Genomic DNA, 56302 nt, shown 5'->3' with positions numbered 1-56302 from the left:
AAAAACAAAAAAAAGAGCGTCATATCACGAAGGGAGGTCGCCAGGGGGGGAAGGGAAAACCACACCCCTAACCCTCTCCCCGGTCCCCATACGCCCCCCCCCCCCCCCCCCGGCCCCGGGCGTTCGGCAAGGAAAGGCGGCTCCTCAGACGGTGCGCGGCCCCAAGTCGTAGCGCTCCTTGACCAGTTCGAGGTGGAGCCAGCTGTCCACCTCGCGCACCTGCGGCAGCTCCCGCATCTCCTCCAGCGTGGTGCGTACGGAGGTGAACGACTCGGCGGTGATGGTGCCGACCAGCTCGGCGCCGCCCAGGCACGTCGACAGGAACGTCACGCGCGGGAGAGCGGCCACCAGCCGCGCCGTGTCCGCCGCCGCACCGGTCACCCGCAGGCTGAACCCGCACAGATGGCCCATGCCGAGGACCTCGGGCCGTACCAGCGCCACCACCTGGGCCACCCCGCCGTCGAGCAGGCGCAGGGTGCGGGAGCGGGTCGCGCCCGCCGACAGCCCGATCCGCGCCGCCAGCTCGGCGAACGGCAGCCGCCCGTCCTCCTCCAGCGCCGCGAGGATCCGCTCGTCCACGTCGTCCTGCGGTGCGACGGTGGGCTCCTCGGCCGGCAGATACGGGTCCTTCACGTGCCGCGTCGCGATGAGCGGGTCCACGGTGGACACCCCCTTGAGTCCGCGGATGTGCTCGATCGCCCGCTCCAGTTCCCCCAGCCCCGCCGTGCGCAGCTCCGTCATGATCGCCCGGCGCCCGCTGGTCAGCGTCACGAACGGAGCCTCGGGCAGCTCGGCGATCGCGCGCGCGACCGGCCCGGCCGCGCCCTGCGTGCCGATGGCCAGATGCGCCGAGGCGGTCAGCCGGCGCACGGCGGGATGGGTGATGGCCACAACGCGCACGGCGCCCGACTCCTGGAGCCGCTGCACCCGCATCCGCGTCGCCGGCCGGGACAGACCCACCCGCTGGGCCAGCGTCTCGTAGGTCAGCCGGCCGTCGGTCTGCAACTCGCGCACGATCGCCAGGTCGGTCTCGTCGAGATCCACGGGTCGGTCCCCTCGGTCAGCGGTTCGGCCCGGCCGTGACGCAGCCGGGGTCTGGGGCCATTCTCGGACAGCCCACGGACGGAGCGGCCGTCCCGTCGGAAGTAGACAAGAGTGACAGTCGAAACGTAAGTTTCATTCCCATGTTGCGATCGAATCATTCCTGGAGGACGGTGTGACGCGCCCCGTCGCCGTGATCACCGAGACGGCGGAGCTCGATCCCGAGCCCGGTCTGCGACTGCTGTCCGAGGCCGGATTCGAGGCCCGTCTCGTCGGCAGCCGTGACCCGGAGGCCATCGCCGCCGCCGCGCACGACGCCGTCGCGCTGATCGTCGGGTACGCGCGCGTCGACGCGGCGCTGCTCGACCGGCTGCCCGCCGTGCGGATCCTCGCCACCATGTCCGCGGGCACCGACATGATCGACGTACAGGAGGCCGAGCGGCGCGGCCTGTGGGTGGCCAACCTGCCGGACGCGGCCACCGAGGACGTCGCCGTCCACGCCCTCGCCCAGGCCCTCGCGCTCGTCCGGCGCCTGCCGCAGGCCGACGCGCTGGTCCGGGCCGGCGGCTGGAGCGACGACTTCACCGAAATGCCGCGCAGGGCGAGCGAGTTGACGCTCGGCCTGGTGGGCTTCGGCCGCATCGCCCGCACCCTCGCCCGGATCGCCGCCCCGCTCTTCGGCCGTGTCATCGCCCACGACCCGCACGCCACCGACCGGCCCGACGGCGTCGACCTGGTCGGCCCGGACACGCTGATCGCCGAAGCGGACGTGCTCTCCCTGCACATCCCGTCCACCCCGCGGACCAAGGGCATGGTCGACGGCCCGCTGCTGGCCCGGATGCGGCCCGGCAGCCTCCTCGTGAACGTCGCCCGGGGCGACCTCGTCGACGCCGACGCGCTGCTCGCCGCGCTCGACAGCGGCCCGCTCGCCGGCGCCGCCCTCGACGTCTTCCCCACCGAACCGCCCGCCGCGGACGACAGGCTGCGCACCCACCCCCGGCTGCTGCTCTCCCCGCACAGCGCCTTCCTCACCGACGCCTCGACGCACGCCTACGCCACCGACCCCGCGCGCAACGTCATCGCCTGGTGGACCACCGGCCGCCCGAACACCCCGGTCGCCGGACCTACCCGGGCGACCACCCCCGCACCCGGCACCACACCCCGGCAAGGAGCCTTCGCGTGACCGACCTCCTCACCACCCCCGCCCCGGCGACCGACGCCGCCGAGGAACTGCGCCTGCGCCGTGAACTCGCCGCCGTCTACCGGCTCGTCGCGCACTTCCGCATGACCGACCTGATCTTCACGCACATCTCGCAGCGGCTGCCGGGCCCCGACCACCACTTCCTCATCAACCCCTACGGCCTGCTCTTCGAGGAGATCACCGCCTCGAACCTGGTCAAGATCGACCTCGACGGCAACCCCGTGGAGCCCACGCCGCACCCGGTCAACCCGGCCGGATTCGTCATCCACAGCGCGATCCACAAGGCCCGCGCCGACGCGCACTGCGTGCTGCACACGCACACCAAGGCGGGCTGCGCCGTCGCCGCGCAGCAGGGCGGCCTGCTCCCCGTCAACCAGATGTCGATGGAGTTCCACAACCGGGTCGGCTACCACGACTACGAGGGCGTCGCCCTCAACCTCGACGAGCAGGAACGCCTCGTCGCCGACCTCGGCGGCCATCCCGCGCTCATCCTGCGCAACCACGGCCTGCTGACCGTCGGCGACAGCGCCAAGCAGGCTTTCCTGCGCATGTACTACCTGGAGAAGGCCTGCGAGATCCAGGTCACCGCCCAGGCCGGCGGCGCCCCGCTGATCCTCCCTTCGGACCAGGTCGCGGAGTACACCGCGCAGCAGCTCACCTGCGAGGGCGGGGCGGCCTCCGACTTCGAGGACCACGACGCCTATGACCTCGCGTGGGGTGCGCTGTTGCGGCTCGTCGAGCGGGTGGCGCCGGACTACAAGGACTGAGCCGTGGGCTGCCGCACCGGTCGCCGTCGTCGCCCGCGGGCCGGTGGCCGCTTCTCGCGCAGTTCCCCGCGCCCCTGAAGCATGCGCGCTGCGCGCAGCTTCCCCTGGGCGAGCGAAGCTCGCTTCCAGGGGCGCGGGGAACTGCGCGACCGGCCCCCACCGGGCCCGCGGACGAACGACGAACCCGATCGCCGCAGCCCCTCAGGAGTGGGCCCGCCGCCAAGCCGCCATCGAGGCGTCCCACGCGTCGCCCGACAGCGCCGTCAGGGAGGCGGGGAACAGGCCGTCCTCCTCCTTGGCGATATGGCGCCGCAACTCGTGCATCGCCTCCCTGAACGTCGCGACGTCGCGGGGCGAGCCGAGGTCGAGCGCCGGGAGCAGCGCCGCGAGGTCCCGGTGCTCGGCCTCCAGGGCCGCGATGTACTCCGCGTACTCGGGGTCCTCGCTCATGACGCGGAACAGGCCGTCCTCCTCGCCCCGCCAGTGCGCGGTCAGTTCCCCGGCCATCCGGTCCACGAGGACGCGCGCGGCCGCCGGATCACCGCGGTCGAGCGCGCGCAGCGCGTCCCCCGCGGTGTCGGTGACCCGCTCGTGCTCGGCGATGAACTCCTTGATCAGGGGGATGTCCCGGCAGCCGCAGTAGTGGCACATGCCGTCAGTCTCCCCAGGCGCGGTCGCTCGCGGCGGGTTTGCCGCGCCGCAGAGCCATCAGGCACGAGTCGTCCTCCTGCGGCGTGGGCAGCAGCTCCGCGCTGACCGTGTCCACCAGCTGCTGCGGTGACAGACCCGCGTGCCGCTCCACCGCGCACAGCAGCCCCGAGAGCCCGTCGGTGATGTCCTCGTCGCGGCGCTCCACCAGGCCGTCCGTGCACATCAGCACCGTGTCGCCGTCACGGAGGGGCAGCTCGTAGGCCGTGTACGTCACCTTGGGCAGCACCCCGAGCAGCAGACCGGTGGTGTCGTCCAGCAGACGCGCCTTCCCGTCGCGCAGCAACACTGGGGGCACGTGTCCCGCGCACACCCAGCGCAGCAGCTCGCGATCGGGGTGGTAGCGGCAGACGATCGCGGTGGCGGTGCCGTCCATGCCGCTGTCGAAGGTCAGCCGGTTCAGCCAGGCGGTGAGCGCCTCCACCGGCTGCCCGGTGTGGGCGAGCCCGGCGAGACCGCCGCGCAGCGCCGCCATCCGGGCCACCGCGTCGAGACCGTGACCTGCCGCGTCACCGAGCGCGTACAGGACCCGCCCGTCGGGCAGTGGTTGCACGTTGTACCAGTCGCCGCCGATCGACGACCGGGTCTCGGCGGGCCGGTAGGCGACCGCCGACGTCACCCCCTGCACGGTGATCTCGGGCGGATGGGAGGGCAGGACCGCCTCGCGCAGCCGGGCCGCGACCCGGGCCTCGGCGTCCGCCCGCTGCCGCCGCCGCTCCGCCGCGTGCACCGCGGCGTCCAGCTCCACCCGGCGCAGATACGACTTCGACACGTCCCGTACGAGGGCCTGGAGACCCCACACGGGACCGCTCGCCGCCCGCAGCGGCTCCAGGGTGAAACGGATGTGGCGGGTGTGGTCCGTGAGAAGCAGTCGGAGGTCCAGCTCCACGGGGAGGCCGGACATGACGTGCTCCAGGGCCACGCGGAACGCGGTGCGGTCCTCGGGCACCAGCCGCCGGGCCAGCTCACCCAGCGTGAGCGGCCCCGCGTCCGACGGCCTGTCGAAGATCACGTACAGGCCGGGGGACCAGTCGCTGTGCCCCGACGCCAGTTCCCATTCGCCCCAGCCGATGAGGCCCTGCTCCTGCACCCGGTCGCTGATCAGCTCGTGCCGGCGGGCCGCGTCGTCGAAGGTCACCACGACATGGCCGCGATGGCGCGTCGCGGTGATCCGCACCCGCCGGTGCAGCGGCTCGCCCCCGACCATCAGGGTCGCGTCCCAGTCCCGGCCGGTGACCGGCTCCCCGGTGGCCAGCACCCGCCGCATCGCCGCGAACAGCCCGGACGTCTCCGACGACGGCTGGGACACGGTCATCAGCTGCCCGTGCCGGGGCCGGGAGCGCGCCGCCAGGGACCGGCCCGCGGTGTTCACGGCCACGTCCACGAAGTCCACGACCTGCCCCGCCGCGTCCGTGACCGGGGCGAACACCACGGTCGGTTCGGTCGAGGCGTCCGCCACCGCCTGCGCCCAGTCCGGCGGGTCCACCGGCAGCTCCGGCGCGGTCAGGGCGGCGTCGCGCACCGCCTCCCCGCCCAGGAGCTGGAAGGAGTGCCGCGACGCCTCGCGGGCCTGCCGCGTCAGCAGCGCGTCGATCGCGGTCAGCTCCGGCGGGGCGGGCGGGTCCGGTGGACCGGGTGCCGCCTGGGCCATGGTGGTTCCTCCGGGTGTCCGGTGGGGCGCGTACGGGCGCGTACCTCCAGTTGACCTTGCCCGGTGGCCGCGCGCACACCGACGGTGGCCGGACCCGGGCGGCTGGCGGGAGAAAAGCGCGTGATTCCCGCACCCGCCGGGCGGTAGCCTCGCCCGCCGGATCACAGCCCGAGGGAAAGGCGTCCATGACGACCCCGCGCAAGCTGCACGACGACGAGCCCGACATCGACGACGCGCTGGTCGCGGGGCTGCTCGCCGACCAGTTCCCGCAGTGGGCCGCTCTGCCCCTGCGGTACCTGGCATCGGACGGCACCTCGAACATGCTGTTCCGGCTCGGTGACGGCCTGGTCGTACGGATGCCCCGCACCGCCGGCGCCGCCGCGGACGTCCCGGGGGAGCAGCGCTGGATGCGCCGGCTCGGTCCCGAGCTGCCCGTCGCGGTGCCGGAGCCGGTCGGCGCGGGGGTCCCCGGGCGCGGATATCCGTGGCCGTGGTCCGTCTGCCGGTGGATCGACGGCGTGCTGCCGACGATCGGCACCGGGGAGCAGCCCGTGGGACTCGCGCACGACGTGGCGGACTTCGTACGAGCCCTCACGCGCGTCGACACCACCGGCGCCCCCGCGGCGGACCGGGGCAAGCCCCTCGCCCCGCGCGACGCCTCGACCCGCGCGGCCCTCGATCAGCTCGACGGCGCCCTCGACACGGCCGCCGCGCTCACCCTGTGGGAGAGCGCGCTGCGCGCGCCGCGCTGGGACGGCCCCGACGTCTGGGTGCACGGCGACCTGGAACCGGGAAACCTGCTGGTCGACGCCGACAGCGGACGGCTCGCCGCCGTCATCGACTTCGGCTGTACGGGCGTCGGGGACCCGGCGGTTGACCTGATCGTCGCCTGGTACGTCCTCGACGACGGCCTGCGCGACACCTTCCGCGCCGCCGTCGGCTGCGACGAGGCCACCTGGACGCGCGGCCGCGGCTGGGCCCTCAGCATCGCCGCGCTCGAACTGTCCTACTACCGGGGGCGCAACGCCTTCATGGCCGACACCGCGGCACGGGTCCTGGGCCGACTGCTCGGCTGACCCGTGCCGCGCGGGGTCAGACGATCTGGCTGTCGATGCTCACCGACGTCTCGCGCTGCTGCGGGATCAGGACCGACGGACTGCCCTGCGTGACGGCCACCTGCCGAACCGGCGACGGAATGCGGATGCCCTCGGCGCGGAAACGCTGGTGCAGGCGCTTGATGAACTCGTGCTTGATCCGGTACTGGTCGCTGAACTCGCCGACACCCAGGATCACGTTGAAGCTGATCCGCGAGTCGCCGAACGTGTGGAAGCGGACCAGCGGCTCGTGCTCCGGGACCGCGCCCTCGACGTCCTTCATGACCTCCGTGACGACCTCCACCGTCACGCGCTCCACATGATCGAGGTCGCTGTCGTAGCCGACACCCGCGAGCACGGTCAGGGTCATCTCCTGATCCGGACGGCTGAAGTTGGTCATGTTCGTGCCCGACAGTTGAGTGTTCGGGATGATCACGAGGTTGTTGGAGAGCTGCCGCACCACCGTGTTGCGCCAGTTGATGTCGACGACATAGCCCTCCTCGCCGCTGCTGAGCCGGATGTAGTCACCGGGCTGCACGGTCTTCGAGGCGAGGATGTGCACGCCGGCGAAGAGGTTGGCGAGCGTGTCCTGCAGCGCGAGCGCCACCGCCAGACCGCCCACGCCGAGAGCGGTGAGCAGGGGCGCGATGGAGATCCCGAGCGTCTGGAGCACGACGAGGAAGCCCATCGCCAGCACGACGACCCGGGTGATGTTCACGAAGATCGTCGCCGAGCCCGCCACCGCGGCGCGGGACTGGGCCACGGTGCGGACCAGGCCCGTGATGACGCGGGCCGCCGTCAGGGTGGCCGCGACGATCACGAACGCCGTCAGCACCATGTTCACCGTGCGGCCGGTGCGCGTGGTCAGGGGCAGCACCTCGGCCGCCACCGCGGCGCCCGCCGCGACCGCGGCCCAGGGGACGAGGGTGCGCAGGGCGTCCACGATCACGTCGTCGCCGCCCCAGCGGGTGCGGCTCGCTCTGACGCCGAGCCAGCGGAGCAGCATCCGCAGCAGGAGCCCGGCCAGTAGTCCGCCGCACAGTGCGACGCCGGCCACGATCAGGTCGTGGAGGTCGGCGGTCCGGGTCATCTCTCACCTCCGCCGGTCCGGGGGAACCCGACCACGGGGGTTGCTATGTGATGTTTCGTCAAGTGGCACCTGCTCGTTCGGGGGTGGTCCGTACGCGGACCGGGGCCATCCTGCCGCACACGCCTGAACCGCCGGCATCGTGGCTGGTCGCGCAGTTCCCCGCGCCCCTAGGTTGTCGTTTGCCCGCGGGTCCGTCGGTCTTCTCGCGCAGTTCCCCGCGCCCCTGAGATGCGCACTTCGTGCGCCATCTCATCAAAGGCGCGCCACCCGCCCAAGGCGGAGGCCAGCCCCCGTCCCTCAGGAGAGGCGCCGCTGTCAGCCACTCATCAGAGGCGCGCGAAGCGCAGCCTCAGGGGCGCGGGGAACTGCGCGACCAGCCACGACGAGAGCCGCACCCGACCACGAGGAAGAGCAGCGCGCAGCGCACGCTCCAGGGGCGCGGGGAACTGCGCGACCAGCCACGACGAGAGCCGCACCCGAAAACAAGGGGCGAGCGCAGCTCGCTTCAGGGGCGCGGGGCCGTGTCCATCAGCGGCTCCGCCGCGGGGCGCGAGAAGTCCCACCGGGCCCGCACCCGGCGACGGACCCCTTAGTCGAGCCGCACTGTGCACCCCGCCCGAGCCGATTCGTACGCCGCCGAAACAACGCGCAGCGCCCGCAACCCCGCCGCCCCGTCCGTCACCCCCACACCCCCCTCCCCGAACAAGAACCCCCGCATCATCAACCCGTCCAGATCAACCCCGTACGGAATCTCCACCCCACCCCGAGCCCGCTCGTCGAACCCGAACACCTTCTGGTCGAAGGCGTCCATCTCCAGGACGGCCCGGTCCCCGATCACCTGCATCGACAGCCCGCCCCACGCCGGATGATGCCGCGGCTGGCTCCAGCTGCAGTCCAGCGTGAGCACGGCCCCGTTCGCGTACGTGAGCGTCAGCAGCCCCGCCGTCTCCACGGGTACATCGCCCTCGGCCTCGTACAGCACGTTGTTGGTCTGCGCGTAGACCGACGTCACCGGGCTGCCCTCGAAGAGGTCGTCGAGCAGGTCCACGACGTGCACGGTGTGGTCCATGAGGGCGCCGCCGCCCGCGAGGTGCGGGTCGACGAACCAGCGGCGCCGCGCCCCGGGCATGTAGCCGTTGTTGGCGCCGGCCACCGCGAGGACGTCACCGGCCGTACCCGCACGGACGGCATCCCGCACCGCCAGGTACGCGGGGCTGAACCGCACCGGATGCGCCACAGCGAGCCGCACCCCGGCCACCCGGCACGCCTCGACCATGGCCGCGCCGTCCTCCGGCGTGGTGGCGAGTGGCTTCTCGCACAGGACGTCGACCCCGTGCGCGGCGGCACGTTCGACCAGCGGCCGGTGCCGCACGTTCTCCGCGCAGACCACGACCTTGTCCGGCCCCCAGGCGAACAACTCCTCATACGTATCGACGTAGTTGACGCCGAGCCGCGCCGCGAACTCCTTGCCGCGCAGCTCGCCCGGCGCCGCCAGGTCCGTGTCCGGGTCGGTGGTCAGCACCTCCACCCCGTCCATGGCGGCGAGCAGCCGCGCGAACCCGCCCGCGTGCACATGCGCGAACGACAGCACTCCGACCTTGATGTCCTTCACCGTCCGGCCTCCTCGGGCAGCTTCAGTTCGACGGGTTCCCCGGTGCGGGCCGACTCGGCCGCCGCCACCGCGATCCGCACCGCCTCGACACCGTCCCGCGCCGACACCCGGGGCGCGGCCCCGCCCGTGACGGCGGCGGCGAACTCCCGCAGCTCGGTGAGGTAGGGGCTCTCCGTCATGGGACTGCCGGGAATCCCCTCGCCGAGCGGACGCTGTCCCTGGGCGAGAACGCGGAAGCCGGTATGCGTGGTCGAGTCGTGTTCGAGGATGCCGTCGGGCCCGGCGACCCTGAACGTCGTACGGAACGGGAGGTCCGCCGGTCCCCACACCCCGAGGACGTGGCTGATCGCGCCCGACGCGTGGGTGAGGACGGCGGTGCCGGTGGTCACGGCGCCTTCCGGCGCGTCCGGCCCCTGGTGGCCGCGGACCTGGGCGTGCACCCGGACGACGTCGCCCGCGAGCAGCCGCGCGATGTCGAGGTCGTGGATCATCTGGTCGACGAGGATGCCGCCGGACAGCGCCGGATCGGCGAACCAGGGCGCCCAGGAGGGGAAGCGGCCGGATCGGGTGAGGCGCAGCACCGCGGGAGCGCCGATGCGGCCCGCCGCCACGGACCCGGCGAGCGCCGCGTACGCGGGAAAGTAGCGGACGACGTGCGCGGGGAAGAGCAGCACCCCGGCGGCCTCGGCCGCGTCCGCCATCTCCCGTGCCTCGCCGACGGTCAGCGCGAGCGGCTTCTCGCACACCACGTGCCGGCCCGCGGCGATCGCTTCGAGGGCGAGTTCGTGGTGCGTGAACGTGGGCGTGCACAGGTCGACGACCGAGCTGCGGTCGAGGAGTTCGGTGAGGGAATCCACCGCCTTCACTCCGAACTCCACGTATCGGTCGGCGAGTTGTTCCGCGTTGCCGTCGGTGGACAGGATCGTGACGCGCGCGCCGAGCGCGGTCCAGGCGGGCAGATGCGCACGGGCGATACCGCCCGCGCCGATCAGTCCCACGTCGAGGTCTGCCATGAACGTCCTTTCGGGGAGGCCGGTTTCAGGCGTCGTTCGTTCCGCTCCGGGTCGCGCCGTACCGTTCGGGGAGCCGCGCCTCGGCCGCGTCCAGCGCGCGGCGCACCGCGCCCAGGGCCACGCCCTCGCGGCCGAGCGTGCTGACCGCGATGTGCGGCACGTGCAGGGTCAGCGGTCCGAGATGTGTGGACAGCTGGGAGGCCAAGGGATCGCCCACCGCGGCCAAGGATCCAGTCAGCACGACGAGTTCGGGGTCCAGGGCGAGGACGAGCGCGGCGACGGCCGGGGCGACACCGGCCAGGAACCGGTCGAGGACGTCGAGCGCGCCCGGCTCCCCGGCGCGCACGGCCCGGGCCAGCGCGCCCGTCGACGACTCGCCCGGCAGCCGCTCACCGGCCCACACGAAGCCCTTCTTCACCTGTTCCAGGCCGAGTTGAGGCAGCACGCCGAGTTCACCCGCGCCGCCGCGACGGCCCCGGTGCAGCCGGCCGTCGATCATCAGGCCGCAGGAGATGCGCGGCCCGAGCAGGACACAGGCCACGTCGTCCGCGAGCCGGGCGGCGCCGCGCCAGTGCTCGGCGAGCACCGCGAGGTTCACATCGTTCTCGACGAGGATCCGGCCCGTGCCGGGGAAGTCGTCCGCGAGCCGCCGCGCCAGATCCAGATCGGTCCAGTCCGGCACGATCACCGAACGGATCCGCCCGGTCTCGCCGACCATGCCCGGCACCCCGATCCCCAGGCTCCACACGTCGTGCGGCCCGAGCCCCCGGCCGGCCAGAAAGCGGCGCAGATGGCCGCGCAACAGCTCGATGCGCTCCGCGCCCGTCGACTCAGGAGCGATGTCGTGCCGCGCGCGGGCCACGATCTCCCCGTCGAGCCGGGCGAGCAGCAGCACGATCCCGCGGAGCCCGATGTCGACCCCGACCACATGCCCGGCCTCGGCGCGGAACCGGAACCGCCGCGCGGGCCGGCCCGGCGCCCGCCCGGTCGTCGGGATGCCCGCCTCGGCGATCCAGCCCCGCGCGACGAGCTGCTCGACGAGCGCCTCGACGGTCGGCCGGGACAGGCCCGTGGTGCCCGCGAGCCGGCTCACCGTCTGAGGGCTCTCCCGCCGCAACTCGCCCAGAACCACCGAGGTGTTGAGGTCGCGCAGCGCCGCGAGGTCGTGTCCCCGCGACCGGTCGTGCACCGCCACGGATTCTCCGTCCGTCGGATGGAGCACGCGTGTCCGAATACGCAGGACTGTTGCAGAACCGTCCGAGCTTGGGAACCCCGCCCGCACGGAAAATACGCAGAACTCCTGCACATCCCACGGCCGTACGCGGCGGGGGCGCACGTGGTGAATGGCCACACATGACCCATTGACGCCCCTTCGGCCCGGCGTCGACGCTGGAGACATGACCCAACTGTCCGAGCACTTGCGTCAGGCCACTCCCGTCGTCGCGCAGCGAGGGGAGGGCGTCCATCTGTACGGGATCGACGGCCGCCGGTATCTGGACTTCACGGCGGGGATCGGCGTGACGAGCACGGGCCACTGCCACCCACGGGTGGTGGCGGCCGCGCAGGAGCAGGTGGCCACGCTCATCCACGGCCAGTACACGACCGTGATGCACCAGCCGTTGCAGCGACTCGTGGAGAAGCTCGGCGGCGTTCTGCCCGAGGGCCTGGACAGTCTGTTCTTCGTGAACTCGGGCAGCGAGGCCGTCGAGGCGGCGCTGCGCCTCGCACGGCAGGCGACGGGCCGGCCGAACATCATCGTGGCGCACGGCGGCTTCCACGGCAGGACCGTGGCGGCGGCCTCCCTGACGACGTCGGGCACGAAGATCCGTACCGGGTTCGGGCCGCTGATGGCGGGTGTCGCGATCACGCCGTTCCCGAACGCCTTCCACTACGGCTGGGACGAGGAGACCGCGACCCGGTTCGCCCTGCGCGAGCTGGACCATCTCCTCGCCACCGTCTCCGACCCGGACGACACCGCGGCGATCCTCGTCGAACCGGTCCTCGGCGAGGGCGGGTACGTACCCGCCAACTCGGCGTTCCTGCAAGGGCTGCGCGAGCGGGCCGACCGGTACGGGATCCTGCTCGTCCTGGACGAGATCCAGACCGGCGTCGGGCGCACCGGACGCTTCTGGGGCCATGACCACTTCGGGGTCCGCCCCGATGTGCTGATCACGGCGAAGGGGCTCGCCTCCGGGTTCCCGCTGTCCGGGATCGCGGCGTCGCGGGAGCTGATGCACAAGGCGCGGCCGGGGTCGCAGGGCGGCACGTACGGCGGCAACGCCGTGGCCTGCGCGGCGGCCTGTGCCACGCTCGACGTGATCGAGGAGGAGTCGCTGGTCGCGAACGCCGCCTCGATGGGGGCGCGGTTGCGGGCCGGGCTCGATGAGGTCGGGGCGAAGACGCCGGGGATCGGGGACGTACGGGGGCTCGGGCTGATGCTGGCCAGTGAGTTCGTCACGCCGGACGGCGAGCCCGACCCCACGACGGCGCTCCGCGCGCAACAGGCTGCCGCCGATGCCGGGTTGTTGCTGCTGACCTGTGGTCCCTGGGGGAACGTGGTGCGGATGATTCCGGCGCTGGTCGTCTCGGAGCAGCAGGTGGACGAGGCGCTGGGATTGTGGAGCACGGCGGTTTCGGCGGCGACGTAAGGGGGCGCGTCGCTTTCGTCGCCGAGTGCGGGTGCGTGGGTGGCCGGTCGCGCAGTTCCCCGCGCCCCTTTTCGGGTTGTCGGTCAGCTGCCGGCCGGTGGCCGCTTCTCGCGCAGTTCCCCGCGCCCCTGGAAGCGAGCTCCGCTCGCCCAGGGGGCGCGTCCCCAAGGGGAAGTCGCCAGGAGCGCCCCCTTCAAGGGGAAGGCGCGCAAAGCGCAAGCCTTCAGGGGCGCGGGGAACGGCGCGAGCAACCACGACGCAAGCCGCACCCGATAGCGGCGAGCAGCCCCGTAACCACGACGCAAGCCGCACCCGACAGCGGCGAGCAGCCCCGTAACCACGACGCGATCCGCAGCCGACAGCGGCGATCAGCCCCGTCAGGGGCGCGGGGAACTGCGCGACCAGCCCCCCACGCACCCGCAGCCGACCGACCGGCCACAGCCACCCCGACCTCCACCCCAGGGAGCCCCGCCATGGAAACACCCCCCGTCATCGCGGCCGTACCGAAGAACCTCCACATCAACGGCACCTGGCAACCCGCGGCAGCGCCCCGCACGATGCCCGTCGACAACCCCGCCACCGGCACCACCCTGTGCCACGTCGCCGACGCCGGCCCCGACGACGCCGCCCTCGCCCTGACGGCGGCGACGCAGACCCAGCACGCATGGGCCGCCACCGCCCCGAGGGAACGCTCGGAGATCCTGCGCCGCGCCCACGAGATCCTCCTCGCCCGCACCGAGGACCTCGCCCTCCTCATGACCCTGGAAATGGGCAAGCCCCTCGCGGAGGCCCGCGGCGAAGTGGCGTACGCCGCCGAGTTCTTCCGCTGGTTCGCCGAGGAGGCCGTCCGGATCGACGGCGGCTACGCCACCAGCCCCGACGGCCGCAACCGGCACCTGGTGCTGCGCCAGCCCGTCAGCCCCTGCCTGCTGATCACCCCGTGGAACTTCCCGCTCGCCATGGGCACCCGCAAGATCGGCCCGGCGATCGCCGCCGGCTGCACCATGATCCTCAAGCCGGCCCCGCAGACCCCGCTGTCCACCCTCGCGCTGACCGGCATCCTCACCGAGGCGGGCCTGCCCCCGGGCGTCCTCAACGTGCTGACGACCTCCGACGCGGCCGGCGTGGTCGAACCCCTGCTGCGCGGCGGCGGCATCCGCAAGCTCTCCTTCACCGGCTCCACCCAGGTGGGCCGCATCCTGCTCGCCCAGTGCGCGGACACGGTCGTACGCACCTCGCTCGAACTCGGCGGCAACGCCCCGCTGATCGTGTTCGAGGACGCCGACCTCGACGCGGCCGTGAACGGCGCCATGGTCGCCAAGATGCGGAACATGGGCGAGGCCTGCACCGCCGCCAACCGCATCTACGTCCACACCTCCGTCGCCGAGGAGTTCGCCGGCCGCCTCACGGCGCGGATGGCGGCCCTGACCGTCGGCGACGGCACCGCCCCCGGCACCGACGTCGGCCCGCTCATCGACGGCGCGGGCCGCGACAAGGTCGTCCGGCTCGTCCGCGACGCGGTCGAGCGCGGCGCGAAGGTCCTCACCGGCGGCGAAGTCCCCTCCGGTGAGGGGAACTTCTACCCGCCGACCGTGCTCGCCCAGGTGTCCCGCGACGCCGAACTCACCACCCAGGAGATCTTCGGCCCGGTCGCCGCCCTGTTCACCTTCGACGACGAGGACGACGTCGTACGCGTCGCCAACGACACCGAATGGGGCCTCGTCAGCTACGTCTTCACCCGCGACCTCGACCGGGCGCTGCGCGTCGGCGAGCGCCTGGAGACCGGCATGGTCGGCATCAACACCGGCCTCGTCTCCAACCCGGCCGCACCCTTCGGCGGCGTCAAACAGTCGGGCCTCGGCCGCGAGGGCGGACGCGTCGGTATCGAGGAGTTCCTGGAGTACAAGTACCTCGCGATCCCGACGGGCGCGTGACCCGGGGGCGGATCACAGCCGCTCCACCGCGCGGAACCCGGCGAGCCGGGACAGCAACGTACGCGCGGGCGGCGCGAGTTCGCCCACCAGGACCGTTTCACCGGCGTTCAACAGGCCGATGACGGCGGAGAGTTCGGGTGCGGACAGATCCGTCTCCAGGACATGCCCGCAGGCCGCCACGAGCTGCCGCCCGCCCACCCTGGACCACAGGACGCGTTCGGTGGCACGTACCGCGTCGTCGTCGGTGAAGTAGCCGGGGCGCGCGGGCGGCGGCACCGGGTCCAGGCCGCCGTTGGTGGCCTGCAACAGCGCCTCGCGGGCCACCCGGCGCTCCAGGGCCGCGGGCCGCGACGCCTGCCGGAAGTGGTCGAGCGCCGCCGCGAGCACCGGTGGCAGCCCGGCCGGCAGGTCGTCCCGCGGATCGCCGTCCGGCACATGGATGCCGTCACCGCCCCACCCCTCCTGCGGGGAGACCGGGTCCGGACCCGGAGCGAGCAGGGAGGGGAGCCCGCAGTCGTGCCGCGTCGGCTCGCGGGGGATGCCTATGTGCACGGCGGCCGTGGCCCCGGCGGACGGGCCCGAGCCGGCCCGGACGGGTTCCGCCGTGTGCCGGCAGCCCGCGGGCCAGTACACGAGATCGCCGGGGGCCGCCTCCACCGCCGACCAGTGCCCGTCCAGGCCGAGCCGCAGTCGCGGCGCGCCGAGGGCCACGTACAGGAAGCCCGCACCGCGCCGGACGGCCGACGGGCCGGGTGCGCGGGTCCCGTGGAAGAGGGTGGTGGTCGCGCCCGCGCTCGGCTGGCCCACGTGCTCCCACAGTCCGGTGAGGAAGTCCCGCTCCCGCGCCCACAGCGGGTGGTGGGCGGAGTGCAGGCCCCGCACCGTGAGGGAGAACGGTTCACCGGCGAGCTGTCCCGTCACCCGCCGGTCATAGGCGTCGAACGAGGCGTCCTCGGGTCGCGGCAGCAGATCGCCGGGGTCCACGAGGTGCCGCTGTCCCGCGCTGAACCGGATCCGGTGCGTGGCGCCGGGCCGCTGCGCCGCGATGACCGTGCCCTCGAAGAGTTCGTTCGGGTCGAACGGCGGACGCGGCAGTCCGGCTCCGCGGATCAGGACGGGGCGCCGGTCCCAGTGCTCGGTGGCGAAGCGGGGCCAGTCCAGCGCGTCGACGATGTCCACGGGGGCCGGGAGGTGCGGGCTCATGAGCGACGCTCCGGGCGCTCCGGGGACGCTGTCACGGCTCTCGCGCGGTACAACTCGCCGAGCAGGAAGATCAGTTCCGGGTCGTCGGCCGAGGTGCGGGCCGCGTGGGCCAGCTCCGCGACGGTGACGGCGCGGGGTGCGGTGCGCAGCCGGGCGAGGACGGCGTCGGCGCCCGCGGGACGTGCCGTCCAGGCGTGCCCGTTCGCCGCCCACACCGCGGGGCCCTCCGCGTGGGGCAGCCGGACGATCTCGGCGGCGCGCCGTAATCGGTGCCGGGGTGTGAGACGGATTCCGGTCCGCCGGGGCGGTGCCGGTTCCAGACCGGCCGCGGAGCGCAGCGCCGCCCAGCGCTTCAGCAGCGCCCGCTCGGGTTCCGGCCCGGCCAGGGTGTCCGTGAGCCGGGCCGCCGACGCGGCGAGCCGGGGCGGCGCCGTGAGCCGGCCGTCGGGGGCCGAGGGCATCGGGTGCGGCAGGGCGAGCCGGCCGACCGGGTCCCCGGGGCGGTCGCGCATCAGCTCCGCGAGGACGTCGGCCACGAGCGGCAGCGCCGAGGTGGTCCGCGCGGGAACGCTCAGGCGCAGGGTCGTGCACAAGCCGGGCCGGTGGTCGAGATGGCTGCCGCCGGCCGGCCAGTGGACCATGTCGCCCGCGCGGGCCCGCAGCGCGTACTCGGTGCCGGTGTGCTCGGGGCGCACCCGTACCGTCAGCTCCCCGTCGAGCACCCAGGTCAGGGCGGCCGCGTCGGTCCGGGCCGCGGCGTCCTCCACGGAGTGGTGCCGGTCGCCCACGGCCAGCTCCGCCGTGACGGGCAGCGGGGCCTGCCCGACGTGCCGCCACAGATCCGCTAGCACGTCCCGCACCCGCGACCACAGCGTGAAGTCGTGGCTGAGCGGATCGGCGACCGTGAGCAGCCAGCCGTCGCCCGCCAGCCGGGGTTCCCGGGCGAGACGGTCGGCGTACCCGGCCGGATCCCGGTCGCCGGGACCCGGCAGCAGCGGCCCCGGCTCCCGCAGCCAGCCGTCCGCCGTCGCGAGGCGCAGCTGCCGGGGCGCGGCGACCGCGGTCGCGGCCCGCACCAGCGCGTGGACGTCGGCCGGGCCGAGGCCCAGCGGGCGGACACCGGGGACGACCACCGGCTCCCGCGCCCAGTGGACCTGGGCGAAGCGCCGCCAGTCCTGACCGGTGGCGGGGCCGGACGGGTCGTGGCCCGGGGCGGGTGCGGCGCTGGCGTTCATCGGGTCCGGGAGCTCCTGAGTCCCTCATCAAGGGGCGGTTCGACGGGCCCCGCGACCTTGCCAGAGCGTTTCCCGCGCCGTCAACGCCTTAAGGGGAAGCTGTGAACATCTGGCGCGGAACGAATGCCGCACCACCTGTCGCGCATCGGCAGCACGGACCTCGGGGACCCCATGGGCCTCAGACGGCGCTGCCCGCCTTCCAGTCCGCCCATGACAGGTTCCAGCCGTTGAGGCCGTTGGCCGCGGCGACGGTCTCCTCGCCGGACCGGCGCACCTCGACGACGTCGCCGACCATCGAGCTCTTGTAGAACTTCGCGCCCGGCGTCGAGGCGTCGTCCCCGCCCCGGGCGTCGCGCAGCCCGATGCAGCCGTGACTGGTGTTGCTGGTGCCGAAGATCGACGCCGACGCCCAGTAGTTGCCGTGGATGAAGGTGCCGGACGTGGTGAGCCGCTGCGCGTGCGGTACGTCGTCGATGTCGTACTCGTCGCCGAGCCCCACGGTCGTGGAGTCCATCCGGGTCTCCTTGAACCGCTCGGAGACGACCATCTTCCCGGACCAGGTCTCGTAGCCGGAGCCGCCGCCCGTGACGTCGTACGTGGCGATCTCGGTGCCGTCGCGCGAGACGGTCATCGACTTCTTGCTGAGGTCGACGACGCTGATCTGCTCCCGCCCGATGAGGAAGGTGACGTCCTTGTCCTGGGTGCCGTACACCCCGTCCGCGCCCTCGACGTCCTTGAGCCGGAGCCGCAGCGTGATCTTCGTGCCGGCGGCCCAGTACTTCTCCGGCCGGAAGTCGAGCCGGGTGTCGCTGAACCAGTGGCCGACGATCTCCACGTCCGGGTCGGCGGTCACGGTGATCGCCTTCTGCACGGCGGCGCGGTCGGTGACGGCCTTCGTGAAGTTGAGCGAGACGGGCATGCCGACGCCCGAGGTGGAGCCGTCCTCGGGGGTGAAGTACCCGACGAAGGTGGCACCCGGCTTCTTGGTGGTGAAGCGGGAGGTGTGCGCGGACCCGGCGCCGTCGACCTCGGCCGTCACGGTGTAGTCCGTGCCCGACGAGGGGTGCGCGCTGGAGGTCCACTTGGTGCGGCCGTCGTTGTACGTGCCCTTGAGCGCGTCGCCGCCGTCCGCGGTGACCCGCACCGCGGAGAGTGTGCCGCCGGACACCGCCACGGTGACCGGGGCGGTGAAGTCGGCCGACGCCGAGCCGCTCGCCGGGGTCACGGTGACCTCGGCCCTGCTCGTGGCGGAGGCCGTGGCCCCGCCCGATCCCGTCCTGGCCCCGGCCGTGCCGGCACAGCCCGCGACGGTCAGCAGGGAGGCCGCGCCCAGTGTGGAGAGCAGCCCCCTCCGCGACCAGTGTTCCCGCCCGTCCGCTATGCGGTCCTGAGAGTCGCCCACGCCCCTGCCTTCCTGATCCATGTCTCCTGCGGTGTGGAATGTTGCCGCCACGACCTGGGCAGATCCTTGGAAAAAGGGGCGCTTGTCTGAGATTTCCCTTTGAGGGTGACACGCGGTGCCGAAGGGGCCGGATCGCGAGCGGGGGAGCCCTGTGGAATGGTGGTGGGGCGAAACGCCCTGTATGACCGCTATCTCCGTAGGAGGCCGCCATGTCCTCGAAGCGCCGTCGCAAAAAGAAGGCCCGCCGCAAGCACGCGGCGAACCATGGAAGTCGTCCCCAGTCCTGAGGGGGTGCGGTTTCGGGCGGTCAGGCCTTCTGCACGACTCCTTCACCGGTCGCGGCCGCCCACTCCGTCACCAGCGCCTCGTACTCCGCACGGTCACCGGCGGTCAACTGTCCTCCGGTACGCGCCCAAAGGCCGCGAATCTGCTCGTTGACCACGTGGGCGGGGCGTGCGGTGTGCGGGGCGGGGGTGGAGGACATGTGAACGAGACTAGGGGATGGGTGCGACTTTCCGCTCCTGTAGGTGACGTGGGTATCGCCATGTGTGATGTTCGCCATGGCCGTGTGCCCCGCATAAATGCCGTAGCGGGCGCAACTCACCCCTCACCGAACGTCCCGTGCCGGCCCTCGCCGCCCGCGAACCGCCCGGCTCCCTCGATCCCCTCCCGCAACACCCGCACTCCGTGAGCGAGTTCGCCGCGCAGTGCCGTCTCCTCGTCGAGCCCGTGCTGCTCCCGCACCGACGCCCGGTCGCTGCGCAGGCAAGCCTGCGGGAACCGCGCCAGCCGGTCGGCCAGTTCCTCCGCCGCGGCGCGGGCCTCGCCCGGCGGCACCAGACGGTTGGCCAGACCCATCGCGTGGGCCTCCGGCGCCGCGACGGGCCGCCCGGTGAGGATCAGGTCCATGGCGCGGCTCTCGCCGATCAGGCGGGGCAGCCGCACGGTGCCGCCGTCGATCAGCGGAACTCCCCAGCGCCGGCAGAACACCCCGAACACGGCGTCCTCCTCGGCGACCCGCAGATCGCACCAGAGCGCCAGCTCCAGACCGCCCGCCACCGCATGGCCGCTGACCGCCGCGATCACCGGCTTGGACAGCCGCAGCCGCGTCGGGCCCATCGGCCCGTCGCCGTCCGCCGCCACCCGGTTGCCGCGCTCCGTGCCGACCGCCTTCAGGTCCGCGCCCGCGCAGAACGTGCCGCCCTCGCCCCACAGCACCGCGACCCGCGCGGTGTCGTCCGCCTCGAACGCGCGGAAGGCGTCGGCCAGTCGGGCGGCCGTCGCGCCGTCGACCGCGTTGCGGGCCTCGGGGCGGGACAGGATCACCGTGGTGACATGAGCGGTGCGCTCGACGCGGACGGACGACATGGGGCGGCTCCCGGATGAACAGGCGGACGGACTACTGGCGGACGGACTACTGCCAGACGGACGACGGGCAGCGGAACTAGGTGACGTCGAGGGTGAGTTCGGCGTCGGCCGTCGAACTCGTACCGACGTACAGCTTGAACGTCCCCTCCTCGACACGGAACGTCCCGGCCGGATCGTTCGTCCAGAACCCCAGGTCCTCGGCGGCGAGCCGGAACCGCACCGTCGTCGCCGCCCCCGCGTCCAGCGTGACCCGCCGGAACCCGCGCAGCCTGCGCACGGGCTGGGCGATGCTCGCGGCCACGTCCCGCACGTACAACTGCACCACCTCGTCCCCCGGGCGGCCGCCGCTGTTGCGCACGGACACCGACACCTCCACCGTGTCCCCCTGACGCAGCGCCCGCGCGGACACGCTCGCGCGGCTCAGCCGAGGGGCGCCGAGGGCGAACGTCGTGTAGCCGAGCCCGTGTCCGAAGGGGAACTGCGGCGTCGGCGGCAGGTCCAGGTACTTCGACGTGTACTTGTTGTCCGCGGCGTAGGGGCGGCCCGTCGACTCGTGGTTGTAGTGGACCGGGAGCTGGCCGACCGTCCGCGGGAACGACACGGGCAGCTTCCCGCCCGGGTTCACCGCACCGAACAGCACGTCCGCGACGGCGTGCCCCGCCTCGATGCCGGGATGCCAGGCCTCAAGGACGGCGGGCGCCTTGTCCAGCCACGAACCGATCGTCAGCGGGCGGCCGTTGACCAGGACGACCACGAACGGCCGGCCCGCCTCCGCGATCGCCGCGATCAGCTTCTCCTGCGCGCCCGGCAGCGTGATGTCGGCGCGTGCCGCCGCCTCGCCGCTCAAGGCCGCGGGCTCGCCCACGACCACGACCGTCAGGTCCGCGGCCCGCGCCGCCGCGACCGCCGCCCCGATCCCCGAGGTGTCGTCCCCGTCCGGGCCGACGCCCCGGGCGTACGTCACCTTCGTGTCCGGCGCGGCCCTCCTGACGGCGTCCAGGATCCGCACCGCGGGGAACCGCTCGGCCGACGCGGGCACCACCCACGTACCGAGCAGGTCCGTCGTGTCGGCGAACGGGCCCACCAGGGCGAGGGATCCGAGCGTCCCGCTCAGCGGCAGGATCCCGTCGTCGTTCTTCAACAGCACCATGGAGCGGGACGCCGCCGCGCGGGCCGCCCGGCGGGACTGCGCCGACGGCGCGGTGAGGGCCGCCGCCTCGTCGACGTACGGATCGTCGAACAGGCCGAGCGCGTACTTCAGGCGCAGCACCCGCGCCACCGCGTCGTCGATCCGCCGCCGCGAGATCTTTCCCTCGCGCAGCAGCAGGCCGCCGTGCGTGCGGAGGTTCGTACTCGTCATCTCCATGTCGACGCCCGCGTTCAGGGCAAGGCGGGCCGCGTCCGCGCCGTCCTCGGCGAAGCCGTGCGCGATCAGCTCCTGGACGCCCGACCAGTCGCTGACCACCGTCCCGTCGAAGCCCCACTCCTTCTTGAGGATGTCGGTGAGGGTGTGCGCGTTGCCGTGGGCCGGGACACCGCTGACGGTGTTGAACGACGCCATCACCGTGGCCGCGCCCGCGTCCAGCGCCGCCTTGAACGGCGGCAGGTACAGATTGCGCAGCCGGGACTCCGACACGTCGACCGTGTTGTAGTCCCGGCCGCCCTCGGCGCCGCCGTACGCGACGAAGTGCTTCGCGCAGGCGGCGACGGCCGTCCGGGCGGAGAGGTCCGAACCCTGGTAGCCCTTCACCTTCGCCGCCGCGTAGCGCGCGGTGAGGTGCGGGTCCTCGCCGTTGCTCTCGGCGACACGGCCCCAGCGCGGCTCACGGGTGACGTCCATCATCGGCGAGAACGTCCAGTGCACGCCGTTGGACCGGGCCTCCCGCGCCGACACCTCGGCGTCCGCGCGCGCCACCTCCGGGTCGAAGGCGGCGGCCTGTGCGAGCGGGATCGGGAAGGTCGTCCAGAAGCCGTGGATCACGTCCAGGCCGAACAGCAGCGGGATGCCGAGCCGGGACTCCTCGACGGCGAGCCGTTGCAGCGCGTTGGTCGTCCGCGCGCCGAAGACGCTCAGCACCGAACCGAGCCGGCCCGAGCGCGCCGCGTCCTCGACCTCCCTCGTCGAACCCGATCCCGGATTCAGGTCGTAGGCCCACGGGAGCTGCTGCAACTGCCCCAGCTTCTCCTCCGGCGTCATCCGGCCGAGCAGTGCCCGCACCTCGTCCTCGTACGGGCCCGCGCGCCGGTCGTCCGCCGCCGCCCGCGCGGCGGAGGGCAGGCCCCCGGCGGCGGTGGCACCGATCGCGGTCAACAACGTCCGTCGTCCCAACTCCGGCACTGTCCTGGCTCCTCGCATCCCCTGTGTCGACCTCAAGGTGTCGACCTCAAGGCGTTGACCTCGAAGTGTTGACCTCAAGAAAGGTTGAGGTCCTAATGTCGTCCGCATGAGCATGGAGACCACAGCCTGGACGCAGCTGCACAGCGTCATGAACGCCCAGAACGGCGGCTCCCACAACCGCCCCTTCGCCCGCGCGACCCTGCGCCGTATCGCCGCCTTCGCGCGACCGCACCGGCGGCGCATCGTCCAGTTCGTCCTGCTGAGCGTCCTCACCGCGCTGCTGGCCGTCGCGACCCCGCTGCTCGCGGGCAACGTCGTCAACGCCATCGTCGGCGGTCACGACCAGGCACTCGTGGTGCGACTCGCCGTCCTCATCGCCGTGATCGCGCTCGCCGAGGCCGGCATCGGACTGCTCGCCCGCTGGCTCTCCGCGAACCTCGGCGAGGGCCTGATCCTCGATCTGCGTACGGCCGTCTTCGACCACGTGCAGAAGATGCCCGTCGCGTTCTTCACCCGGACCAGGACCGGGGCGCTCGTCAGCCGCCTCAACAACGATGTGATCGGCGCCCAGCGCGCGTTCAGCAACACCCTCTCGGGCGTCGTCGGCAACGTCGTGACGCTGATCCTCACCCTGGCCGTCATGCTCGCCCTGTCCTGGCAGATCACCCTGCTCGCGCTGGTCCTGCTGCCGGTCTTCGTGATCCCGGCCCGCCGCACGGGCTCCCGGATGGCCCGGATGCAGCGCGAGGCCGCCGCGCACAACGCGGCCATGGGCACCCGCATGACCGAGCGCTTCTCCGCGCCGGGCGCCACGCTCGTGAAGCTCTTCGGACGCCCCGACGAGGAGTCCCGTGAGTTCGCGGAACGGGCGCGGCGGGTGCGGGACATCGGTGTGCGGACGGCGATGGCGCAGTCCGCGTTCATCACCGCGCTCACCCTCGTCTCCGCCCTCGCGCTGGCCCTCGTCTACGGCCTCGGCGGCTACTTCGCGCTCGACGGCAGCCTGAAGGCGGGCACCGTCGTCACCCTCGCGCTGCTCCTCACCCGGCTGTACGCGCCGCTGACGTCCCTGGCGGGCGCCCGCGTCGAGGTCATGAGCGCCCTCGTCAGCTTCGAGCGGGTCTTCGAAGTACTCGACCTGAAGCCGCTCATCGAGGAGAAACCGGACGCCCGTGAGGTGCCCGAGGGGCCGGTGGCCGTGGAGTTCGACGAGGTGCGCTTCGGCTACCCGGCCGCCGACAAGGTCTCCCTGGCCTCCCTGGAAGAGGTCGCCTCGCTCGACAACCGCGGCGGCGCCGAGGTCCTGCACGGCGTCTCCTTCACCGCCGAACCCGGCCAGACCGTCGCGCTCGTCGGTTCCTCCGGCGCCGGCAAGTCGACCGTCGCGCAACTGCTGCCCCGCCTCTACGACACCGACGCGGGCACCGTACGGATCGGCGGCGTCGACGTACGCGACCTGAGCGCCCCGTCGATCCGCGCCACCCTCGGCATGGTCACCCAGGACGGCCACCTCTTCCACGACAGCGTCCGCGCCAATCTGCTGCTCGCCCGGCCGGAGGCGAGCGAGGACGAGCTGTGGGACGTGCTGCGCCGGTCCCGACTGGAGGCCCTGGTGCGCGAACTGCCCGACGGGCTCGACACGGTGGTCGGCGAGCGCGGCTACCGGCTGTCCGGCGGTGAACGCCAGCGCATGACCATCGCCCGGCTGCTCCTCGCCGGCCAGCGCGTCGTCATCCTCGACGAGGCCACCGCCCACCTCGACAACACCTCCGAGGCCGCGGTGCAGGAGGCCCTCGCGGAAGCCCTCGAAGGACGCACCGCCATCGTCATCGCCCACCGGCTCTCGACGATCCGCTCCGCCGACCAGATCCTGGTGGTGGAGAACGGCCGGATCGTGGAACGCGGCACGCACGACGAACTCGTCGCCGTCGAGGGACGGTACGCGGAGCTGTACCGCACACAGTTCGCGCACGGCGAGCGGGAGACGGCCGTCGAGGTGGCGTGAGCACCGGCCCGCCCGGACGCCGCAACCGCGCCCGGGCGGGCCGCGGTCGACGGGACGCCGTCGCCCGTGACGCCGATACCCTGGCCGCATGCTGCTGGGGAGGACAGCGGAGTGCGCACGGCTCGACGACCTGGTCGACGCGGCGCGGGACGGGCGCAGCGGTGCCCTCGTCCTGCGCGGCGAGGCGGGCATCGGCAAGTCCAGCCTCCTCGCCTACGCCGAGTCGGTCGCGGGGGATCTGACACATCTGCGCACCCACGGCACCGAGTCCGAGACCGGACTGCCGTACGTGGGACTCGCCGATCTCTTCCGGCCGGTCACCGACCACCTCGACCGGATCCCGGGCCGGCAGGCCGCCGCCCTCACCGGGGCCCTCGCACTCGGCCCCGCCGTCGCGCAGGACCGGTTCGCCGTCGCCGCGGGGACCCTGAGCCTGCTCGGCGCGGTCAGCGAGTCCGGGCCCGTCCTGCTGGTCGTCGACGACGCGCAATGGCTCGACCGGTACTCCCTCGACGCCCTCGCCTTCGCCACCCGCAGGCTCGGCAGGGAGGGCGTCGCCGCCCTGTACGCCACCCGCGACGGCGACGGAGCCGCCTCCCGGCTCGCCCCCGTGGAGACCCTGACCCTGAGCGGCCTCGACGCCGACTCCGCACGCCGGCTCGTCGCAGGCCAGCCACTCTCCGCGCCCGACGTCAACCGGCTGCTCGCCGAGGCGCGCGGCAACCCCCTCGCCCTCGTCGAACTCCCCGCCCTGCTGGCCCGCGGCGGCCACCGGCCCGACACCGGCGCCCCGCTGCCCATCGGCGAGATGCTCACCCGCACCTTCCACAGCGCCGTCACCCGGCTCCCGGAGCGGACGCAGGACGCCATGCTGCTGCTCGCCGTCCTCGGGCCCCGCCCCCTCACCGGCACCGAACGCGTCCTGCGCGCGCACGAGTTGACCTACGACGCACTCGAACCGGCCGAGCGGGCCGGGCTGATGACCGTGGAGGAGGGCGCCTACGTCTTCCGGCACCCGCTCGTGCGCTCCAGCGTCTACCACGGAGCGAGCGCCGTACGCCGCTGGCAGGCCCACCGCACCGTCGCCCACGCCCTGCGGGACGCCACGGCGCCCACCGCTCTCGAACGCTACGCCTGGCATCTCTCCGAGTCCGGCGCCGACCCCGACGAAGAGGTGGCCGCCGCACTGGAACGCGCCGCCGCGGGCGGACCCGGCAGCCTCACCCTCCCGCTCGCCGCCCGGCTGTACGCACACGCCGCCCGCTTCACCCCCGACGACGAACACAGGGCGCGGCGGCTGCTCGCCGCCGCCCGCGCCGCCCAGGCCGCGAACTCCCTCGACGAGGCCGCCGACCTGCTCGACCGCGCCCTCGGCCACGCCGTCCGGGAACGCACCCGGCTCGACATCCACCAGGTCCGCTGCTACGTCGACATCCAGCGCGGCCGCACGGCCCACGCCCGCGACCAGCTGCGGGCCGCCGTCGCGGACGCCCGGCGCGTCGATCCCGCCCTCGCCGCCGTCATGCTCGGCGGGATCACCTTCACCGAACTCGCCATCGGCGACCTCACCGCGGCCCGCGCCACCTCCGCCGAGTCGATGCGGATCACCGAGGCGCTCGGCGACCCCTCCGCCGCGCTGCCCGTACGTCTTCTGCACGCGCTCGTCGAACTCCTCGGCGGCGACGCGGAAGACGGCCGCGCGCTGCTCCACGACCTCGAAAAGCCGCTCGCCGCAACGGACATGGCGTTCCCGTACCCGGTCTCCGGCGTCGGCGGCCTGTGCCATCTCGCCGCCGAGGAACTCGAAGCGGGCCACGCCCTGCTCGACCGCGCCGTGCACGCCGCACGCGCCTCCAGCAGCGTGGGACTGCTCGCCCACCTCCTCGGTACGGCCGCCGTGATCGAGTTCTGGAGCGGCCGCTGGAACGCGTCGCTGGCCCACGCCGACGAGTCCGCCCGGCTCGGCGAGGACACCGGACGCGTCCTCGAGGTGTGCCGGGCGCTCGCCGCCCAGGCCAGGACCGAGGCGGCCCGCGGCAAGGAGGCCGACTGCCGGCGGCACGCGGCGCGGGCCGAGTCCCTCGCGGCCGGCGCCGGACTGCCCATGGACGCGGCCCGCGCGCACGGCGCACTCGGTCTGCTCGAACTCGGCCTCGGCCGCTTCGAGGAGTCCGCCCGGCACCTGGAGAAGGTCAGGGAGTTCTCCGTCGCCAACGGCCGCGGTGACGGCCTCTATCTGTGCTGGGCCGCCGACCTCGCCGACGCCTACGTCCACCTCCACCGCACCGACGAGGCGTACGACGTCCTGCGCGTCCTCGACCACGAGGCGGGCCGGGGCCACCGGCCCGTCACCGCCGCCGCGGCGGCCCGGGTGCGCGGCATGCTCGAACCGGCTTCCGCCGAGCACCACATGGGGCGCGCTCTGGCTCAACTCGACCTTGTGTCCGCCCCGTTCGAGCGGGGGCGGACCGAGTTCGCGCACGGCGAGCTGCTGCGCAGGCAGGGGCGGCGCGGCGAGGCAAGGCGCCGGCTGCGGCTCGGACTCGCCCTCTTCGAGCGGCTCGGGGCGAGCGGCTGGGCGGACCGCGCCGCCGCCGAACTCCGTGCCGCGGGCGGCGACGGCGTCCGGGTCGGCGGCTCGGGACGCACTCCGCTCGACAGCCTCACCCCGCAGGAACTGCGCGTCGCGCTCGCCGTCGGACGCGGAGTCACCAACCACGAGGCCGCCGGACAGCTCTTCCTCAGCGTCAAGACGGTCGAGTTCCACCTCGGCAACATCTACCGCAAGCTCGACGGGGTGCACCGCAGGGCCCAACTCGTCCGTCTCATCAGCCGGTCGGCGGAACCCTGAGCGGCCCCGGGGAGACCCGGCGGGCCGCGACCGCCGGGCCGGAACAGCGGGGGTGCCCGGCTGCGAGCACCCCCGTCCCCCGTGTTCCCCCATGGACGAAAGTCCCCGTCGACCTCCGTGCCGTCCACGATGGACCCCGGGCGGCGCCCCGGGCCACCGTGAAAACCCTGGGATCGCGGACCAGGGGCGTACGGCGCCCGGTGTAGTCGGCGCGCGGCGGGATGCGGGGCCGGCCGGCCCCGCGGGTGAGGGCCGTGTGGCCCCTCCCGCGCCGCGACCTGCGGCGCCACGGTGTGCGTTCGCCGAGCCCAGGGGGTGGGCGCCATGGCATGGAGCCCCGTGTTCCGGCGTCGTCGCCGGACAGCAGCGCCGGTGGTGGTGCGGTGCGTCGCCGGATGTCTGGTGATCGAGGTACGGGCCGAACTCGGGCCGGCCGCCGAGGCACCGGTCGGCCGGCTGTTGCACGAGGCGATCCGTCCCGGGGGCACCGGCGTCCTCGTCGACCTGCGCCGCATCGGGCGGCTCGGCGCCGCGGGCGTCAGCGTGCTGTGGCTGGCCCGCACCCTGGCCGACCGCAACGGCCAGCCGTTCGGCCTCATCGGCGCCCGGAGCGAACTCCTGCCCGGGTCGGTCGAGTTGAGTCCGGGGCAGACGTCACCCGGCGGCCTCCCGCGCGCCCCGCTCCATGGCCTCCCGCAGGGTCGGCACCGGGGCGAACCGGTCCAGCAGACCGCCCGCGCGCAGCAGCTTCAGGATGTTCTGGTGGGCACAGACGACGAGCAGCCGCCCGCCGCGGGCGACGACCCGGTCCTGGGCCCGGCACAGCAGCCGCAGCGCGTAGATGTCGAAGAACGCCACCGGGCCCAGGTCGAGCACCACCGTCCGGCGCTCACCGCCGGTGGCCTCGTCGAGCGCGGGCAGGACGTCCAGTGCGCCGGCGATGTCGATCTCGCCGTGCAGCTCGATCACGATCAATCCGTGGGCCTCGTGGACCCGGATGTGCCCGACGGGCCATGCGTTGTTGTCCAGCATGGCGAATTCCCCTAGGTCGATCGGACTCCCGGAGCGGGTCCGGGAAGCAGGACGACGGGATTCGGCCACCGGGGTCAAGGACGGCCTGGACGAACAGATTACGGCCAGGGGCCACGTTCTGTGCAGGCGTTGGCACACTCAGGTACCGAATCACCCGCGGCGGATGATGCCGCCCGCCCGGGTCTCTGCTGCGGTCGGCGGATGATGCCTGTCTGCGCGGACGCCCTCACCGGATTCGTCGCACGGAGGATCCGGCGCGCCCGTGACGCGGTGGAGTCGGCCGCCGGTGCGGTGGTGCGTGGGGCGGTCGCTCTCGTCCTGGACCGGGTCGACCTGGACGCCGTGGTCGCACGGGTGGATCTCGGCCGGATCGTGGCCCGGATCGATGTGGACGCCGTCGCGGCCCGCCTGGATGTGAACGCGATCGCGTCTCGCGTCGAGGTGGACGCCATCGCCGCCCGGGTCGATGTGAACGCGATCGCCGCCCGGGTCGAGGTCGACCCGATCGCCGACCGGGTCTCCGTCGCCCCCATCGCGGCCCGGGTGGACGTGAACGGCATCGCCGACCGCGTCGACATCGGCCGGATCATCGCCCGCATCGACCTCGTGGGACTCACCCGGACCGTGCTGCGGGAGATCGACCTCGGGCGGATCGTGCGGGAGACCGGGGGCGGGATGGCCGCGGACACCGGCGCCGTCGTACGGGGGATCGGGCGGCGCGGGGATCGCGGGGTGAACCGGGCCGCCGATCGGATGCTGCGGCGGGGCGATGAGTGAGCCGGAGGGCGGCGACGGGGGAGAGGTCGCGGGGATCGTCACGCGAGGGGTCGCGGCGGTGCTCGACGCGTTGCTGATCGCGCTGACCGGCTTCGCCGTCCAACTCGGCGCGGGCTGCGCTCGATTGGTCGTCGTCGGGCCGCCATTGCGGATTCCCCAGTGGGACGGGCGGGTCGCCGGAGTGATCGGCTGGCTGTTCGCCGTGTGCTATCTCGGCGGGTCCTGGGCGCTGACGGGGCAGAGCGTCGGCGGGCGGCTGATGGGGATCCGGGTCGGTGACCGGGCGGGGCACCGGCTCGGCCCGGTCAGAGCCCTGGTGAGGGCCGCGCTCAGCGTTTCGTTCCCGCTCGGGCTGCTGTGGATCCCGTTCAGCCGGCGCCGGGCCGCCCTGCCCGACCTCGTCGTCCGTGCCGCCGTGCACTACGACGGGCGCTGAGCCGCACCCGAACCGGTGGGACGGCGTCCCGGGCGGCTCCCGCCGGATCGTCACCCCCGAAGGGTGACGACCGGCCCCCGGTACCGGGCGCGACACTCGGTCCACAGCGGTGCGTCGAGCACCGGCACCGAACACGGAGGTAGTGTCATGGCCACCTCGACGGGGTCGCACCCACGCTCCGACTTCAAACAGGCAGCGGCGGGCGGGCTGACCGTCTTCGCCGCCGTGCTGCTGTTCATCTCCGGTGCTCTGGACTTCTGCCGGGGTCTGTCGGCGGTACTCAGGGACAAGATTTTCGTGACGACACCCGACTACATCTACGAGTGGGACCTGACCGGCTGGGGCTGGACCCACATGATCCTCGGTGCGATCGCGGTGGCCGTGAGCCTCGGCCTCTTCTTCGCGATGAAGTGGGCCCGGGTCGTCGGCGTGATCATCGCGGGGCTGATGATCATCGCCAACTTCCTCTCCATCCCCTATCACCCGCTGTGGTCCCTGACCCTCATCGCGATGGACGGGTTCATCATCTGGGCGCTGTGCGTGGTGCGGCGCGACACGCTCTTCTGAACCCGCCCCGCGGGCAACCGAGTCGGACCCGACCTGCCGAGGTGAGGCATGCGCGAAGGACCTGCACGGACGACGGAGGAACGAGCCGAGCGGATCGCCGAGTTCATCGCTCCGCTGAGGGTGCGGCCCGGCGTGAAGGTGGACCTGGCGGAAGACTTCGACCCCGCCTTCAAGGCAGGCGTGAAGAACAAGAAAGCCGGCCGGGAGCTGCTGAGCACCGGCGTCACGCTCCTGGCCGACTACCAGCGGCGGCTCGCCGCGGACGGCGCGACCGGGGTCCTGCTGTGCCTCCAGGCGCTGGACGCGGGCGGCAAGGACGGCACCATCCGCCATGTCATGAGCGGGGTGAACCCGCAGGGCGTACGTGTGGCGGGCTTCAAGGTGCCGTCCACCGCCGAACTCGGCCACGACTACCTGTGGCGCTACGCCCGCAACCTGCCCAGCCGCGGGGAGATCGGCATCTTCAACCGGTCCCACTACGAGGAAGTGCTCGTGGTGCGGGTCCACCCCGAACTCCTCAGCCGCCAGCGGCTGCCGGACGCCGCATCGGGCCGCAAGCTGTGGCGGCGCCGCTACCGGGAGATCAACGACTGGGAGCGGTACCTGACCGAGAACGGCTTCCGCGTCGTGAAGCTGTTCCTCAACCTGTCCAAGGAGGAACAGCGCGTCCGCTTCCTCAAGCGGATCGATCTGCCCGACCACAACTGGAAGTTCTCGGCGGCCGACGTCCGCGAACGCGGCTGCTGGGACGCCTACCAGAGCGCGTTCTCCGAGATGCTCTCCGCGACCAGCACGAAGTGGGCGCCCTGGTACGTGATCCCCGCGGACCGCAAGTGGTTCGCGCGGATCTGCGCGGCCGCCGTGCTCGCCCACACCCTCATCGACATCGACCCGCGCTACCCGGAGATCGACGACAAGAGCCGCGGTGAACTCGGCCGCGAGAAGAAGAAGCTGGAGCGCGAGGCGCCGACCGGCGCGGCAGCGGATCCCTACGCCGCCGGGCACGGGCGGGAGCGGAGGCGGAAGCGATGACCGCGCACACGGCGGAGGATCTCTGGTACACGCGCACGGCCGAGTCGGTCGCCGGACAGCTCGGCGTCGACCCGGCCCTCGGCCTCAGCGCGGCACGGGCCGCCGCCCGGCTCGCCGACGACGGCCCCAACGCACTGCCGCGGGAACGCACGCGCGGCCCCCTGGCCCGCTTCCTGGGCCAGTACACCTCGTACATGCAGCTGATCCTCGTCGCCTCGGCCGTGGTGTCGCTCGCGGTCCAGGAGTGGGGGACCGCCGTGGTGCTGTTCGCCCTGACCGTCCTCAACGCGGTCATCGGCCTCCGGCAGGAGGGCAAGGCGGAGAGCGCCATGAACGCCCTGAAGGAGATGTCCAAGACCACCGCGCGCGTGCGCCGCGACGGCAACGAGGCACGGATTCCCGCCGAAGAGGTCGTCGTCGGCGACATCGTGCTGATCGCCGCCGGAGACGAAGTCCCGGCCGACGGACGGCTGCTGGCGGCCAGCTCGCTCCAGATCGACGAGTCCGCGCTCACCGGCGAGAGCGTCCCCGTGGCGAAGGACCCGGCACCGGTGCGCGGCACCGACCTCGGCCCCGCCGACCAGACCGACATGGCGTTCATGAACACCCCCGTGACGCACGGCAGCGGCGTCCTGCTGGTCACCGCGACCGGCTCCGGCACCGAACTCGGCAGGATCGCGGGGATGCTGACGGCGACCCGGCCCGAACCCTCGCCCCTCACTGTCGAGTTGAACCGGCTCACCCTGTGGATCGTCGGCGCCGCCGGACTGACCATGATCGTGATGTTCTCCCTGGGGCGCAGCCGCGGCGAGGCCTGGGACGCGCTCTTCGTGGCCGCCGTCTCGCTCGCGATCGCCGCGATCCCCGAGGCGCTGCCCACCGTCACCCAGACGATCCTCTCGCTCGGCGGCCTCGAACTCGCCCGGCGGGGCGCCATCGTCAAGGACCTGCCGTCGGTGGAGACCCTCGGCTTCACCTCGGCCGTGAACTCCGACAAGACCGGCACCCTGACGATGAACCAGATGACCGTCGTGGAGGTCGTCGACGCCTTCGACCGGTACACCGTCTCCGGCACCGGCTACTCCCTGGAGGGCCGCGTCCACCACGCGGCGGGCTCCACCGCGACCATCGACGACGCGATCCTGCCCTACCTCCTCGCCAACGACGCCACGCTCGTCGACGGGCGCGTGGTGGGCGACCCCACCGAAGGCGCCCTGCTGGTCCTCGGCCACAAGGCGGGCCTCGACATCGACGCGACGCGCGAGGAGCTGCCCCGGCTCGCGACCCTGCCGTTCGACCCGGCCCACAAGCTGATGGCGACCTTCCACGAGACCCGCGACGGGAGGGGCCGGACGGTCGTGCGCTGCTTCGTCAAGGGAGCGGCGCCGGCCGTCCTGGCGCGCACCACCACCGCCCTCTCGGAAGGGAAGGCGCTGCCCTTCGACACCGCCCTGCGCGAACGGGCGCAGAACGCGGTGGAACGGATGGAGCGGGCGGGCCGCCGCGTCATGGCCGCCGCCGTCCGCGACCTCGACCCCGCCCGCTTCACACCGGGCGGCGATCTCCTCGCCTACGTCACGGAGCTCAGCGTCACCAGTCTCGTCGGCATGGCCGACCCGCCGCGCGCCGAGTCGCAGGCCGCCGTGGCCGCCGCGCAGGCCGCCCACATCCGCGTCCGGATGGTCACCGGCGACGACGTCATCACCGGCGCCGCCATCGCGAAACAGGTCGGCATCGACGGCGAGGCGATCCTCGGCGCGGACTTCGCCGCCCTGCCGGAGACGGAACGCCTGGCGCGCATCGACCGGATCGGGGTGGTCGGCCGCGTCGCCCCCGAGCACAAGGTGCTGCTCGCCGACACCCTCAAGAAGCACGGCGACGTCGTCGCCATGACCGGCGACGGCGTCAACGACGCCCCCGCCATCAAGGCCGCCGACATCGGCATCGCCATGGGCTCGGGCACCGAGGTCGCCAAGAACGCCGGGCGGATGATCCTGTCCGACGACAACTTCGCCACGATCGTCGCCGCCGTCGAACAGGGCCGCAAGATCTACGACAACCTCACCAAGTACATCCGGTTCGTCCTCGTCCTGCTCGTCGTCTTCGTCCTCACCTTCCTCGGCGCGACCCTGTTCAACATCGCCGCCGGTGAGCCCTTCAGCCCCGCCCAGGTGCTGTGGATCCACTTCTTTGTCAACGCCGCCTTCGGCTTCTCCCTGGGCTTCGACCGGGTCAGGCCGGGGCTGATGTCCCGCCGCCCGCGCCCGCGCGGCGAACCCGTGATGACCGGCGGCCTGATGCTGACCGTGGGCCTCGTCGGCGCCTTCATCGCCGTCGCCCTGCTCGCCCTGATCAAGCTGGGCGAGGCCCGCTACGACAGTCTGCGCATCGGCAACTCCATCGCCTTCACCGCGTTCGCGCTCTGCCTGATCGTGTGCGCGCTCGAATGCCGCGACCAGACCGGCACCGCCCTGACGACGGAGACCTTCGACAGCAAACAGCTCAACTGGACGATCCTCGGCGAGTTCCTGCTCGCCGTCCTGGCCACTCAGACGGACGCCCTCAACCGGCTGCTCGGCACGACACCGCTGCACATCGGCCAGTTCGGCTGGGCGCTGCTGCCCGCCCTCGCCCTGCTCGCCCTGTGGGAACTGGGCAAGCTGCTCGCCCGCCGCAGGCAGCGGGGCTGAGGCTCCCATGGGCTGGGTGCCGCCCGGCGTGCGGACGCTGCGCGACTACCGCCGCGCCTGGCTGGTCAAGGACGTCGTCGCGGGCATCGTCCTGAGCACCCTCCTGGTCCCGCAGGGCATGGCGTACGCCGAACTCGCCGGACTGCCGGCCATCACCGGCCTGTACACGTCCGTGCTCTGCCTGCTCGCCTACGCCGTCCTCGGCCCGTCCCGCATCCTCGTCCTCGGACCCGACTCCTCGCTCGGCCCGATGATCGCGGCGACGGTGCTGCCCCTGGTCGCGTCCGGCGGCGACCCGGAGCGGGCCGTCGCCCTCGCCTCCGTGCTCGCCCTCATGGTCGGCGGGATCACGGTCCTCGCGGCGGTCGCCCGGCTCGGCTTCGTCGCCGACCTCATCTCCAAACCCACGATGATCGGCTACATGAACGGCCTGGCCCTGACGATCCTGATCGGGCAACTGCCCAAACTCTTCGGCTTCTCCACCGACGCCCACGGTTTCGTCGGCGAACTCGGTTCCTTTGTACGAGGGTTGGCGGACGGGAAAGCAGTGCCGGCCGCGGCCACGGTCGGGCTCGGCTGCCTCGCGCTGATCCTGCTGCTCCAGCGGCTCCTGCCGAAAGTGCCCGCCGTCCTCGTCATGGTCGTCCTCGCCATCGCGGCGTCCGTCGCCCTCGACCTCGCCGGGCACGGCGTGCGCACCGTGGGCCGGCTGCCCGAAGGGCTGCCGCCGTTCACCGTGCCGCACGTCGCCCTCGCCGACCTCGGCCCGCTGTTCGCGGGCGCCCTCGGGATCGCCCTGGTCTCACTGGCCGACACCATCTCCAACGCGAGCGCCTTCGCGGCACGCACCGGGCAGGAGGTGCGCGGCAACGACGAGATGCTCGCCATCGGCGGCGCGAACCTCGCCGCCGGACTCTTCCAGGGGTTCCCCCTGAGCACCAGCGGATCACGCACCGCCGTCGCCGAACGGGCAGGCGCCCGCACCCAGTTGACCGGAGTCGTGGGCGCCGCGCTGATCCTGCTCATGCTCGTCCTGCTGCCCGGCCTCTTCCGCGACCTGCCGCAGCCCGCGCTCGCCGCCGTCGTCATCACCGCGTCCCTGTCGCTGGCCGACCTGCCCGGGACGCGACGCCTGTGGCGCCAGCGCAAGGCGGAGTTCTGGCTGTCCATCGCCGCGTTCCTGGGCGTCGCGCTGCTCGGCGTGCTGCCCGGGATCGGGATCGCCGTCGGGCTGTCCATCCTCAACGTCTTCCGGCGCGCCTGGTGGCCGTACAGCACCGAGCTCGGACGGGTGCCGGGCCTCGCGGGCTACCACGACCTGCGCTCGCACCCGCGCGCCGAACACCTCCCCGGCCTGGTCATCCTCCGCTTCGACGCGCCGCTGTTCTTCGCCAACGCCAAGTCGTTCCGCGACGAGGTGCAGCGCGTCGTGCGGCAGACGCCCCAAGTGCGCGAGGTGCTGCTCGCGGCCGAGCCGGTCACCGACGTGGACACCACCGCAGCGGACGTCCTCCTGGAGCTGGACACCGCGCTCCAGGAGAAGGGGGTCCGGCTCGTCTTCGCGGAGATGAAGGATCCCGTACGGGCCAAGATCGAGCAGTACGGGCTGGCCCGGACCTTCGCACCCGACCGGTTCTTCCCCACCCTGGAAGAGGCCGTGGTGGCGTACCGGGTGGGGAGCGGAGCGCGGTGGGCCGTCGCTCCGGGGGAGGGGTGACCAGGTCCCCGGTCGTCAGCCGGTCACGTCGTGGCCGGGCGCGCGGTTCCCCGCGCCCCTGCCGGGGCCACCCCGAACACATGGGTTCCCCAAGGAGGAAGGTCCACGTACAGGCCGTTCTCCAGGAGTTCCGCGCCCGAGCGGCCGTACCGGTCCTCCGAGAAGAGCAGCTCCGTCAACTCCCAGGTCTCCTCTCCCAGTTCGGGCCAGGGGAGGGGGATGCGTGCCTGCGCCTCATGGTCCGAGAGGTTGACCACGGTCAGGAATCGGCCCGCGTCGCCGGTCCAGCAGGAGGCGATCAGGTCGCGGCCGGACGTGTTGTCCGGCCAGAGCCGGCACTCCAGGAGCCGCCAGTGCCCGGTCCGCATGCCGCTGCGGTGGACGCGGGCCAGCAGCCGTTCGTGGAACGCGCGCAGGGCCTGGTCGGGCGGCTCGTCGACGCGGCGGTCCAGGAACACCGGCAAGTGGATCCGGCGGCCGGTGAACTGGCCCTCGTGCCACAGGGTCGCGCCGGGCAGCGTGGCGATCAGGACGGCCGCCGCGCGTTCCTTGTCCGGTGCCAGGGTGGCCGCGGCCCGCGGCTCGTCATGGTTCTCCAGGAAGCGGACGAGACCGCGCTGGTAGCGCTCGTCGGCCCGCAGATGATCGTGGACGGAAGCCGCGCTCTCGTGCAGGATCCGGTCGTAGAGGCGCTTGTCGTAGCAGAAGTCGAAGCCCTGCTCCTGAAGGGCCCATTCGAGGTCCCAGTACGCCTCGGCGGCGAAGACCATGCGCGGGTGCCGCTCACGCACACCGGCGACGACCTCCGCCCAGAAGTCCCGCTCGGGCGGCGGGCCCACCCGCTCGCCCCAGGTCCGCGCGAAGACCTCGTTCAGCAGCAGCATCGCCATGTCGCAGCGCACCCCGTCGCAGCTCTCGCCGATCCCCGTCAGCACCTCGGTCGTCGCCCGCCGCAGTCGCGGCGCGAACGCGTCGAGCTGGACCACGTCCGGCCAGGGCGGGAAGAACGGGTCGCGGCCGCGCGCCAGCACGGAGCGCCCCGTGTCGAGGAAACCCGCCGGATCCCGGCGCACGTCCTCGGCGTCCCCGCGCACGAAGTACTCGGGATGCTCCGAGACCCAGGGGCTGTCCGGCGCCACATGGTTCGGCACGTAGTCGAGGAGCAGGCCCACCCCCCTGCGGTCGAGCGCGGCACGGGCCGCCGCGAGGCCCGCGGGACCGCCGAGCGCCTCGTCCACCACGTACCGGCGGATGCAGTACGGCGACCCGGCGATGTCCTCCGCGCCGATCCCGGGGACCGCCGCCTCGAACGAGGCGCGCAGCGCCAGGTTGTCCAGGGCGATGGAGCGGCCCAGCGGGCTGCGCTCCCACACCCCCATCAGCCAGACGGCGTCGACCCCGTTCGGTGTCAGCTCGTCCCAGGCGTCCTTCGGCACGCGGGCGAGATCCAGGGGGCGGCCGGTGCGCGGCGCCAGCTCCCGCAACCACACCCGGGTGTTGACCTCATGGACGACGGGCTGCGCGGGCATCGCGGTCATCGGCTGCGCCTCCTCGGGGCGTCGGGACGGAACGCGTCGGGACCGATCGTGCCGAAGATCTTCATCAGCGGGGCGATCAGGCCGGTCCAGCCCGTCTGGTGCGAGGCGCCGATCCCGGCGCCGTTGTCCCCGTGGAAGTACTCGTAGAACAGGATCAGGTTCTGCCAGTGCGGATCGTCGCGGAACTTGGCCTGGCCCCCGAAGACCGGCCGCCGCCCGTCCTCGTCGCGCAGGAAGATCCGTGTCAGACGCGCGGTGATCTCCTCGGCGACCTCGAACAGGTTCTTGTGCACGCCCGAGCCGGTCGGGCACTCCACGGTGAGGTCGTCGCCGTAGAAACCGTAGAGGTTGATCAGGGCGCGCACCAGGAGCGCGTTCATCGGCAGCCACACGGGGCCGCGCCAGTTCGAGTTGCCGCCGAACATGCCGGTGTCCGACTCGGCCGGCAGATAGCCGACCCGGTACTCCTGACCTCCCGCCCAGAACGTGTACGGGTGCTCGGCATGATGGCGCGACAGCGCCCGGACCCCGTACGGGCTGAGGAACTCGTCCTCGGAGAGCAGATGCCCGAGCACCCGGACGAGCTTCTTCTCGTCCAGTACCGACAGCAGCCGCGGCCCGCCCGCCGTGCCGGCCTGCGCCGAGCTGAACGTCACCGACAGCGAGGGGTGCCGGGCGGCGAACCGCTGGAGCCGCTCGCCGAGACCCGAGATATGAGCCAGCTGCTCGGGACGGAACACCGTCGACGCGCACAGCGGCAGCAGCCCCACCATCGAGCGCACCTTCAGCCGGACCGCCTGCCCGTCGGGCAACCGCAGCACGTCGTAGAAGAAGCCGTCCTCCTCGTCCCACAGCTCGTCGCCGAGGTCCCCGATCCGGTCCATCGACGCCGCGATCCACAGATAGTGCTCGACGAACTTCAGGACCAGCTCGTCGTAGGCGTCGTTGTGCTGGGACAGTTCGAGGGCGATCTGCAGCATCGACTGGCAGTACAGCGCCATCCACGCGGTGCCGTCGGCCTGCTCCAGCGTGCCTCCCGTGGGCAGCGGAGCACTGCGGTCGAAGACGCCGATGTTGTCCAGACCGAGGAAGCCGCCCTGGAAGACGTTGCGCCCCGACGGGTCCTTGCGGTTGACCCACCACGTGAAGTTCGTCAGCAGCTTCTGGAACGTCCGCTCCAGGAAGGCGATGTCGGTCCGGCCCGTCGTGCGCTCCTCCATCAGGTGGACAAAGTACGCGGCCCAGGCGTGCACCGGCGGATTCACGTCGCCGAAGTTCCACTCGTACGCCGGGATCTGTCCGTTGGGGTGCAAGTAGCTGTCACGCAGCAGGAGTTCGAGCTGCTGCTTGGCGAACTCGACGTCGACGACGGCGAGGGCCACCGTGTGGAACGCCAGGTCCCAGGCGGCGAACCACGGGTACTCCCACTTGTCCGGCATCGAGATGATGTCGTCGTTGATCATGTGGAACCACTCGCGGTTGCGCACCCCGTCCCGCGGCAGACTCCACGGCGACAGATGGTGCTCGGCCAGCCAGGTCTCCAGGTCGAAGGCGTAGTACTGCTTGGACCAGAGCATCCCGGCGAGCGCCTGGCGCAGCACCCGCGCCTCGTCCTCGCTCGCCCGCGGCGGGGTCAGCTCCCGGTAGAAGTCGTCCGCCTCGGCGATGCGCTGCTTGAACACCGAGTCGAAGCCGCGGGCCAGCGACAACTGCCCGCCCGCGGGGCCGAGCCGCAGCCGCAGCGTCTCGGACCCGCCCGGGGGCACCACCAGCGAGTAGTGGGCCGCCGCCTTGGTGCCCTCCCGCTCCGGGTTCACGGCCGTGCCCTCGCCCTCGACGACGTACCGGCCGATGCCGTCCTTCACATAGGGCGAGGCGTTCGGGGTGTGGAACAGACGCTCGTTGTTCGTCTCGTTCTCCGTGAACAGCAGCCGCGGCGCGTCCGCGCACCGCAGGTCGTAGGAGCCGAGCTCCGGATGGTCGGCGCGCACGGTGGAGACCGACCGGGGGCCCTCGGCCGCGCGCAGCCGCGGCACGGGATCCGGCGCGCGGCCGTCGTGCCAGGACCAGGTGTTGCGCAGCCACAGCGTCGGCAGCACGTGCAGCGCCGCCTCGTCCGGGCCCCGGTTCACCACGGTGATCCGCATCAGGACGTCGTCGTGGTCCGCCTTCGCGTACTCCACCGTCACGTCGAAGTAGCGGTCCTCGTCGAAGATCCCCGTGTCCATCAGCTCGTACTCGAACTCCTGCCGGCCGCGGGAGCGGTTGACCGACAGGAGCTTCTCGTACGGGTAGGCGGCCTGCGGGTACTTGTACAGGTAGCGCAGGTAGGAGTGGCTGGGCGTGCTGTCGAGGTAGAAGTAGTACTCCTTGACGTCCTCGCCGTGGTTGCCCTCACCGTTGGTCAGGCCGAAGGCGCGCTCCTTCAGGATCGGATCGTGGCCGTTCCACAGGGCGACCGCCAGGCACAGCCGCTGCTTGTCGTCGCAGATGCCGCCGAGCCCGTCCTCGCCCCAGCGGTAGGCGCGCGAGCGCGCGTGATCGTGCGGGAAGTACGACCAGGCGTCGCCGCCGGGACTGTAGTCCTCGCGGACCGTGCCCCACTGGCGCTCGCTCAGGTACGGACCCCACAGGCGCGCCCGCGCGTTCCCGGTGGCCGTCGGCCCCACGCCCGCGCCCTGCTCCTGCTTCTTCATGCGCGTACTCCCTGCCTCGGGTCAGCCGGATGCGCCAGTCTTCGCGGGGGTCTTCCCGTCCGCCTCACCTGCCGGGGGTGAGCCGCCGCCACGGGCGAGCAGAGTGAGCGCGATCTCGTACACGGCGAGCAGCGCCCCGACCACGAAAAGCGCTGGCCACGTGGACAGCAGCAGCGCGACGAGGACGGCGACGACCGCGCCGGCCACCCGCAGCACGTCGGCGTGACGGGCCAGCCAGGGGCGTACCGTCCGCTCCTTCGCGATGCGCGATCCCGCCCGGGCCGCGAACTGCCCGGCGGCCAGAGCCCCTTGGGCGGCACGGCGGCGCAGCGCCACCGGCAGTCGGCCGGGGCCGATCAGATACATGAGGGCCGCGAGAGCGATCCCCAGCCACAGCAACAGGTCGCCCAGGTCGCGCAGCGTCGTGAACACCGTCCACAGCGCGGCTTGCAGCCCGTCCCGGTAGACGCCCGGCGGCACCTGTCCGAGCAGCTGACCGCGCACGGCCCGCAGCACCGCCCGCAGCACGGTCACCGTGACCACCAGCCACACGCCGAGCTGGAGCAGGGTGCGGCGCCGGTCCGGAGCGGCCCACAGCGCGAGCGCGAGCAGCACCGGCACGGCGATCAGGAGCGCCACCAGGGCCCGCTTGAACGCCAGCACCATCTGCTGGAGCTGGCCCAGGTCGTGCCGGTTGTAGAGACGGATCTGCGCGAAGTCGGCCGGGAGCGTGACGCCCAGCGCCTTCTCGATGCGGTCGTGCAGCCCCGGCGGCAGCTCCCCGGACGTGAGCGTCGGCAGGTCGAGCTTCTTGCCGAAGAGTGAAGGCAGCTGCGCCTCAAGGGACTTGAGTACGTTGTTGACCATCGGCAGCAGGTTCAGGGTGACCGTGTCGCCCTGCACCCGTACGTTCGCGTTGCGCTTCTCGAGGACGGTGACGATCCTCTCGTGGGCGACCCGGTTGGCACCCTCCCAGAGCGCCGTGAACTGATCCGTGGCCATCAGCTTCGACACCGTCCGGCCCACGGAGTCGTGGACGGCGCCGGTGAGCGGACCCGCGAGGAAGTCCGCGCGCGGCGGCAGCGCCTCGGACAGCCGCTTCTGCACGTCCAGTTGGTCGAAGATCTGGCCGGTGAGATACGTGGACACGGCCTTGTTCACGTCCGGGTCCTGCGGCAGCGGTCCCACGGCCGCGACCCAGCGGTCCGTGTTCAGCGCCGTGCGCGAACCCCACAGGCCCACCACCGACGCCACCCCCACCACGGCGACGAGCGCGATCAGCACCGCCGCCAGCATCGCGCGCACCCTCAGCAGCCGCGCCCGCCGTCGCCGCTGGGTCCCCACCCGGTCGCGCAGCTCGGCGACCTCGGCGCGCAGCCGCTGCACCTCGTCGGCCGTGCCCGTCCGGGCCGGTTCGGCGGGGCCCGGAGCCTGCTCCTGGGACATGGCGTCACCTCCGCCACCCACCGTCGCCGCCCGCCGGGCCCCCTCCTTCACCTGCGGCGGGTGACGCGGCACGGCCCGCACGAGCGCTGTGATGTCGGTCGTGACGGGGGCGGTTACGTGGAAGGGAGGCACGATGGCTGGGATCGGACCGGTGCAGCTGCTGACGGTCGAATTCGGGCCGGAAGCCAAGTTCGAAGGCCGGATCATGGAAGAGCTGTCGATCCTTGAGGCGAACGGTCAGGTACGCGTCCTCGACATGCTCTTCGTGAGCAAGGAGCCCGGCGGCGACCTGTTCACCATGGACTTCCAGGCGGAGGGCATGGGGGAGACCGTCGCCGCGCTGCTCGGTATCTCCGGCGAACAGGTCAAGACGGCCCAGAAGGAATACCCGAGCCTCGTCGAGGGCAACGCCTTCGGCCTGACCCTGGACGAGATCAGGGAGATGGCCGACGCCCTCGACCCGGGCACGGCCGCGGCGTTCGTCCTCCTGGAACACGTCTGGGCCAAGTATCTGCGCACAGCGATCAGGGACGCGGGCGGCGTGCCCGTCGCGGAAGGCTTCCTCACCGAGGAGGCACTCGAACCCGTCGCCGTCCAGGTCACCGCCGCGGCACAGCGGCTCGGCGACCCCGTCGCCCCGAACGGCGACGGGAAGCGGACGACGCACCACCAGCCCAGGAGGCCCTGATGGCCGATCTCGTCGTGCTCGGATTCGCGGACAAGGAGAAGGCGGAGTCGGTGCTGCGCCTGTCCAAGGAGCTGTCCCGCCAGGAACTGCTCGACCTGGAGGACGCCGCCCTCGCCTGGCGCACCATGGACGGCAAGATCCACACCCAGCAGACGTACAGCACCACGGCGGCCGGCGCGGCCGGCGGCGCCCTGTGGGGCTCGCTGTTCGGACTGCTCTTCCTGATGCCGGTGTTCGGCGCCGCGGTGGGGGCCGCCACCGGCGCCGTCGCCGGCAAGCTCACCGACATCGGCATCAACGACGCGTTCGTCAAGGAGATCGCGGCCACCCTCGAACCCGGCCACGCCGCCGTCTTCGCCCTCGTCCGCCGCTCCACTCCCGACCGCGTCCGTGACGCGCTGCGCCCCTTCAAGCCCAGCGTGCTCCGCACCTCCCTCACCAAGGAACGGGAGGAGGAGCTGGTCAAGGCCCTGCAAGGCACCTGATCGCACCGTCGTCGGCCGGTCCGGCCGGGCGCCGTCCCACACCGGAACTTTCACCCGGGTGAGATGGCGTCCGCCGGGCCGCCGTTCCGCCCGGGCGGGCCCACACTGTCCTGTGCCGCACCGCAGGCCTTCCCGAGAGCGAGGTGCCGCCGATGTCCGAGCGGCTCTGCCCCGACGACGAGGGAGCCGGCCAGGAGGCATCCCGCACGACGCCCGCACTGCCCGCCTGGATCGTGTCGCGCCCCCATCTGACGGACCGGCTCGCCCGCGCGGTACGCGGCCGGCTGACGGTCGTCGTCGGACCGGTGGGCGCGGGCAAGACCGCCCTCGCCCTGGAGTGGGCGCACACCCGGCGCCCACCGGGCCCGCTGGCCTGGGTCACCTGCGACGGCCGCGCCGAGCAGCCCGCCGTCTTCTGGCCGCGGGTCACCTCGGCCCTGCGCGACGCGGGCGTGCGGGTCCCCGACGCCGTCGCCACCGGCGAGGGACCACTGCTCGTCGCGGCGCTCGCCGCCGAACTCAACCGGCGCACCGAACCGGTGGTACTGCTCCTCGACGACTTCCAGCCCGCACCCGGCTCGCCGATCGCGGACGGCGTCAGCAGCCTGCTGCGGCACACCTGCGGCGTGCTGCGCCTGGTCGTCCTCGCCCGCCGCGACCCGCCGCTGCACCTGCGCCGCGGCCGGCTCGCCAGCGACCTGACCGAACTGCGCACCGCCGACCTCGCCTTCGACGACCGGGAGACCGCCACCCTGCTCGCCCAGCACGGCATCGACGTGCCCAAACAGACCGTGAGCGTGCTGCGCCGGCGCACCGACGGCTGGGCCGCGGGCATCCGGCTCGCCGCGATGTCCATGGAGAAACTGGAGCGGCAGGGCGAACCCGAGCGGTTCGTCGACCGGTTCGCGGGCGACGACGAGGCGGTCGCCAGCTATCTCATCGAAGAGGTCCTCGACCTCCAGCCGGCGGCCACGCGCCGGCTCCTGCTCACCACCAGCGTCCTCGACCGGGTCAACGCCGAACTGGCCACCGCGCTCTGCGGCGACGACATCGGCGGGCACTTCGCCGACCTCGTCCGGGAGAACTCCTTCCTGCACCCGCTCGGGCACGGCTGGTACCGCTGCCACCAGATGTTCGCCGACGTGCTGCGGATGTGCCTGCGCCACGAGACACCGGGCCTCGTCGTCCCGCTGCACCGCCGCGCGGCGGCCTGGCTCGGCGCGCACGGCCGCCTCGCCGACGCCGTCGGGCATCTGCTCGCCGCCGACGACCGGGACCTGGCCGCCGAACTGATCGTGCGGCATCTCGCGATCGGCCAGGTCCTCGGCCTGTCCAGGTCCCCGCTGCCCGACGACCTCACCCGCAGGGCCCCGCAGGAGCCGGGGAGCGCCGGCCGGCCCGAGCCGGTCCTGCTCGCCGCCGCCGTCGCCCGCGTCCGCGACGACGACCAGGCCTGCGGCCGCCACCTGGCGCTCGCGGAGCTGCTGCTGACCGAACTCGCGCACGACGGCCCAAAGCCCGGCAGCCAGGCGCACGACGGCCAGGAACACGCCGCCCACGGCGACGAGGCGGCGGCCGACCGCATCGCCCGCTGCCGCCTCGCGCACGCCGTGATCCGGATGGACCGGCTGCGCGCCGACGACCCCGAGCAGGCGTACGCCGCCGCTCTCGAAGTGGAGGAGATCGGGCCGCTGCTGCCGCACGCGGCGCTCGCCCAGCACCCCGAGATCCCCGCGCTCACCCTCGCGGTGCGCGGTGCCTACGAGGTCAGGGCCGGACACCTCAAGGCGGCGGAGGCCTCCCTCACCGGCGCGCTGAAGGCGGCGGGCGCCGCGGGCAACGGGGCGCTGCGCCGGGACTGCCTCGTCGAACTCGCGCTCCTGGAGGCGGTACGCGGCCGGTTCCGGGCCGCCGACGAGCTGGCCGCCCACGCCACCCAGCCGCCGCTGCCCAGCTGGTGCGCCGCCGAACGCTCGCGGGCGGCCCTGCACCTGGTGCGCGCCTGGGTCGAGCTGGCCCGTGGCGAACCCGGCCGGGCCCGGCACGAACTCGCCCGCGCCGACACCGTGCTGCGGACGTCGCCGGACACGTTCCTCGCCGAGCTGCGGGCCCTCGCCGCCGGCGTCGCCGCGGCGGTGGAGCGGGGCGGCCCCTTCGGCTGCGGCCCGAAGGTCCTGGACGAGCTGGTGCACTCCGCCCGGCTGCCGGTGACCGTGCTGCGCACCGTGACCCCGGCCTGCGCCTTCGTGCTCGACGCGGCCCGGCACGGCCGCACCAGGGGCGCGGCCGTGCCGGACGGCGCGGGCGGACGGCCCGCCCGTACGGAGCAGTTGAGCCCGCGCGAGCGCGACGTGCTGGACCGCCTCGCCCAGATGATGACCACCGAGGAGATCGCCGCGGAGCTGTATCTCTCGGTGAACACCGTCAAGACGCACCTCAAGAGCGTCTACCGCAAGCTCGCCGTGACGCGGCGCTCGGCCGCGGTGCGGCGGGCACGCGAACTCCAGATCCTGTGAGCACCACGTCCCGAATGCTGTCGGTCACGTTCCGCCCGGCCCCCTGTCGCGTGGTCCCGGGCGGGGCCCGACCAGGCCCAGCTCACGGCCGCGCTGTACGGCCTCGGCCCGGGAACTGGCACCCAACTTGCGGTACACGGCGCGGACATGACTCTTGACCGTGTTGTGCGACACGTACAGCAGGTCGGCGATCTGTCGTAGCGACACCTCCTCCTGGAGTCGGGCGAGTACCGCCAACTGGCGTCCGGTCAGCGGCTGGACGGGCGACGCCGCCTGCCGCGGGGGTTCCTCGTGCGGGAGCGCCGCCAGCACGGCGGCCGCCTCGTCGACGAGGATCACGGCGCTGCGTGGATCCGCCACGGCGCCGGCGACTCTGACCAGCGTGCCCGCGACCCACACCAGGCAGGCCGTCACGGTCGGGCCCGGCGCGGAGCCGGATCTGGGCAGTCGCTCGTACAGGACTGCGGGCATGCCCCTCACCTCCCCATGTGGAGGGCACCACCTCCACGGTGAGGGGCGTCACCGCGGTCACGAAAGAGGCTTGTCGGTCTGTTCGGCGGAGACCCTCCACGGGGCCGGCCGCTCAGGCACAGCCGTCGGGCAGCCGGCGTACCTCCAGCAGCTCCAGACCGAGAGCCTGGATGCGGTCGAGGATCCCGAACAGGGCGGCCTGGTCGAGTCCGGAACCCACCAGGACCGTCTCGGACGGGCGCAGCACGACGGTCAGCTCACCGAACGCCGAACGGAAGGCGTCACCGATCCTGCCGCGCACCCGGATCTCGAAGTCGCCCATGCCGACACCTCCCGTACGACGGCTCGGTCATCGGCCCTCGGCCATTGTCGCGACGGCGTGCGCGGCGGCATCACCTCGTGCGGGTGACGGTGGCGCGGGCGCGCGGCGGGATGCTCCACAGGCCATGCGAACCAGTACCGCGCGAACCAGTACCGCGTGACGAGAAGGGGAGGCGACATGGCCGCGCACATCTCACCGGGCCCCGCCCCGGGCTCCGGCACACCCCCACAGGAACCCCACGTCGGTGCGATGGCGCTCGGCGGAGTCGTCTTCGCCGTGTGCGTCCTCGGCGTCGTCGGCGGGTTCCATCTGATCTCGGGCCTCTCCGAGGTCCTGAACGGCCACTACTACCCGGCGCAGCGCGACTACGCCTTCGACTTCAGCGCCACCGGCCGCGGCTGGGTCGAGATGGCCACCGGCGCTGTGATGCTCGGCGCGGCCTTCGCCCTGTTCAGCGGCAGCGCCTGGGCCCGTGCCGTCGGTATCGTCGTCGCGGGCCTGAGCGCGCTGGAGAACTTCTTCTTCACCCCGTACCACCCGGTGTGGTCGGCGATCATCATCGTGCTCGACGTGCTGGTGATCTGGTCGCTGGTGGCCTACGGGCGCGCGGAGGCGCGCAAGGTCTACGCATCTCCGATGTAGCCGCGCGACGCGCGGGCCGGTGTCAACCGTGGCGCGTCAGGCCCAGTTCGGCGATCGTGCGCCAGTCGAGGGCGGGCCGTTCGCGGTAGCCGCCCGGGCGCCGCCGGGGCACCACCACGCGCAGCGCGCCGGCCCGGACCTCGCAGCGCACGGGAACGGGCAGCCGCACCGCCTCGCCGTCGATGCCGACGGGCAGATCCGCCCGGTCCGCCTCGACGGTCACCGTGGTCGCCCGCGCCCGGGCCAGCCCGGTCGCCCGGCCGCCCCGCAGCAGCCCGGCGGCCTGGGCGGCGCTGGTCACGCGGACCCCGACACAGCCGAGGACGCCGCCGTCGATCCGGCTGCGGCGGCCGAGGCCCGCGATGTCCCGTTCGCCGTAAGGGTTGTTGCTGACCAGCAGCGCCTGCGGATCCTCGAAGGTGTGCTCGCCCGCGTGCGCGGTCAGCCGGGCGCCACGGTGCCCGACCAGCAGTTCGGGCAGCAGGTCCAGGGTCGTACGGGTCTTGCCGTCCCGGTACGACGGGCTCTGCACCACCTCCGCGTACGCCCCGAACGAGACGTTGTTGACGAAGGGGCGCCCGCCCGCCCGGCCCAGGTCCACCCGCAGCTCCACCCCGTCGCGCAGCGCGTCGAGGGCGGCGGCCGGGTCGTCGCGGTCCAGTCCGAGGTCGAGGGCGAAGTGGTTGCGGGTGCCCGCGGGAACGACGAGGAACGCCAGGCCGAGGTCGGCGGCGACCTCGGCGACCAGGGCCTGGGTGCCGTCACCGCCGGCGACGCCGAGCAGATCGGCGCCGCGCGCCGCGCAGGCGCGGGCCAGGGCCGAGACGTCCGTCACGCCGACCGTCTCCAGCAGCACCACCTCGGCACCCAGTTCGTCCGCCCGCTCGCGCAGCCCGAACCGCGCCACCTTCCCGCCTCCGGAGCGCGGATTCATGATCAGCACGGGGTGCCGGAACTCCGGCGCCTGCCGCTCGCGCATCGGGGCCGCGGCCGCCGGTCGCGCGAGCGCCGCCCGTCCGGCGGCCGTGGCCGCCAGCCACAGCGCGCCCGACACCAGCACCACCCAGAGCAGGCCGGCCCGCACATACGCCACGAGCACCCAGACGGGCGCGGCGAGCGCGAGCAGCACGGCGAGGTAGCGCACCACGCCCCGCCGGCTGACGATCCACCACACGGCCGCGAGCGTGAGGACCACACCCGCGAGCCCCACGCCGAGCAGCGCGAAGGTCCGCAGCCCGGCGAACACGCCGAGTACCACCAGCGCCGCCACGGCGCAGAGCAGACAGGCGCGGGCCAGCCGGCGCCGCCGCTGAAGTTCTTGGATCTCCGGTTCCATGCCGGGCAGTGTGCGGCCCCCGGGCCCGCCGTTCCTCACCCCCGGCAGGCGACACGGCGGCAGACCTCACACGGTCGGGGTGACGCACCGGGACCCGGCCCGGTCCAGTGTCGGCGCCACCGGCGGCCGCCGGACGGGGAGCCGCGAGGGGAGCACGTCATGGACGACACCGGAACGACCGGAGCGACCGGAGCGACCGGAGCGACCGGATCGATCGGCATGAACGACGCGACGGACGCGATCGGCTCGGGGGGCAGGTCCGGCACGGCGCGGAGCACGCACGACCCGGCCACCCCCGCCGAGCGGGCGGCCCGGGGCAGGAGCGCCCGCTCCCGCGTCCCGCGCTCGGCCCACGGCGAGTTCGCGCCGCCCGCCGACCGCCCCGACCCCGTCGACGTCCTCGAACGGCAGTCGGCCAGCCGGCTCGCCGAGCTGGTGCCACTGCGCTACGGACGCATGACACAGTCCCCGTTCCGCTTCTACCGCGGCGCGGCCGCCCTCATGGCGACCGACCTCGCGGCCAGTCCGGCGACCGGTCTGCGGGCCCAACTGTGCGGCGACGCGCACCTGTTGAACTTCCGGCTGCTCGCCTCGCCGGAGCGGCGCCTGATGTTCGACATCAACGACTTCGACGAGACGCTGCCGGGCCCCTGGGAATGGGACGTCAAGCGCCTCGCGGCCAGCCTGGTCATCGCCGGGCGCGGCAACGGCTTCGGCGCGGCGCAGCGCCGCCGGGTGGTGCGGGCGACCGTGGGCGCGTACCGCCGGGCGATGGGGGAGTTCGCCGGGATGCGCACGCTCGACGTCTGGTACGCGCGCATCGACGCCGACGAGCTGTACGCGAGGCTCTCGGCCCGGATCGACCCGCGCGCCCGCCGCCGGATGTCCGCCGCGCTCACCAAGGCCCGCACCCGTGACCACATCCAGGCCCTCGACAAGCTCGCCCGGGTGGTCGACGGCGAGCTGCGCATCGTCCCCGACCCGCCGCTGATCATGCCGCTCGACACGCTGCTGCCGGGCGTGGAGCGCAAGCACCAGGAGGATCAGCTGCGGGAACTGGTCGCACGCTACGCCCGGTCGCTGCCCGCCGACCGGCGGGCGCTGCTGGCCCAGTACCGGGTCGTCGACATGGCGCGCAAGGTCGTCGGCGTGGGCAGCGTCGGCACCCGCTGCTGGGTGATCCTGCTGCTCGGCCGGGACGCCCGCGACCCGCTGCTGCTCCAGGCGAAGGAGGCGCAGACGTCGGTCCTCGCCCCGTTCGCCGGCGCGTCCGGTCTCCTCAATCAGGGCGAACGCGTCGTCGTGGGCCAGCGCCTGATGCAGGCGGCCGGTGACATGTTCCTCGGCTGGGAGCGGGCGGAGGGCATCGACGGACGCCAACGCGACTTCTACATCCGCCAGTTGCGGGACTGGAAGGCGATCCCGCAGGCCGACCTGATGAGCCCGGACGTCATGCGCCTCTTCGGCCGTACCTGCGGCATCACGCTGGCCCGCGCCCACGCGCGCTCCGGCGACCGCATCGCGATCGCCGCCTACCTGGGCCGCTCCGACGCCTTCGACCGGGCCGTCGCCCGCTTCGCGGAGGCGTACGCGGACCAGAACGAACGGGACTTCGCGGCGCTCACGGCCGCGGTGAAGGGAGGACGGGTCCAGGCCGAGCAGGAGGAGCCGGAGAAACCCGGTAAGCCGAACCAAGTGGGTAAGTCGGGTAAGCCAGGCAGGTCGGGTCGGGCGGCCGGACCGGGCAAGCACTAGGGCCTGTCTTCAAACTCCCCTCTGCCCCGCGACGCCTGGCACGCGCCCCCACCCTCGAACCGGCTTCGCACGGCTCGGGCGGGAGGTACCCCCTTCGCCGCACCGGGCACAAGGCCAAGTACGTCCAGTACGAGGCCTTGCACCCGGCGCACCGAGAGCACGCACCAGACGCCGCGGGGCCGCCCTCCGGGCGACGAGGGGAGTTTGAAGACAGGCCCTAGGACTTCCGGCAGACGCTCTGGCGGACCGCGGGTTCCGTCCACCGCCGCACGAACTCCTCCTGCGCCAGCACCCGCCCGATCGCCACGCCGGCCACCACCACGGTGAAGAACACGATCAGCCAGGACAGCAGGGTGAACACCGAGCCGAGCGGCCCGTACCGCTGCTCGCTCACCCGCAGCGCCCGCGGCAGCCAGACCCCGGACGTGACGCAGAAGGCGACCACCCCGCCGCCCGCCAGCAGCGCGCCCGGCAGCAGCGGCAGCCACGGCACCCGGCCCGCCAGCAGCAGATGCTGCGTCCACCACCACATCAGGACCGACTCCACCGCCTGGAGCGTCACCCCGAGCACGGCCCCCGCGCCGAACGCCCGGTGCATCGACCCCTGCAACACCAGCAGCGCGATCCACACCGCCAGCCACAGCGCCCAGCGCCATGCCACGTACCGCACTCCGGAACGCGGCAGCTCCCAGGCGCGTTCGCACAGCCGTTGCAGGGCCCGGGTGAACGAGGTCGCCGAGAGCAGGGCCACGAGCAGGCCCACGGCGCCCCAGTTGTAGAACGACTCGTCCATGCCGCGGGTCAGCACGTCGCCGTCCGCCGCCACGGGCCCGCTCGTGCCGATCAGCGTGTGCAGCGACCGCCGCATCTCGTGCCGTACGGGCGCCGGGCAGAGCGAGGCGACGGCGATCAGCATCGGCAGCGCGGCGAGGAACGCCTGGGCGGCGAGGCGCGTCGCCATGTCGAGGACGGTGACCCGGACGAGCTGCCGCCCGATGCGGGCCACGAGCGGCCGGGCGGCTTCGGCGATCGCCATGACGGTGACCTCTCCTGGCAGGACACACTCCTGCCGGACACCGTGCGCCGCGCCGGAGCGCACCGCGCCACCCGGCACGGGCGAGCGCGCGTACGCGAGTCCCCGAACCGTCAGGCTGCGTCGCGCGCGACCTTGCGCGCCCACAGGACGAGGGGGACCTGGAGCGGTACCCGGGCCCGCATCGCGTTCCGCAGCGGTGCGGGCCGCTCGTTCCAGTCGGCGGCCATCTTGATGTTCGCGGGCACGACGGCGACGAAGAACGCGGCCGCGGCGCCGGCGGCGCGGGCCCGCGTCCTGGGCAGCGCGACACCGGCCGCGAGTGCCAGCTCCACGGCGCCGCTGGCGTACGTCCAGGCGCGCGGTGAACCGGGCAGCGAGCGCGGCACCATCGAGTCGAACGGCTTGGGCAGCAGGAAGTGGGTGACCCCCGCCCCGGCGAGCAGACCGGCGAGGAGCTGGTGGGAAGGTGCGCGGCGCAAAGGGGCCTCCTGGGACGTCAGCGACTGCCGAGCGATCTTACTTACTGGTAAGTAAGAAAGTCGAGCCCCAGGGGCGGCGCGGCCGAGTGGCGTCGAGGGCCCGCTTCGCGCGCCTGCCGCGGAAGCGCTTCGTTTTCCGGATGTTTACCCGCCAGGTTTGGTCGCACCATTCGTTTTGCGGGCTGCGCGGGGGAGTGCCGCTCGTGATGATGGGGGAGGGAGGAGCCGAGGGAGCCGGTCGGCGGCTCAGGTCTTTTCGGTGCCGGTTGCGGTTGCGTGCCCACGGGTGTGCCTGAGAGGTAGTCGTGATGGTGACGGACATGGAACTGGCCGCGCTGGCCGTGCGGTTGACGGAGGAGGCCAGTTCCGAGCCGCTCGACGTGGGCAGAGTCCTGGCCACCTTCGTCGAGGGTGTCCGGCGGCTGGTCGGAGTGCACGGGGTGGGAGTGCACTACGCGCAGCCCGGCGACGCGTCCGTGCGGACGGAGGGGACCGGCACGGAACTGCGCGCGCTGACGGCCGATGCCGCCGCCTGGGAGGAAGGCCCCGGCCACGAGGCGCGTACCGCGGGCCGTTCGCTCGTCGAGCTCGATGTGACGGTGCGTCCGGCCCGCGTGCGCTGGCCCCGCTGGGTACCGCGCGCCCGGGCCCTCGGGCTCACCCGGGTCACGGCGCTGCCGCTGTCCGACGGCGGCGCCACGGTCGGGGCGCTCATCCTGTTCGGCGGCCCGGAGCGGTCCATGGACGGGGCGGCGCTGAACAGGGCGCGCGCCCTCGGCGGGGTGGCCACCGACATGCTGTCCCTGGTGCGCGAGGTGCAGCGCAGCCGTGCCCTGGTGGCGCAGTTGGAACACGCCCTGATCAGCCGGATCGTCATCGAGCAGGCCAAGGGCATGCTCTCGGTCCGCCGGGAGGTCACCGTCGACGACGCCTTCGGCCTCCTGCGCAACTACGCCCGTTCGCACCGGCGCAAGATCGCGGAGATCGCCGCGGACATCACCGAGGGTCGTGCGGATCTCCACGCGCTGTGAGCCGGAATCCCTGCGCGCCTCCCGGTCGTGCGGTTAACGTGGACCGTCAGATGGTCATATGACGGCATGCGTGAGCGGACCGCGCCCGAATCGGGGTCGAGCTGGTGAGCGGCAAGCCTGGAGGGCCGATCGAGACGCGTACCCAATCGGGTCACGAGGCGCAGAATCTGATGCAGGAGGCCTACGGGCGGGAGTTCCGCGCGTCGGACGTGTCCCGCAGCGGGCAGTACCTGATGCGGCATTTCGATGCCGATCACTTCGAGTACCGCGAGATGGTCCTGCCCGCCCCGCTCGACTTCGTCAAGGAACCCCAGCACGACCTGGTCGTCGTACGCGTCGCCGGGGGCCGGGCCCGGCGCACCTGCGGAAGGGAGCACGGCACCTTCGGGGCGGGCGACATCTTCCTCGGCCATGTGCCGTCGCGGCCCTGCTCCGGACGCACGACGGACCTGTACGCGTCCGCCATCACGCTGCCCGGAGAACTGCTCGCGCAGGCCGCGGCCACCGTCGATCCGCGCCACGGCCGCCCGCTGCGCTTCACGAGCCTCACCCCGGTCGACCATCAGCACGCCGCTCACTGGGACCGCGTCCGCGCCTACGCGCGCAGCGTCTGCGAACTCGGCGCCGAGGCGATCCCGCTGATCGTCGGCCCCCTGGCGGGTCTGCTGGCGGGCGCGGTCCTCCAGGTGTTCCCCAACACGGTGGTCGGCCACGAGCCGTCCCTGGCCGACACGCGCGACGCCACCCACTCCACCGCCGTCCGCGCCACGGCCTACATCGACGATCACGCGCACACCGACATAGGCCTCGCGGACATCGCCGACGCCGCTCAAGTCACGCCCCGGGCCCTGCAGTACGCCTTCCGCCGACACCTGGGCACCACACCCATGACGTACCTGCGACGTGTCCGCCTCGCCCACGTCCACGCCGCGCTCAAGGCCGCCGACCCCCTCGCCGGCGCCACCGTCACCCGGATCGCCGCCCAGTGGGGCTTCCTGCACCCGAGTCGCTTCTCCGCCGCCTACCGCGCCGAGTACGGCCACGCGCCCCGGGACACGCTGCACGGCTGACACGCCTCAGGGAACGGGCCGTTGATAGACGGAGTCGAGCGCGAGGTGCGCTCCTCCGCGCGCCGCCGCCGCGAACCCCAGTGCGGACAGGCGCACTTCGCAGCCGCCCGCCCGGGGCGCCATCACGCGCGTACGGAGCATCTCGCGGAGCCGGTCGAGGAACAGGTCCCCGATGTACGTGAAGTAGCCGCCCAGGACGATCAGTCGAGGGTTGAGGACATCGGCGAGGAGGGCCAGGCCGAGGCCCAGGTCGTGCGCCACCCGGTCCAGGGCCTCCGCGGTGCGCGGATCGCCTGCCTCGGCGCGGCGGCGCAGGTCCGCCAGACGGTTCTCCAGGGCGATGTCGGGATCGTGCAGCGGATCGCTGCCGCGCGCCGCGAGCCGCAGGATGGCGTCGAGGCCGACCATGGTCTCCCAGCAGCCGTGCCGGCCGCAGACGCACGGGTTGCGGGCGGGGTCGAGCGGCATGTGGCCGACCTCGCCGGCGAACCCGTCGGCGCCGCGCAGCAGCCGCCCGTCGTTGACGATGCCGGCTCCGATGCCGCGCTCCCCGGTGAGGGACAGCATGTCGCGGACGCCGGAGCCTCGGACCTGCGCGTACTCGGCCAGCGCGGCCAGCTTCGCGTCGTTGTCCAGGGCGATCGGCGGCAGCGTCCCCGTACCGGCCCGCTCCAGGCGCGTCCGCAGTGCGTCGGCCACGGCCACGTCGCGCCAGCCGATGCCAGGAGCGAAGCTCACGGTCGCCGACGCGCGGTCGACGACGCCCGGCACCGCGAGCGTCAGACCGACCGGACGCAGCCCCTCACCGCTCAGGACCGACAGGCAGTCGGCGATATGACGTGCCGTCAAGTCCAGTGTGGCCTCGGGGCCTTCGTCCTTGACCGCGAGCGGCACCCGATGCCCGTAGACCGGGGTGCCGTCGAGGGCCAGGGCGAGAACGTGGACGTAGCTCGTGCTGATCTCCACACCGACACCGCAGAGGCCGCCGCCGTCCAGATGCACCAGCGTGCCCGGGCGGCCCACGGCCCCCTCGCGCTGCGCGGGTCCCTCACGGACCAGGCCGAGCCCGACGAGTTCGGCGACGAGACTGGTCACCGTCGGCTTCGGCAGCGCGGTGTCCGTGGCGATCTGCGCGCGGGAGCGCGGGCCGCTGTCGCGCAGCAGACCCAGCACCGCGCCGAGATTCGTGCGCCGGATCGAGGGCCGGTCCCGGGTGCCGGAAGGCTCCGCGGGTGCGGTGTGCGACGCAGGCGCCGTACCGAGATCGGTCACTTCGTGCTCACCCATGTCCCTTCCTCGGCCGCCACCGGTGCCGGAGCCGTCGCCTCCCATGATGGCAAGTCCGCTGCCGGGCCGTCCGGTTGAGGGGAAGCGATGCGGTCCCGCGGATCGCTTGACAGCCCCTGCATTAGTTCGGATTCTAGTCGAACTAAATCACGCCACGTGGTGCACGCTCTGCCAACCCCCACGGTCAGAGGAGCAGTTGTGTCCGTTCGTCCCAGAATCAAGGCAGTCTGTGCGCTGGCCGCGGTGAGCGCGGTGCTGCTCGGCGGACTCACCGGCGGGCCGGCGTCCGCCGCCGACCCCGAATACACGGTCTCCGTCGGAGCCAAGGGTGCGTGGAGCCACCCGGACGACAGTCCGGCCGCCCCCTACATCGACAAGGACGGCACGTTCCACTACCAGTCCGCCCACGCTCTGTACGGCGCCGACGACCCCCGGGAATGGACGTTCTACCAGGGCGCGGACTTCGACTCGGCGACCAGGGACGCCGGTTTGAGCGACGCCGTGAACCCGGCGAACCCGGACGACCGCAACGACGACACCACCTGGCGCTGCGACAACAGTCCCACCGGCCGAGAGGCCACCTTCGCCCCCGACACGTCGAGCTATGCGCGCAAGAACTACTGCGACCTGATGGGCGTCTGGGTCGACCCCGACTCGGGCGACTGGTACGGCCTGGTCCACAACGAGTTCACCCCGAGCCCGTTCGACGACGGGCTGCACTACGACGCGATCGACTACGCCGTCTCGACCGACCAGGGAAAGACGTGGGACATCAAGAGCCACGTCCTCACCTCGCCCTACAGCACCGACAGGGGCGACGACGCCGCGTTCCCGCAAGAGACCTACTCCTACGGCGACGGCGACCCGCGACTGTTCGTCGACACCGCCTCCGGCTATTTCTACGTCTACTACAACTCCCGCGTGATCCCGAAGGGCGGTGTCCCCGGCGGCTGGACCGACGGCAGCCTGGCGCACGTGGCCCGCGCCCCGATGTCCGCGAAGATGGCGCCCGGATCCTGGCGCAAGTGGTACGACGGCGCCTGGTCGCAGCCCGGACTCGGCGGCCTGGAGAGCACCATGGAGCCCGTCGACACCGACCACCCCACCGGGTACACGCCCGTCGGGCACGACTACGACCCGGACAACGCGGGGTCCGTCGCCGAGCAGCAGGCCGCCGGTGAACTCCCCAAGAAGTCCGACCTGTTGACGATGAACATCGCCTACGACGCCCACCTGGGCCTGTACATCGGGCAGCCCGAGGCCGTCGTGCAGGACTCCACCGAACCGCAGCGCTTCTACGCCACCGACGATCTCGCCACCCAGAAGTGGCGGCTGCTCGGCGACACCGGCGACTACAAGTCCGGCTCCTGGTACCGCTGGATGCTCGACTCGGTGAACAGGACCGGCTCGACGGTCGTCGGGAAGACGTTCCGCAGCTACTGCTCCTTCCAGTGCTCGAACGGCGCCGACGGCGAGTACTACGAGACCGTCATCGACACCGACGCCCCGGCCGCCCCCGTGACCTCGGGCAGGGCGTACACCGTCGCGAGCGGCGACGGCCGCTTCCTCACCCAGGTGTCCGGCAGCACGAGGACCACCTCCGCGGCGGACGCCGGGAGTTCGGGCCTCGGCCGCTGGGTCTTCACCTCCGACGGCGACGGCTCGTACCGCATCGCCAACGCGGCCACCGGCCGGCTCCTCGGGGTCGACGCCACAGGTGATGCCGGACGCGCCTGGGGCGCCGCTCCCACGGTGACCGCGGCGCCGGCCGGCGGCCCCACCGTCGGACAGCAGTGGTTCGTCATCCCCTCCACCCACCCCGACGGGACGCCGGCCGGAACGTACCGCCTGGTCAACCGCTACAGCGGACTCGTCATCGGACTCTCCGCCGACCCGGACCGCACCGCCGAGACCACCCCGGTACGTGCCTGGACGGACACCACCGCAGGGCCCGTCGGCGACGCCCGCACCGCCGCCGAACAGGCCCTCACCCTGACCGCCGCACCGGCGGCGCACCGCCACTGACCCCACCTGCGGTACCTGCGTGTGGGGTGTTAGCATCGGGGGAGGACCGCCCCCAAAACGAAGACGG

Annotated in this window: 44 protein-coding genes; 21 read left to right on the top strand and 23 right to left on the bottom strand. The window is 72.9% G+C overall.

The window, feature by feature from the left end; genetic code table 11:
* Positions 1-144: 144 nt before the first annotated feature.
* A complete protein-coding gene (locus ACFVDP_RS05110; protein WP_383483391.1) occupies positions 145-1044 on the bottom strand; it encodes an Lrp/AsnC family transcriptional regulator in 900 nt (299 codons plus the stop codon).
* Between the two features lie 172 nt (positions 1045-1216).
* Here ACFVDP_RS05110 and ACFVDP_RS05105 point away from each other — a divergent pair, with 172 nt between their 5' ends.
* A complete protein-coding gene (locus tag ACFVDP_RS05105; protein WP_383483388.1) occupies positions 1217-2224 on the top strand; it encodes a C-terminal binding protein in 1008 nt (335 codons plus the stop codon).
* Complete coding sequence (locus ACFVDP_RS05100) at positions 2221-3009, top strand: class II aldolase/adducin family protein (protein WP_383483385.1); 789 nt, start codon at positions 2221-2223, stop codon at positions 3007-3009. Before ACFVDP_RS05105 ends, ACFVDP_RS05100 begins: the two co-directional genes overlap by 4 nt.
* A gap of 201 nt (positions 3010-3210) precedes the next feature.
* Here the strand turns inward: ACFVDP_RS05100 and ACFVDP_RS05095 are convergent, their stop codons facing one another.
* Both ACFVDP_RS05095 and ACFVDP_RS05090 read right to left on the bottom strand, forming a co-directional pair.
* On the bottom strand, positions 3211-3660 hold the full coding sequence (locus ACFVDP_RS05095) for a hemerythrin domain-containing protein (RefSeq protein WP_383483382.1): 450 nt from the start codon (positions 3658-3660) through the stop codon (positions 3211-3213).
* Between the two features lie 4 nt (positions 3661-3664).
* Positions 3665-5368, bottom strand: a complete 1704-nt coding sequence (locus ACFVDP_RS05090) for a PP2C family protein-serine/threonine phosphatase (protein ID WP_383483379.1) — start codon at positions 5366-5368, stop codon at positions 3665-3667.
* A gap of 185 nt (positions 5369-5553) precedes the next feature.
* On the opposite strand from ACFVDP_RS05090, the gene ACFVDP_RS05085 reads away from it, so the two are divergent.
* Complete coding sequence (locus ACFVDP_RS05085) at positions 5554-6444, top strand: aminoglycoside phosphotransferase family protein (RefSeq protein WP_383483376.1); 891 nt, start codon at positions 5554-5556, stop codon at positions 6442-6444.
* 16 nt (positions 6445-6460) lie between these two features.
* On the opposite strand, the gene ACFVDP_RS05080 is transcribed toward ACFVDP_RS05085, so the two are convergent.
* The 4 genes from ACFVDP_RS05080 to ACFVDP_RS05065 all read right to left on the bottom strand — a co-directional run bounded on the left by ACFVDP_RS05080 (position 6461) and on the right by ACFVDP_RS05065 (position 11372).
* A complete protein-coding gene (locus ACFVDP_RS05080) occupies positions 6461-7552 on the bottom strand; it encodes a mechanosensitive ion channel family protein (protein WP_383483374.1) in 1092 nt (363 codons plus the stop codon).
* A 589-nt stretch (positions 7553-8141) separates the two neighbouring features.
* A complete protein-coding gene (locus tag ACFVDP_RS05075; protein WP_383483371.1) occupies positions 8142-9164 on the bottom strand; it encodes a Gfo/Idh/MocA family protein in 1023 nt (340 codons plus the stop codon).
* Positions 9161-10177 (bottom strand): Gfo/Idh/MocA family protein, encoded by a 1017-nt coding sequence (locus ACFVDP_RS05070; RefSeq protein WP_383483368.1) that lies wholly within the window; start codon positions 10175-10177, stop codon positions 9161-9163. The genes ACFVDP_RS05075 and ACFVDP_RS05070 overlap by 4 nt, the downstream gene beginning before the upstream one ends.
* 25 nt (positions 10178-10202) lie before the next feature.
* Positions 10203-11372, bottom strand: coding sequence for an ROK family transcriptional regulator (locus ACFVDP_RS05065; RefSeq protein ID WP_383483366.1), 1170 nt, complete (start codon positions 11370-11372; stop codon positions 10203-10205).
* A gap of 202 nt (positions 11373-11574) precedes the next feature.
* Here ACFVDP_RS05065 and ACFVDP_RS05060 point away from each other — a divergent pair, with 202 nt between their 5' ends.
* Both ACFVDP_RS05060 and ACFVDP_RS05055 read left to right on the top strand, forming a co-directional pair.
* A complete protein-coding gene (locus ACFVDP_RS05060; protein WP_383483363.1) occupies positions 11575-12825 on the top strand; it encodes an aspartate aminotransferase family protein in 1251 nt (416 codons plus the stop codon).
* Between the two features lie 473 nt (positions 12826-13298).
* Positions 13299-14759 (top strand): NAD-dependent succinate-semialdehyde dehydrogenase, encoded by a 1461-nt coding sequence (locus ACFVDP_RS05055; protein ID WP_383483360.1) that lies wholly within the window; start codon positions 13299-13301, stop codon positions 14757-14759.
* A gap of 12 nt (positions 14760-14771) precedes the next feature.
* On the opposite strand, the gene ACFVDP_RS05050 is transcribed toward ACFVDP_RS05055, so the two are convergent.
* The 6 genes from ACFVDP_RS05050 to ACFVDP_RS05025 form a co-directional block, all read right to left on the bottom strand.
* Positions 14772-15962 carry a hypothetical protein gene (locus ACFVDP_RS05050; RefSeq protein ID WP_383483357.1) on the bottom strand — a complete coding sequence of 397 codons (1191 nt, stop codon included), beginning with the start codon at positions 15960-15962 and terminating at the stop codon, positions 14772-14774.
* The gene (locus ACFVDP_RS05045) at positions 15959-17197 is read right to left on the bottom strand and encodes a hypothetical protein (protein ID WP_383483354.1); all 1239 of its coding nucleotides are present in this window, start codon (positions 17195-17197) and stop codon (positions 15959-15961) included. Before ACFVDP_RS05045 ends, ACFVDP_RS05050 begins: the two co-directional genes overlap by 4 nt.
* 178 nt (positions 17198-17375) lie before the next feature.
* Positions 17376-18599 carry an Ig-like domain-containing protein gene (locus ACFVDP_RS05040; protein ID WP_383483351.1) on the bottom strand — a complete coding sequence of 408 codons (1224 nt, stop codon included), beginning with the start codon at positions 18597-18599 and terminating at the stop codon, positions 17376-17378.
* A gap of 307 nt (positions 18600-18906) precedes the next feature.
* Complete coding sequence (locus ACFVDP_RS05035) at positions 18907-19083, bottom strand: hypothetical protein (protein ID WP_383483349.1); 177 nt, start codon at positions 19081-19083, stop codon at positions 18907-18909.
* A gap of 116 nt (positions 19084-19199) precedes the next feature.
* A complete protein-coding gene (locus tag ACFVDP_RS05030) occupies positions 19200-19967 on the bottom strand; it encodes a crotonase/enoyl-CoA hydratase family protein (RefSeq protein WP_383483346.1) in 768 nt (255 codons plus the stop codon).
* Positions 19968-20043: 76 nt separating this feature from the next.
* Positions 20044-22305, bottom strand: a complete 2262-nt coding sequence (locus ACFVDP_RS05025; RefSeq protein ID WP_383483343.1) for a glycoside hydrolase family 3 N-terminal domain-containing protein — start codon at positions 22303-22305, stop codon at positions 20044-20046.
* A gap of 106 nt (positions 22306-22411) precedes the next feature.
* Here ACFVDP_RS05025 and ACFVDP_RS05020 point away from each other — a divergent pair, with 106 nt between their 5' ends.
* Both ACFVDP_RS05020 and ACFVDP_RS05015 read left to right on the top strand, forming a co-directional pair.
* Positions 22412-24310, top strand: coding sequence for an ABC transporter ATP-binding protein (locus ACFVDP_RS05020; RefSeq protein ID WP_383483340.1), 1899 nt, complete (start codon positions 22412-22414; stop codon positions 24308-24310).
* 88 nt (positions 24311-24398) lie between these two features.
* On the top strand, positions 24399-27161 hold the full coding sequence (locus ACFVDP_RS05015) for an AAA family ATPase (RefSeq protein WP_383483337.1): 2763 nt from the start codon (positions 24399-24401) through the stop codon (positions 27159-27161).
* 654 nt (positions 27162-27815) lie between these two features.
* Here the strand turns inward: ACFVDP_RS05015 and ACFVDP_RS05010 are convergent.
* Entirely contained in the window at positions 27816-28193 is a 378-nt protein-coding gene (locus tag ACFVDP_RS05010) for an STAS domain-containing protein (RefSeq protein WP_383483334.1), read from the bottom strand.
* 201 nt (positions 28194-28394) lie between these two features.
* On the opposite strand from ACFVDP_RS05010, the gene ACFVDP_RS05005 reads away from it, so the two are divergent.
* The 6 genes from ACFVDP_RS05005 to ACFVDP_RS04980 all read left to right on the top strand — a co-directional run bounded on the left by ACFVDP_RS05005 (position 28395) and on the right by ACFVDP_RS04980 (position 35412).
* Positions 28395-28970: a hypothetical protein gene (locus tag ACFVDP_RS05005; protein WP_383483331.1), complete on the top strand. Its 576-nt coding sequence runs from the start codon at positions 28395-28397 to the stop codon at positions 28968-28970.
* The gene (locus ACFVDP_RS05000) at positions 28963-29406 is read left to right on the top strand and encodes an RDD family protein (RefSeq protein ID WP_383483328.1); all 444 of its coding nucleotides are present in this window, start codon (positions 28963-28965) and stop codon (positions 29404-29406) included. The genes ACFVDP_RS05005 and ACFVDP_RS05000 overlap by 8 nt, the downstream gene beginning before the upstream one ends.
* A gap of 147 nt (positions 29407-29553) precedes the next feature.
* Complete coding sequence (locus tag ACFVDP_RS04995) at positions 29554-29973, top strand: hypothetical protein (RefSeq protein WP_383483326.1); 420 nt, start codon at positions 29554-29556, stop codon at positions 29971-29973.
* A 48-nt stretch (positions 29974-30021) separates the two neighbouring features.
* Entirely contained in the window at positions 30022-31005 is a 984-nt protein-coding gene (locus ACFVDP_RS04990) for a polyphosphate kinase 2 family protein (protein WP_383483323.1), read from the top strand.
* Positions 31002-33695 carry a cation-translocating P-type ATPase gene (locus ACFVDP_RS04985; RefSeq protein ID WP_383483320.1) on the top strand — a complete coding sequence of 898 codons (2694 nt, stop codon included), beginning with the start codon at positions 31002-31004 and terminating at the stop codon, positions 33693-33695. The genes ACFVDP_RS04990 and ACFVDP_RS04985 overlap by 4 nt, the downstream gene beginning before the upstream one ends.
* A gap of 7 nt (positions 33696-33702) precedes the next feature.
* Positions 33703-35412, top strand: a complete 1710-nt coding sequence (locus tag ACFVDP_RS04980) for a SulP family inorganic anion transporter (protein WP_383483317.1) — start codon at positions 33703-33705, stop codon at positions 35410-35412.
* A gap of 23 nt (positions 35413-35435) precedes the next feature.
* On the opposite strand, the gene ACFVDP_RS04975 is transcribed toward ACFVDP_RS04980, so the two are convergent.
* Genes ACFVDP_RS04975 through ACFVDP_RS04965 form a run of 3 tightly spaced genes read right to left on the bottom strand, consistent with a single transcriptional unit; the run spans position 35436 to position 41092 of the window.
* On the bottom strand, positions 35436-36950 hold the full coding sequence (locus ACFVDP_RS04975) for an alpha-amylase (RefSeq protein ID WP_383483314.1): 1515 nt from the start codon (positions 36948-36950) through the stop codon (positions 35436-35438).
* Positions 36947-39646, bottom strand: a complete 2700-nt coding sequence (locus tag ACFVDP_RS04970; protein WP_383483311.1) for a glucosidase — start codon at positions 39644-39646, stop codon at positions 36947-36949. The genes ACFVDP_RS04975 and ACFVDP_RS04970 overlap by 4 nt, the downstream gene beginning before the upstream one ends.
* Positions 39647-39667: 21 nt before the next feature.
* Positions 39668-41092, bottom strand: a complete 1425-nt coding sequence (locus ACFVDP_RS04965) for a hypothetical protein (protein WP_383483309.1) — start codon at positions 41090-41092, stop codon at positions 39668-39670.
* Positions 41093-41225: 133 nt separating this feature from the next.
* Between ACFVDP_RS04965 and ACFVDP_RS04960 the strand changes: the two genes are divergently transcribed.
* The 3 genes from ACFVDP_RS04960 to ACFVDP_RS04950 all read left to right on the top strand — a co-directional run bounded on the left by ACFVDP_RS04960 (position 41226) and on the right by ACFVDP_RS04950 (position 44781).
* The gene (locus ACFVDP_RS04960) at positions 41226-41780 is read left to right on the top strand and encodes a DUF1269 domain-containing protein (protein ID WP_383483306.1); all 555 of its coding nucleotides are present in this window, start codon (positions 41226-41228) and stop codon (positions 41778-41780) included.
* A complete protein-coding gene (locus tag ACFVDP_RS04955) occupies positions 41780-42265 on the top strand; it encodes a DUF1269 domain-containing protein (RefSeq protein ID WP_383483303.1) in 486 nt (161 codons plus the stop codon). The genes ACFVDP_RS04960 and ACFVDP_RS04955 overlap by 1 nt, the downstream gene beginning before the upstream one ends.
* A 152-nt stretch (positions 42266-42417) precedes the next feature.
* Positions 42418-44781: a LuxR C-terminal-related transcriptional regulator gene (locus tag ACFVDP_RS04950; RefSeq protein WP_383483300.1), complete on the top strand. Its 2364-nt coding sequence runs from the start codon at positions 42418-42420 to the stop codon at positions 44779-44781.
* 24 nt (positions 44782-44805) lie between these two features.
* Here the strand turns inward: ACFVDP_RS04950 and ACFVDP_RS04945 are convergent, their stop codons facing one another.
* Complete coding sequence (locus ACFVDP_RS04945) at positions 44806-45252, bottom strand: LuxR C-terminal-related transcriptional regulator (RefSeq protein WP_383483297.1); 447 nt, start codon at positions 45250-45252, stop codon at positions 44806-44808.
* A gap of 112 nt (positions 45253-45364) precedes the next feature.
* Entirely contained in the window at positions 45365-45574 is a 210-nt protein-coding gene (locus ACFVDP_RS04940) for a hypothetical protein (protein ID WP_383483294.1), read from the bottom strand.
* Positions 45575-45751: 177 nt separating this feature from the next.
* Between ACFVDP_RS04940 and ACFVDP_RS04935 the strand changes: the two genes are divergently transcribed.
* Positions 45752-46216: a hypothetical protein gene (locus ACFVDP_RS04935; RefSeq protein ID WP_383483292.1), complete on the top strand. Its 465-nt coding sequence runs from the start codon at positions 45752-45754 to the stop codon at positions 46214-46216.
* Between the two features lie 22 nt (positions 46217-46238).
* Here the strand turns inward: ACFVDP_RS04935 and ACFVDP_RS04930 are convergent, their stop codons facing one another.
* Positions 46239-47552: a diacylglycerol/lipid kinase family protein gene (locus tag ACFVDP_RS04930; protein WP_383483289.1), complete on the bottom strand. Its 1314-nt coding sequence runs from the start codon at positions 47550-47552 to the stop codon at positions 46239-46241.
* A 219-nt stretch (positions 47553-47771) separates the two neighbouring features.
* On the opposite strand from ACFVDP_RS04930, the gene ACFVDP_RS04925 reads away from it, so the two are divergent.
* A complete protein-coding gene (locus tag ACFVDP_RS04925) occupies positions 47772-49307 on the top strand; it encodes a DUF2252 domain-containing protein (RefSeq protein ID WP_383484341.1) in 1536 nt (511 codons plus the stop codon).
* A gap of 217 nt (positions 49308-49524) precedes the next feature.
* Here ACFVDP_RS04925 and ACFVDP_RS04920 read toward each other — a convergent pair whose 3' ends face one another.
* Both ACFVDP_RS04920 and ACFVDP_RS04915 read right to left on the bottom strand, forming a co-directional pair.
* Positions 49525-50343 (bottom strand): YhjD/YihY/BrkB family envelope integrity protein, encoded by an 819-nt coding sequence (locus ACFVDP_RS04920; protein ID WP_383483286.1) that lies wholly within the window; start codon positions 50341-50343, stop codon positions 49525-49527.
* 110 nt (positions 50344-50453) lie between these two features.
* A complete protein-coding gene (locus tag ACFVDP_RS04915; RefSeq protein ID WP_383483283.1) occupies positions 50454-50822 on the bottom strand; it encodes a hypothetical protein in 369 nt (122 codons plus the stop codon).
* 308 nt (positions 50823-51130) lie between these two features.
* On the opposite strand from ACFVDP_RS04915, the gene ACFVDP_RS04910 reads away from it, so the two are divergent.
* Both ACFVDP_RS04910 and ACFVDP_RS04905 read left to right on the top strand, forming a co-directional pair.
* Entirely contained in the window at positions 51131-51853 is a 723-nt protein-coding gene (locus ACFVDP_RS04910) for an ANTAR domain-containing protein (protein WP_383483280.1), read from the top strand.
* Positions 51854-52023: 170 nt separating this feature from the next.
* Complete coding sequence (locus tag ACFVDP_RS04905; protein WP_383483277.1) at positions 52024-52923, top strand: helix-turn-helix transcriptional regulator; 900 nt, start codon at positions 52024-52026, stop codon at positions 52921-52923.
* A gap of 6 nt (positions 52924-52929) precedes the next feature.
* Here ACFVDP_RS04905 and ACFVDP_RS04900 read toward each other — a convergent pair whose 3' ends face one another.
* Positions 52930-54210, bottom strand: a complete 1281-nt coding sequence (locus ACFVDP_RS04900; protein WP_383483274.1) for an ROK family protein — start codon at positions 54208-54210, stop codon at positions 52930-52932.
* A 198-nt stretch (positions 54211-54408) separates the two neighbouring features.
* On the opposite strand from ACFVDP_RS04900, the gene ACFVDP_RS04895 reads away from it, so the two are divergent.
* Positions 54409-56235, top strand: a complete 1827-nt coding sequence (locus ACFVDP_RS04895) for an RICIN domain-containing protein (RefSeq protein ID WP_383483272.1) — start codon at positions 54409-54411, stop codon at positions 56233-56235.
* Positions 56236-56302 lie beyond the last annotated feature (67 nt).

The organism is Streptomyces sp. NPDC057694 (genome assembly GCF_042799415.1).
In the GTDB taxonomy this organism is placed as follows: Bacteria; Actinomycetota; Actinomycetes; order Streptomycetales; family Streptomycetaceae; genus Streptomyces.
This window is presented reverse-complemented; position numbering and strand designations above follow the sequence as displayed.

Bases quoted from the DNA above. Each gene is read 5' to 3' on its own strand.
- ACFVDP_RS05095 (WP_383483382.1), bottom strand. From the start codon at position 3,660: ATGTGCCACTACTGCGGCTGCCGGGACATCCCCCTGATCAAGGAGTTC.
- ACFVDP_RS05090 (WP_383483379.1), bottom strand. From the start codon at position 5,368: ATGGCCCAGGCGGCACCCGGTCCACCGGACCCGCCCGCCCCGCCGGAG.
- ACFVDP_RS05085 (WP_383483376.1), top strand. From the start codon at position 5,554: ATGACGACCCCGCGCAAGCTGCACGACGACGAGCCCGACATCGACGAC.
- ACFVDP_RS05080 (WP_383483374.1), bottom strand. From the start codon at position 7,552: ATGACCCGGACCGCCGACCTCCACGACCTGATCGTGGCCGGCGTCGCA.
- ACFVDP_RS05070 (WP_383483368.1), bottom strand. From the start codon at position 10,177: ATGGCAGACCTCGACGTGGGACTGATCGGCGCGGGCGGTATCGCCCGT.
- ACFVDP_RS05060 (WP_383483363.1), top strand. From the start codon at position 11,575: ATGACCCAACTGTCCGAGCACTTGCGTCAGGCCACTCCCGTCGTCGCG.
- ACFVDP_RS05055 (WP_383483360.1), top strand. From the start codon at position 13,299: ATGGAAACACCCCCCGTCATCGCGGCCGTACCGAAGAACCTCCACATC.
- ACFVDP_RS05050 (WP_383483357.1), bottom strand. From the start codon at position 15,962: ATGAGCCCGCACCTCCCGGCCCCCGTGGACATCGTCGACGCGCTGGAC.
- ACFVDP_RS05045 (WP_383483354.1), bottom strand. From the start codon at position 17,197: ATGAACGCCAGCGCCGCACCCGCCCCGGGCCACGACCCGTCCGGCCCC.
- ACFVDP_RS05035 (WP_383483349.1), bottom strand. From the start codon at position 19,083: ATGTCCTCCACCCCCGCCCCGCACACCGCACGCCCCGCCCACGTGGTC.
- ACFVDP_RS05030 (WP_383483346.1), bottom strand. From the start codon at position 19,967: ATGTCGTCCGTCCGCGTCGAGCGCACCGCTCATGTCACCACGGTGATC.
- ACFVDP_RS05020 (WP_383483340.1), top strand. From the start codon at position 22,412: ATGAGCATGGAGACCACAGCCTGGACGCAGCTGCACAGCGTCATGAAC.
- ACFVDP_RS05015 (WP_383483337.1), top strand. From the start codon at position 24,399: ATGCTGCTGGGGAGGACAGCGGAGTGCGCACGGCTCGACGACCTGGTC.
- ACFVDP_RS05010 (WP_383483334.1), bottom strand. From the start codon at position 28,193: ATGCTGGACAACAACGCATGGCCCGTCGGGCACATCCGGGTCCACGAG.
- ACFVDP_RS05005 (WP_383483331.1), top strand. From the start codon at position 28,395: ATGATGCCTGTCTGCGCGGACGCCCTCACCGGATTCGTCGCACGGAGG.
- ACFVDP_RS05000 (WP_383483328.1), top strand. From the start codon at position 28,963: ATGAGTGAGCCGGAGGGCGGCGACGGGGGAGAGGTCGCGGGGATCGTC.
- ACFVDP_RS04995 (WP_383483326.1), top strand. From the start codon at position 29,554: ATGGCCACCTCGACGGGGTCGCACCCACGCTCCGACTTCAAACAGGCA.
- ACFVDP_RS04990 (WP_383483323.1), top strand. From the start codon at position 30,022: ATGCGCGAAGGACCTGCACGGACGACGGAGGAACGAGCCGAGCGGATC.
- ACFVDP_RS04985 (WP_383483320.1), top strand. From the start codon at position 31,002: ATGACCGCGCACACGGCGGAGGATCTCTGGTACACGCGCACGGCCGAG.
- ACFVDP_RS04980 (WP_383483317.1), top strand. From the start codon at position 33,703: ATGGGCTGGGTGCCGCCCGGCGTGCGGACGCTGCGCGACTACCGCCGC.
- ACFVDP_RS04975 (WP_383483314.1), bottom strand. From the start codon at position 36,950: ATGACCGCGATGCCCGCGCAGCCCGTCGTCCATGAGGTCAACACCCGG.
- ACFVDP_RS04970 (WP_383483311.1), bottom strand. From the start codon at position 39,646: ATGAAGAAGCAGGAGCAGGGCGCGGGCGTGGGGCCGACGGCCACCGGG.
- ACFVDP_RS04965 (WP_383483309.1), bottom strand. From the start codon at position 41,092: ATGTCCCAGGAGCAGGCTCCGGGCCCCGCCGAACCGGCCCGGACGGGC.
- ACFVDP_RS04960 (WP_383483306.1), top strand. From the start codon at position 41,226: ATGGCTGGGATCGGACCGGTGCAGCTGCTGACGGTCGAATTCGGGCCG.
- ACFVDP_RS04955 (WP_383483303.1), top strand. From the start codon at position 41,780: ATGGCCGATCTCGTCGTGCTCGGATTCGCGGACAAGGAGAAGGCGGAG.
- ACFVDP_RS04950 (WP_383483300.1), top strand. From the start codon at position 42,418: ATGTCCGAGCGGCTCTGCCCCGACGACGAGGGAGCCGGCCAGGAGGCA.
- ACFVDP_RS04945 (WP_383483297.1), bottom strand. From the start codon at position 45,252: ATGCCCGCAGTCCTGTACGAGCGACTGCCCAGATCCGGCTCCGCGCCG.
- ACFVDP_RS04940 (WP_383483294.1), bottom strand. From the start codon at position 45,574: ATGGGCGACTTCGAGATCCGGGTGCGCGGCAGGATCGGTGACGCCTTC.
- ACFVDP_RS04935 (WP_383483292.1), top strand. From the start codon at position 45,752: ATGGCCGCGCACATCTCACCGGGCCCCGCCCCGGGCTCCGGCACACCC.
- ACFVDP_RS04930 (WP_383483289.1), bottom strand. From the start codon at position 47,552: ATGGAACCGGAGATCCAAGAACTTCAGCGGCGGCGCCGGCTGGCCCGC.
- ACFVDP_RS04925 (WP_383484341.1), top strand. From the start codon at position 47,772: ATGAACGACGCGACGGACGCGATCGGCTCGGGGGGCAGGTCCGGCACG.
- ACFVDP_RS04920 (WP_383483286.1), bottom strand. From the start codon at position 50,343: ATGGCGATCGCCGAAGCCGCCCGGCCGCTCGTGGCCCGCATCGGGCGG.
- ACFVDP_RS04910 (WP_383483280.1), top strand. From the start codon at position 51,131: ATGGTGACGGACATGGAACTGGCCGCGCTGGCCGTGCGGTTGACGGAG.
- ACFVDP_RS04905 (WP_383483277.1), top strand. From the start codon at position 52,024: ATGCAGGAGGCCTACGGGCGGGAGTTCCGCGCGTCGGACGTGTCCCGC.
- ACFVDP_RS04900 (WP_383483274.1), bottom strand. From the start codon at position 54,210: ATGGGTGAGCACGAAGTGACCGATCTCGGTACGGCGCCTGCGTCGCAC.